General features: G+C 64.1%; 51 protein-coding genes and 1 pseudogene (1 of these 52 only partly in view). 20 read left to right on the top strand and 32 right to left on the bottom strand.

From position 1 onward, the window contains the following. The first annotated feature begins 266 nt into the window (after positions 1–266). Positions 267–1196, top strand: coding sequence for a hypothetical protein (locus LPJ38_RS17175; RefSeq protein ID WP_145628080.1), 930 nt, complete (start codon positions 267–269; stop codon positions 1194–1196). Positions 1197–1510: 314 nt separating this feature from the next. Further along, a complete protein-coding gene (locus LPJ38_RS17170) occupies positions 1511–2434 on the top strand; it encodes a DUF6662 family protein (RefSeq protein WP_145628082.1) in 924 nt (307 codons plus the stop codon). 179 nt (positions 2435–2613) lie between these two features. On the opposite strand, the gene LPJ38_RS17165 is transcribed toward LPJ38_RS17170, so the two are convergent. Beyond that, complete coding sequence (locus LPJ38_RS17165) at positions 2614–3438, bottom strand: NAD-dependent epimerase/dehydratase family protein (RefSeq protein ID WP_145628086.1); 825 nt, start codon at positions 3436–3438, stop codon at positions 2614–2616. A 90-nt stretch (positions 3439–3528) separates the two neighbouring features. On the opposite strand from LPJ38_RS17165, the gene LPJ38_RS17160 reads away from it, so the two are divergent. Next, positions 3529–4506 carry an SMP-30/gluconolactonase/LRE family protein gene (locus tag LPJ38_RS17160; protein WP_145628088.1) on the top strand — a complete coding sequence of 326 codons (978 nt, stop codon included), beginning with the start codon at positions 3529–3531 and terminating at the stop codon, positions 4504–4506. Between the two features lie 196 nt (positions 4507–4702). Here LPJ38_RS17160 and LPJ38_RS17155 read toward each other — a convergent pair whose 3' ends face one another. Together LPJ38_RS17155 and LPJ38_RS17150 are read right to left on the bottom strand one after the other, a co-directional pair. Beyond that, positions 4703–6133 carry an aldehyde dehydrogenase family protein gene (locus LPJ38_RS17155; protein WP_145628090.1) on the bottom strand — a complete coding sequence of 477 codons (1431 nt, stop codon included), beginning with the start codon at positions 6131–6133 and terminating at the stop codon, positions 4703–4705. Between the two features lie 248 nt (positions 6134–6381). Further along, a complete protein-coding gene (locus LPJ38_RS17150; protein ID WP_145628092.1) occupies positions 6382–8745 on the bottom strand; it encodes a transketolase in 2364 nt (787 codons plus the stop codon). A gap of 132 nt (positions 8746–8877) precedes the next feature. On the opposite strand from LPJ38_RS17150, the gene LPJ38_RS17145 reads away from it, so the two are divergent. Together LPJ38_RS17145 and ppk2 are read left to right on the top strand one after the other, a co-directional pair. Continuing rightward, on the top strand, positions 8878–9339 hold the full coding sequence (locus LPJ38_RS17145) for an Lrp/AsnC family transcriptional regulator (RefSeq protein WP_008550413.1): 462 nt from the start codon (positions 8878–8880) through the stop codon (positions 9337–9339). A gap of 96 nt (positions 9340–9435) precedes the next feature. After that, positions 9436–10356, top strand: coding sequence for a polyphosphate kinase 2 (gene ppk2, locus LPJ38_RS17140; protein WP_145628094.1), 921 nt, complete (start codon positions 9436–9438; stop codon positions 10354–10356). A 145-nt stretch (positions 10357–10501) separates the two neighbouring features. On the opposite strand, the gene LPJ38_RS17135 is transcribed toward ppk2, so the two are convergent. From LPJ38_RS17135 to LPJ38_RS17085, 11 genes are all read right to left on the bottom strand, one after another. Beyond that, entirely contained in the window at positions 10502–11581 is a 1080-nt protein-coding gene (locus tag LPJ38_RS17135) for a zinc-binding dehydrogenase (RefSeq protein ID WP_145628096.1), read from the bottom strand. Positions 11582–11640: 59 nt separating this feature from the next. Beyond that, positions 11641–12582 (bottom strand): DMT family transporter, encoded by a 942-nt coding sequence (locus LPJ38_RS17130; RefSeq protein WP_167520216.1) that lies wholly within the window; start codon positions 12580–12582, stop codon positions 11641–11643. Positions 12583–12769: 187 nt separating this feature from the next. Further along, a complete protein-coding gene (locus tag LPJ38_RS17125) occupies positions 12770–13609 on the bottom strand; it encodes an aldo/keto reductase (protein ID WP_145628099.1) in 840 nt (279 codons plus the stop codon). A gap of 41 nt (positions 13610–13650) precedes the next feature. Further along, positions 13651–14553, bottom strand: a complete 903-nt coding sequence (locus LPJ38_RS17120) for an SMP-30/gluconolactonase/LRE family protein (protein ID WP_145628101.1) — start codon at positions 14551–14553, stop codon at positions 13651–13653. Between the two features lie 259 nt (positions 14554–14812). Next, positions 14813–17515: a nitrate reductase gene (locus tag LPJ38_RS17115; RefSeq protein WP_145628103.1), complete on the bottom strand. Its 2703-nt coding sequence runs from the start codon at positions 17513–17515 to the stop codon at positions 14813–14815. Between the two features lie 26 nt (positions 17516–17541). Continuing rightward, on the bottom strand, positions 17542–18759 hold the full coding sequence (locus LPJ38_RS17110) for an NAD(P)/FAD-dependent oxidoreductase (protein ID WP_167520204.1): 1218 nt from the start codon (positions 18757–18759) through the stop codon (positions 17542–17544). A gap of 10 nt (positions 18760–18769) precedes the next feature. Further along, positions 18770–19198, bottom strand: a complete 429-nt coding sequence (locus LPJ38_RS17105; protein WP_145628107.1) for a globin family protein — start codon at positions 19196–19198, stop codon at positions 18770–18772. Between the two features lie 122 nt (positions 19199–19320). After that, a complete protein-coding gene (locus LPJ38_RS17100; protein WP_145628109.1) occupies positions 19321–20700 on the bottom strand; it encodes an MFS transporter in 1380 nt (459 codons plus the stop codon). A gap of 333 nt (positions 20701–21033) precedes the next feature. Further along, the gene (locus LPJ38_RS17095; RefSeq protein ID WP_145628111.1) at positions 21034–21828 is read right to left on the bottom strand and encodes an ABC transporter ATP-binding protein; all 795 of its coding nucleotides are present in this window, start codon (positions 21826–21828) and stop codon (positions 21034–21036) included. Positions 21829–21841: 13 nt separating this feature from the next. Continuing rightward, positions 21842–22738, bottom strand: coding sequence for a nitrate ABC transporter permease (ntrB, locus tag LPJ38_RS17090; protein ID WP_145628112.1), 897 nt, complete (start codon positions 22736–22738; stop codon positions 21842–21844). Between the two features lie 61 nt (positions 22739–22799). After that, on the bottom strand, positions 22800–24122 hold the full coding sequence (locus tag LPJ38_RS17085) for a CmpA/NrtA family ABC transporter substrate-binding protein (RefSeq protein WP_145628366.1): 1323 nt from the start codon (positions 24120–24122) through the stop codon (positions 22800–22802). Between the two features lie 689 nt (positions 24123–24811). On the opposite strand from LPJ38_RS17085, the gene LPJ38_RS17080 reads away from it, so the two are divergent. Together LPJ38_RS17080 and LPJ38_RS17075 are read left to right on the top strand one after the other, a co-directional pair. Then, on the top strand, positions 24812–25651 hold the full coding sequence (locus LPJ38_RS17080) for a formate/nitrite transporter family protein (RefSeq protein ID WP_145628114.1): 840 nt from the start codon (positions 24812–24814) through the stop codon (positions 25649–25651). Between the two features lie 60 nt (positions 25652–25711). Beyond that, positions 25712–27448 (top strand): bifunctional protein-serine/threonine kinase/phosphatase, encoded by a 1737-nt coding sequence (locus LPJ38_RS17075; protein ID WP_167520217.1) that lies wholly within the window; start codon positions 25712–25714, stop codon positions 27446–27448. 17 nt (positions 27449–27465) lie between these two features. Here LPJ38_RS17075 and LPJ38_RS17070 read toward each other — a convergent pair whose 3' ends face one another. Beyond that, complete coding sequence (locus LPJ38_RS17070; RefSeq protein ID WP_145628118.1) at positions 27466–27939, bottom strand: SRPBCC family protein; 474 nt, start codon at positions 27937–27939, stop codon at positions 27466–27468. A gap of 38 nt (positions 27940–27977) precedes the next feature. Then, positions 27978–28847: an SDR family oxidoreductase gene (locus LPJ38_RS17065; RefSeq protein WP_145628120.1), complete on the bottom strand. Its 870-nt coding sequence runs from the start codon at positions 28845–28847 to the stop codon at positions 27978–27980. 103 nt (positions 28848–28950) lie between these two features. Here LPJ38_RS17065 and LPJ38_RS17060 point away from each other — a divergent pair, with 103 nt between their 5' ends. Continuing rightward, positions 28951–29844 carry a LysR family transcriptional regulator gene (locus tag LPJ38_RS17060; protein WP_145628122.1) on the top strand — a complete coding sequence of 298 codons (894 nt, stop codon included), beginning with the start codon at positions 28951–28953 and terminating at the stop codon, positions 29842–29844. A gap of 28 nt (positions 29845–29872) precedes the next feature. On the opposite strand, the gene LPJ38_RS17055 is transcribed toward LPJ38_RS17060, so the two are convergent. Next, positions 29873–30790: an intradiol ring-cleavage dioxygenase gene (locus LPJ38_RS17055; RefSeq protein WP_145628124.1), complete on the bottom strand. Its 918-nt coding sequence runs from the start codon at positions 30788–30790 to the stop codon at positions 29873–29875. Positions 30791–30965: 175 nt separating this feature from the next. Here LPJ38_RS17055 and LPJ38_RS17050 point away from each other — a divergent pair, with 175 nt between their 5' ends. Beyond that, positions 30966–32240 carry a serine hydrolase domain-containing protein gene (locus tag LPJ38_RS17050; protein WP_145628126.1) on the top strand — a complete coding sequence of 425 codons (1275 nt, stop codon included), beginning with the start codon at positions 30966–30968 and terminating at the stop codon, positions 32238–32240. Positions 32241–32293: 53 nt separating this feature from the next. Here LPJ38_RS17050 and LPJ38_RS17045 read toward each other — a convergent pair whose 3' ends face one another. From LPJ38_RS17045 to LPJ38_RS17035, 3 genes are all read right to left on the bottom strand, one after another. After that, positions 32294–33613, bottom strand: coding sequence for a TRAP transporter large permease (locus LPJ38_RS17045; protein ID WP_145628128.1), 1320 nt, complete (start codon positions 33611–33613; stop codon positions 32294–32296). Beyond that, positions 33613–34125, bottom strand: a complete 513-nt coding sequence (locus LPJ38_RS17040; protein WP_145628130.1) for a TRAP transporter small permease — start codon at positions 34123–34125, stop codon at positions 33613–33615. Before LPJ38_RS17040 ends, LPJ38_RS17045 begins: the two co-directional genes overlap by 1 nt. Positions 34126–34207: 82 nt before the next feature. After that, positions 34208–35206, bottom strand: coding sequence for a TRAP transporter substrate-binding protein (locus LPJ38_RS17035; protein WP_145628132.1), 999 nt, complete (start codon positions 35204–35206; stop codon positions 34208–34210). Positions 35207–35585: 379 nt separating this feature from the next. Between LPJ38_RS17035 and LPJ38_RS17030 the strand changes: the two genes are divergently transcribed. From LPJ38_RS17030 to LPJ38_RS16995, 8 genes and pseudogenes are all read left to right on the top strand, one after another. Further along, complete coding sequence (locus LPJ38_RS17030) at positions 35586–37043, top strand: sensor histidine kinase (protein ID WP_145628368.1); 1458 nt, start codon at positions 35586–35588, stop codon at positions 37041–37043. Positions 37044–37062: 19 nt separating this feature from the next. Beyond that, positions 37063–38206 (top strand): annotated as a pseudogene (locus LPJ38_RS17025) (mandelate racemase/muconate lactonizing enzyme family protein). 165 nt (positions 38207–38371) lie between these two features. Continuing rightward, on the top strand, positions 38372–39193 hold the full coding sequence (locus tag LPJ38_RS17020) for a FadR/GntR family transcriptional regulator (protein WP_208750473.1): 822 nt from the start codon (positions 38372–38374) through the stop codon (positions 39191–39193). Between the two features lie 110 nt (positions 39194–39303). After that, on the top strand, positions 39304–40107 hold the full coding sequence (locus LPJ38_RS17015; protein WP_145628136.1) for an ABC transporter permease: 804 nt from the start codon (positions 39304–39306) through the stop codon (positions 40105–40107). Next, positions 40104–40910: an ABC transporter permease gene (locus LPJ38_RS17010; protein ID WP_145628138.1), complete on the top strand. Its 807-nt coding sequence runs from the start codon at positions 40104–40106 to the stop codon at positions 40908–40910. The genes LPJ38_RS17015 and LPJ38_RS17010 overlap by 4 nt, the downstream gene beginning before the upstream one ends. Beyond that, positions 40907–41665, top strand: a complete 759-nt coding sequence (locus LPJ38_RS17005) for an ABC transporter ATP-binding protein (protein WP_145628139.1) — start codon at positions 40907–40909, stop codon at positions 41663–41665. Before LPJ38_RS17010 ends, LPJ38_RS17005 begins: the two co-directional genes overlap by 4 nt. Next, complete coding sequence (locus tag LPJ38_RS17000) at positions 41662–41994, top strand: hypothetical protein (protein WP_145628141.1); 333 nt, start codon at positions 41662–41664, stop codon at positions 41992–41994. Before LPJ38_RS17005 ends, LPJ38_RS17000 begins: the two co-directional genes overlap by 4 nt. Before the next feature lie 4 nt (positions 41995–41998). Beyond that, positions 41999–43054: an ABC transporter substrate-binding protein gene (locus LPJ38_RS16995; protein ID WP_145628143.1), complete on the top strand. Its 1056-nt coding sequence runs from the start codon at positions 41999–42001 to the stop codon at positions 43052–43054. A 121-nt stretch (positions 43055–43175) separates the two neighbouring features. On the opposite strand, the gene LPJ38_RS16990 is transcribed toward LPJ38_RS16995, so the two are convergent. From LPJ38_RS16990 to LPJ38_RS16975, 4 genes are all read right to left on the bottom strand, one after another. Then, positions 43176–44729, bottom strand: coding sequence for a peroxidase family protein (locus tag LPJ38_RS16990; RefSeq protein WP_145628145.1), 1554 nt, complete (start codon positions 44727–44729; stop codon positions 43176–43178). A gap of 246 nt (positions 44730–44975) precedes the next feature. Continuing rightward, on the bottom strand, positions 44976–45248 hold the full coding sequence (locus tag LPJ38_RS16985) for a hypothetical protein (RefSeq protein ID WP_145628147.1): 273 nt from the start codon (positions 45246–45248) through the stop codon (positions 44976–44978). Positions 45249–45391: 143 nt separating this feature from the next. Then, positions 45392–46123 carry a cytochrome c biogenesis CcdA family protein gene (locus tag LPJ38_RS16980; protein ID WP_145628149.1) on the bottom strand — a complete coding sequence of 244 codons (732 nt, stop codon included), beginning with the start codon at positions 46121–46123 and terminating at the stop codon, positions 45392–45394. Between the two features lie 203 nt (positions 46124–46326). After that, on the bottom strand, positions 46327–46674 hold the full coding sequence (locus LPJ38_RS16975) for a hypothetical protein (RefSeq protein ID WP_231088652.1): 348 nt from the start codon (positions 46672–46674) through the stop codon (positions 46327–46329). 401 nt (positions 46675–47075) lie between these two features. Here LPJ38_RS16975 and LPJ38_RS16970 point away from each other — a divergent pair, with 401 nt between their 5' ends. The 3 genes from LPJ38_RS16970 to LPJ38_RS16960 all read left to right on the top strand — a co-directional run bounded on the left by LPJ38_RS16970 (position 47076) and on the right by LPJ38_RS16960 (position 49637). Beyond that, complete coding sequence (locus tag LPJ38_RS16970) at positions 47076–48125, top strand: LysR family transcriptional regulator (protein WP_060735419.1); 1050 nt, start codon at positions 47076–47078, stop codon at positions 48123–48125. A gap of 27 nt (positions 48126–48152) precedes the next feature. Continuing rightward, on the top strand, positions 48153–48524 hold the full coding sequence (locus tag LPJ38_RS16965; RefSeq protein ID WP_020608151.1) for a helix-turn-helix domain-containing protein: 372 nt from the start codon (positions 48153–48155) through the stop codon (positions 48522–48524). Between the two features lie 291 nt (positions 48525–48815). Then, entirely contained in the window at positions 48816–49637 is an 822-nt protein-coding gene (locus LPJ38_RS16960) for an enoyl-CoA hydratase (RefSeq protein WP_145628152.1), read from the top strand. A gap of 63 nt (positions 49638–49700) precedes the next feature. Here LPJ38_RS16960 and LPJ38_RS16955 read toward each other — a convergent pair whose 3' ends face one another. The 8 genes from LPJ38_RS16955 to LPJ38_RS16920 form a co-directional block, all read right to left on the bottom strand. Further along, positions 49701–50780: an isocitrate/isopropylmalate dehydrogenase family protein gene (locus LPJ38_RS16955; protein ID WP_167520205.1), complete on the bottom strand. Its 1080-nt coding sequence runs from the start codon at positions 50778–50780 to the stop codon at positions 49701–49703. A gap of 128 nt (positions 50781–50908) precedes the next feature. After that, positions 50909–51976 carry an alcohol dehydrogenase gene (locus LPJ38_RS16950; RefSeq protein ID WP_145628156.1) on the bottom strand — a complete coding sequence of 356 codons (1068 nt, stop codon included), beginning with the start codon at positions 51974–51976 and terminating at the stop codon, positions 50909–50911. A 75-nt stretch (positions 51977–52051) separates the two neighbouring features. Further along, a complete protein-coding gene (locus LPJ38_RS16945; RefSeq protein ID WP_145628158.1) occupies positions 52052–53023 on the bottom strand; it encodes an ABC transporter ATP-binding protein in 972 nt (323 codons plus the stop codon). Beyond that, the gene (locus LPJ38_RS16940) at positions 53020–54012 is read right to left on the bottom strand and encodes an ABC transporter ATP-binding protein (protein ID WP_145628160.1); all 993 of its coding nucleotides are present in this window, start codon (positions 54010–54012) and stop codon (positions 53020–53022) included. The genes LPJ38_RS16945 and LPJ38_RS16940 overlap by 4 nt, the downstream gene beginning before the upstream one ends. Next, entirely contained in the window at positions 54009–54878 is an 870-nt protein-coding gene (locus LPJ38_RS16935; RefSeq protein ID WP_145628162.1) for an ABC transporter permease, read from the bottom strand. Before LPJ38_RS16935 ends, LPJ38_RS16940 begins: the two co-directional genes overlap by 4 nt. Further along, positions 54865–55815: an ABC transporter permease gene (locus LPJ38_RS16930; RefSeq protein ID WP_145628163.1), complete on the bottom strand. Its 951-nt coding sequence runs from the start codon at positions 55813–55815 to the stop codon at positions 54865–54867. The genes LPJ38_RS16935 and LPJ38_RS16930 overlap by 14 nt, the downstream gene beginning before the upstream one ends. Positions 55816–55822: 7 nt before the next feature. Then, positions 55823–57358, bottom strand: coding sequence for an ABC transporter substrate-binding protein (locus LPJ38_RS16925; RefSeq protein WP_145628166.1), 1536 nt, complete (start codon positions 57356–57358; stop codon positions 55823–55825). A gap of 132 nt (positions 57359–57490) precedes the next feature. Then, positions 57491–57671, bottom strand: partial view of a CaiB/BaiF CoA transferase family protein gene (locus LPJ38_RS16920; RefSeq protein ID WP_145628168.1) — the 3' end only. Its footprint extends 1016 nt past the window's final position; 181 of the gene's 1197 nt are visible here — the last part of the coding sequence; the start codon falls outside the window, past its right edge; the stop codon is at positions 57491–57493.

The following is a 57671-nucleotide window of genomic DNA, read 5'->3' as shown; positions in this document are numbered from 1 at the left end:
TCTGCTCCGCGGACGAGGTACGCCAGATCTACGAGGCCGGGAGATGCTGGCGCGGCACTGCCAAACGCTCGTGCTCCGCCTGTTGGACCAGGATGAACACCTGCCGCGCACGATGGACCCGAGGGAACTCATCCGATTCAGCGGGTATCTTCTGGTAGATGTCGCTCAATCTCTCAACCGATTAACGGCTTATTAGAGGACTCTATTCCAAATGGTGTCTGCAACACACAACAACCATTCCGGGTTCCATTGCCCGGAGCAATCACATGAATTTACCTGGTTTCCTGATCGCAGCCGGCTTCGGCGCAGCTTTCTTCGCTGCAGAGTGTGTCTGGTATTACCAGCCTGCTTTCATCAACCCGGACGTCCTGCTCAGCACATTCTCGTCGGAACATTCGAAAGCCCGCGCAGCGGTCCGACATGCGCTGATCGATCCTGGAACAGCCACATTCGGCGCGTTGCATTCGGTCGAGGCCGGCGCAGCGAGGTATGTTTGCGGGGGTGTCAAGGCACGGGACAAGTCCGGCCAGTTCGTCGATGTCGCCTTCGTCTACACCGTGGCCATTGATTTTGCCCGCATCGATGACGATGGACGGGTGACGCATCAGCGTTCCGGATACAGGCCTTGCCCCACTGCAGACGATAAAGTCGCGCAACAGCGGCCGGTTCTGTCGCCCGGCGCGTCGTCGATCGTCAAGTCCGTTCAGAGTGTCGTCCCCGACGTGAAGACGTCGGTTGCACCCGCCCTGACGAAGCCGGCAGCCTCAACGGCGGGATCGTCATCCGGTGGCACGATGGAGCAGCAGGTCCGTGAACTGGCCGCCCGGACGGTGCCGTCTGATGGTGGAAATGGACAGGGAGCAAATCGGCTCGCTGCGCGCGAGGTCGCCAAGGAGAGCGAGTGGCGAGCCGATCGGCCTCCCGCCGCGTGGCCCACATTCGCTTCGGATCACGCCTTGGCGAGGCCAACCCGGAAGCGAACCCCATCGGAAGCTCTGGCCCTGGCGCAAGACGTCGAGGATCGCTGGAAGAAAGCAGAATCAGCGGCCGACGTCTCGATGCGCCCCTCACCGGCAGACATCGACGAGGCGTGCCGCGCGCTGCTCACGATCGATCCAAAGGACGCCCAATACCCAAACGCGTGGGCCGCCTTTGCGCGATTGCAGAGGATGAGTCGAGACGTCGCCAGAGGTTGATGCCCGGCGCCATCCCGTAGTTGCCGAGCGCGCAAGGTCGCGCAGCCACGTTTCGTGCTCCTCGAATCAAGTCGGCCCCGATCCCCTCGAATGTCTTGCCGCCGCGTGCCCGGACGCCCACGACGCGCTTGATGCGGGAACCCTGTCGCGCTGCCGCGACACTTGAACGCAACTAAGAATGATCCGCAATAATTGCATCGATGGCCGCTCCGTGAAATCCTTCTGCGAATGACTTGCATTTGCATGGGGCCGCGCTGCGACCGAGATTTTCAGTGCATGCGTGAAGGAGGGCCCGGTCGAGGGATTGATTGTTCGTGTTTGGAAAATTGAGCTTCCCGCGCGCCGCAGCGACGGCAACGATCATCTTGGCCAGTCAACTGGTGAGCTGCGTCTCGGCCTTCGCCGAGGGCAGGCCGAAACCAGCGCAAGGCCTGCCGCCAGCTCACGCTGAGATCGACACCGAACACATTTTTGGTTTCAGCATGGGCTCCGATATCGGCAAGAAGGGTGACATCGAGGTCGAGTTCGAGAATGTCGGCGCGTTTGGCAAGCGCTCCGGCTCATACGCAGCCTGGGCCAATCTCAACCAGGTCAAGTACACGGTGTCGGACAACTTCCGGATCGCACCCGGATTCTCGCTGAGCGGACAGCATATCAAGGGCGTTCCGGGACTCGCCGATCATCGGGATATCGCTTTCAGCGGCGGAGCGCTCGAGCTGCGCTACAAGCTGGTCGATCGCGCCGTCGCACCGTTCGGGTTGACCCTCCACGCGCAGCCGGGCTGGAGTAGAATCGACGACGGCAGCGGCATGCACATCGCACAATATGGCGGTGAGTTCGCCGCGCTGTTCGACAGCGAGCTGATCAAGGACAGGCTGTTTGCGGCCTTCAACGTCTGGTACGCGACCGGCGGAACGCGCGAGATCGCCACCAATCTGTGGCGGCACGATTCCGAGATGCAGCTCCAGTCCGCGATATCTTATGTATTGACGCCCGACCTCGTGCTCGGCCTCGGCATTCGCTACGCGCGGGCCTACGACGGTGGCGCGCTGAATCGCTACGTCGGCGATGCTGTCTTCGCGGGGCCCACCTTCTCCTACACCATCTCAAAGGACGTCGGCATCTCCGGCACCTGGCAGATGCAGGTTGCAGGCAGCGCCGTCGGCGACAGCCGCAGCCTCAACCTGGAGCAGTTCGAGCGCCATCAGGCGCTGTTGCGGATCAATCTGCATTTCTGAATGCTCCCTCGACGCGTCATTGCGAGCGCAGCGAAGCAATCCAGAATCTTTCCGCAGAGATATTCTGGATTGCTTCGTCGCAAGCGCTCCTCGCAATGATGGTTGTGAGGGGCCACGAGTCCAACTTTCACTCTCCTCACGGCGCAGCACCGCCGCTGCGACAGCTTGAGCTCCGAGGACTACCGCTTCTTCCAATCGATGATCCGGCTGGCGTCGCCATCGAACTCCATGCTGCAGAACGTGCCGCCCTGGAAATAGTCGCCGACCGGATCCGGCTTCAGCTTGGCCTGCTCGGCCATCGCGTGCTCGCGGAAATCCTCGGCGCGTCCCGTGGGGCGGTAGCCGAGTTCGTAGGCGCGATGGTTGTCCCACCACGCGCGCTCGTTGAATGAGGCGCCGTAGAAGACCTCGAAATGGATGTCGGGATGCTCGAGCCCGATGCGGCAGAGCTGCACGAGGTCGTCGGGCTTGAGCCAGATCGAGAGCCGGCGCTGGTCGAGCGGCATGTCGCCGAAATTGCCGATGCGCAGGCATGTCACCTTCATCCCGTGCTTGTCGGCGTAAAGCGCGCCGAGCGCCTCGCCGAACACCTTGCTGACGCCATAGCGGCCGTCGGGGCGCGGGGTAACGTCGGTGCCGATCTTGTGGTGGCGCGGATAGAAGCCGACGGCGTGGTTCGACGAGGCGAACACCACGCGCTTGACGCCCTTGCGGTACGCGGCTTCGAACAGATTGTAGCCGCCGATGATGTTGGCCTGGAGGATTTGATCCCAGGTGCCTTCGACCGAATAGCCACCGAAATGGAGGATGCCGTCGACGCCCTCGCAGATCGCCTCGCACTGCGCGAGATCGGCGAGGTCCGCCGCCTCGAACTTCTCGTTCGCGCCGAGATCGGCCGGCGGCCTGATGTCGGAGAGCAGGAGATCCGGATAGATCGGCGGCAGCAGTTTCCGCAGGCTCGTGCCGATTCCGCCCGAAGCTCCCGTCATCAGAATACACGGCATGTCTTTTCCTCACCTGTGGTGACCGATTTGCGGACACGTGTCTCTAATGATAGCTGGATTGTCCAGAGGGAACGAAACGAGAGAACCGACATGAATGAGGCATCGTCCGACTCCCAGGAACGTCCAGGCTGGCGGCCGGCGACCTATTACCCCGACCCCGCGATTAGGGCATTCGATCCCCGCTTCGAGAAATATTGGCTGAAGCTTTCGGCGGTAGAGCGGCTGGCGACTGGTCTGCGCTGGGCGGAGGGCCCCGTCTGGTTCGGCGACGGGCGCTACCTTCTGTGCAGCGACATCCCCAACCAGCGCATCATCAAATGGGAGGAGGAGACCGGCGCAGTCTCCGTATTCCGCAAGCCCTCCAATTTCGCCAACGGCAACACACGCGACCGCCAAGGCCGGCTGATCACCTGCGAGCATGGCGGCCGGCGCGTGACGCGCACCGAATATGACGGCAGCATCACCGTGCTGATGGATCAATTCAACGGCAAGCGGTTGAACTCGCCGAACGATGTCGTTGTCAAATCGGACGGCTCGATCTGGTTCACCGACCCGACCTTCGGCCTGCTCGGCAATTACGAGGGCTACAAGGCCGAACCCGAAATCGATCCCAACGTCTACCGACTCGATCCCGAGACCGGCAAGGCGACCATCGTCGCCGAGGGCGTGCGCGGACCCAACGGGTTGTGCTTCTCGCCGGACGAAAAGATCCTCTACGTCGTCGAATCCCGCGGCGTGCCGAACCGCAGGATCCTTGCCTATGACGTTTCGCCTGACGGCACCACGATTTCCAACAAGCGCGTCCACATCGATGCCGGTCCCGGCACGCCAGATGGCATGCGCTGCGACATCGACGGCAACCTCTGGTGCGGCTGGGGCATGGGCGATCCCGAGCTCGACGGCGTCGTGGTGTTCGCGCCCGACGGCGTCATGATCGGCCGCATTGCGCTACCCGAGCGCTGCGCGAACGTCTGCTTCGGCGGCGTCAAGCGCAACCGCCTGTTCATGGCCGCGAGCCAGTCGATCTACGCGCTGTATGTGAACACGCAGGGGGCGTTGGGCGGATAGCGCGCGGCAATGGAATGGTCTCGTAGGGTGGGCAAAGCGAAGCGTGCCCACCATGTCTTGCTTGGCTCGTGATGGTGGGCACGTCGCGCGAAGAACGCGTCTTTGCCCACCCTACGAGATCCCTCCTCGCAATGACGAAACGAAAAACGCCGGAGCGGTTGCCCGCGCCGGCGTCGTGTTCGTTCACGCGATAAGCTTACGCCGCGTTGAAGCCGGCGACGGCCTTCACTTCGAGGAAGTCCTCGAGGCCGTACTTGCCCCACTCGCGGCCGTTGCCCGACTGCTTGTAGCCGCCGAACGGCGCGGTGCGATCGTTCGGCACGCCCTGGAGATTGACGTTGCCGGCACGGATCTGGCGGCCGACGCGCTTGGCGTCCTCGACCGAAGGACCGTAGACATAGCCGGCAAGCCCATAGGGCGTGTCGTTGGCGATCTGCACGGCATCGGCTTCGTCCTTGGCGCCGATGATGGTCAGCACCGGCCCGAAGATCTCTTCTCGCGCGATCGTCATCTCAGGGGTGACGTCGGCGAAGATGGTCGGGCGGACATAGAAGCCCTTGTTGACGCCTTCGGGCAGACCGGGGCCACCGGCGACGAGCGTTGCACCCTCGTCGATGCCCTTCTTGATCAGGCCCTGAATCTTGTCCCACTGACCGCGGTTGACGACCGGGCCGATGGTGGTGCCTTCGCCGCGGGGATCACCGGCCTTGGTCTTGTCGGCGACGGCCTTCGCGATCGCGGCGACTTCCTTCATCTTCGAGAGCGGCACGATCATGCGCGAGGGCGCGTTGCAGGACTGGCCGGAGTTGTTGAACATGTGCATCACGCCGCCGGTCACCGCCTTCGTGAGGTCGGCGCCTTCGAGGATGACGTTCGGCGACTTGCCGCCGAGCTCCTGGCTGACGCGTTTCACGGTGGGCGCTGCGCGCTTGGCGACATCGATGCCGGCGCGGGTCGAGCCGGTGAACGAGATCATGTCAATGTCGGGATGCTCGCTCATGGCAGCGCCGACCTCGGGGCCGAGGCCGTTGACGAGGTTGAACACGCCCTTCGGCACGCCCGCTTCATGCAGGATCTCCGCGAAGATCAGCGCGGACGTCGGCGTGAACTCCGACGGCTTCAGGATCATGGTGCAGCCGGCGGCGAGCGCGGGCGCGACCTTGCAGGCGATCTGGTTGAGCGGCCAGTTCCAGGGCGTGATCATGCCGACCACGCCGATCGGCTCGCGCAGCACCATGGCGGTGCCGACCGGCTCCTCGAAATGATAGTTCTTGAGCACGTCGAGCGTGGTCATGAGATGGCCGAGGCCGGCGCCGGCCTGGAGCTTTTCCGCCATAGGCAGCGGCGCGCCCATCTCGTCGGAGACGGCCGCGCCGATCTCCTTGAGGCGGCCCTTGTAGATCTCGATCACCTTGGTGAGCAGCGCGACGCGCTCCTCGCGGCTGGTCTGGGAAAATGTCACAAAGGCGCGCTTGGCGGCGGCAACGGCCTTGTCCACGTCAGCCTTGGAGCCCAGCGCAACCTCGTACATCGCCTCTTCCGTCGCCGGATTGACCACGGCGGTGGACTTCTTGACGGCGGGATCGACCCAGGCGCCGTCGATGTAGAATTGCATGCGATTGACCATCGGTAACCTCTTCTTGGGGGCTTGGAGGGGGCGTTTCGGCAGGCATCCTTGCACGAAAGCGCCGGCAGTTGAACCCGCCATATGCGGGGCCAGCGTTGCGGCGGACGGAGGTTATATGAGCCGGTGGCGGAACGTGGCAAGTGTGGCCCAGCCGTCATTCCGGGGCGGCTCGAAGAGCCGAACCCGGAATCTCGAGATTCCGGGTTCGCGCTAACGCGCACCCCGGAATGACACAGGAGTTACCTCGACTACACCGCCATCTTCCGATGCAGCACCGGCGCGCCGGTGGTGAGGCTTTCGGCCGCATCGATGATGGCGTTGGCGTCGATGCCGTAGTGCCGATACAGGTCAGCGATGGTACCGGTCTGGCCGAACTGCTCGACGCCGAGCGCCTCGACCCGATGGCCGCGGACGCCGCCGAGCCAGCCGAGCGCGGAAGGATGGCCGTCGATCACGGTCACGATGCCGCAATCGCGCGGCAGCGGCGCCAGCAGTTTCTCGATGTGGCTGAGATGCTGCAGGCCGCGGCGGTCGCGCCGCAACTTTCGCGCGGCAGTCCAGCCTGCATGCAAGCGATCGGCCGAGGTGATCGCGAGCAGGCCGATATCGCGGCGGCTTTCGCCGATGAAGCCGGTCGCCTCGATCGCCTCAGGCGCGACTGCGCCGGTATAGGCGACCACGACCTCGGCATTCGGACCCGGCTTGCGCAGCCAGTAGGCGCCGTCGGTGATGCCCTGCCTCAGCTCCGGCGTCATGATGCGCTGTGCCTGCTCGATGCTACGCGTCGAGAGCCTCAAGTAAACCGAGCCGCCTTCGCCCGGATCGCGCTGCATATGGTCGAAGCCCCAACCCATGATCACGGCGAGCTCGTCGACGAAAGCGGGCTCGAACGAGGCGAGGCCATCCTGCGCCATGCCGATCAGCGGTGTGGCGATCGACTGATGCGCGCCGCCTTCGGGCGCGAGTGTGATGCCCGACGGCGTCGCCGCCACCATGAAGCGCGCATCCTGGTAGCAGGCATAATTCAGCGCATCGAGGCCACGTTCGATGAAGGGATCGTAGAGCGTGCCGACCGGCAGCAGCCGCTCGCCATTGATCTGGTGCGACAGGCCAAGCGCCGAGAGCATGATGAACAGGTTCATCTCGGCAATGCCGAGCTCGAGATGCTGGCCTTTGGGCGAGGCGTCCCAATTGTAGGTGGACGGAATTTTCTCGCTGCGGAATAAATCCGCTTTCTCCGCACGCGCGAACAGGCCGCGACGGTTCACCCAAGGGCCAAGATTGGTGGAGACGGTGACGTCGGGCGAGGTCGTGACGATGCGCTTTGCCAGCTCACTGTCGCTGCGCGCGATCTCGTTGAGCACGAGGCCAAAGCCCTGCTGGGTCGACATCTGCGGTGACGGCTTGAAGGCCAATTGCTGGGGCACCTCGACGACGGGTGCGCCGAGGCGACGGCCATCCTGGTTGAAGGGCACGCGCGCGAGGAAAGCCTCCAACTCGGCCGCATCCTGGGCGAGGCCCTCGAACTTGTCCCATTCATGCCCTGGGCGAATGTTCTGGCTGTCGCGATATTTCTCCATCTGCGCGACAGTCATCAGGCCGGCGTGGTTGTCCTTGTGGCCCTGGAACGGCAGGCCGACGCCCTTGATGGTATAGGCGATGAAGCAGACCGGGCGATCGTGATCGATCCTTTCGAACGCCTCCAGCATGCTCGCCATGTCGTGACCGCCGAGGTTCGACATCAGCGCCAGGAGTTCGTCGTCGCTGCGCTTGTCGATCAGCTTGGTGATCGGGCCCTGATCGCCGATCTCATCGTGCAGATGCTTGCGGAAGGCAGCGCCGCCCTGGAAGCACAGCGCGGCATAGAGCGCGTTCGGGCAATTGTCGATCCAGCGCTTGAGCGCCTCGCCGCCGGGTTCGGCAAAGGCCTCGCGCATCAGGCGGCCGTATTTCACGATGACGACGTCCCAGCCGAAATTGCGGAACATAGTCTCGAACTTTTCCCACAGACCTTCGCGCACGACGGCGTCGAGCGACTGGCGGTTGTAGTCGACCACCCACCAGGTATTGCGCAGACCGTGCTTCCAGCCCTCCGCAAGCGCCTCGAAGATGTTGCCTTCGTCCATCTCGGCGTCGCCGACCAGCGCAATCATTCGCCCTTCGCGGCGATCCTTCATCCAGCCATGCGCCTTGACGTAGTCCTGCACCAGCGAGGCGAACAGCGTCTGCGCAACGCCGAGACCAACCGAGCCGGTGGAGAAATCGACGTCATCGACGTCCTTGGTACGCGAGGGATAGGATTGCGCGCCCTTGAAGCCGCGGAAATTTTCCAGTTTCTCGCGGCTCTGCCGGCCGAACAGATATTGGATGGCGTGGAACACCGGGCTCGCATGCGGCTTCACCGCGACGCGGTCCTCCGGGCGCAGCACATGGAAGTACAGCGCCGACATGATGGTGGCGAGCGAGGCGGAGGAGGCCTGGTGGCCGCCCACCTTGAGGCCGTCCGCGCTCGGGCGGATGTGGTTGGCGTGATGGATGGTCCAGGACGACAACCACAGCGCCTTGCGGCTGAGGGCGGTCAATGTGTCCAGACGGACGGAATCGACGGGCATGGCGCTGCTCCGGAATCTGATCGATCGATCATACGCCTGCGCGAAGCGCCGGATATCTCAATTTCTTGCGACATAACCGGCAGAATTGGGATATTTTACCAACATCGCCGCCAATAATAAGGTTTCATCCCAATGCCCGATCTGGACTCCATCGACCGGAAAATCCTCGCGCTGCTCCAGGCCGACAGTCGGCTGACCATGCAGGAACTCGCCGACAAGGTCGGCCTGTCGGTCTCGCCCTGCCATCGCCGGGTCAAGCTCCTGGAAGAGCGCGGCGTCATCTCGCGCTATGTCGCGACCGTGGACCAGAAGGCACTCGGACTGCACGTCAGCGTATTCATCTCGATCAAGCTGGCGCGGCAGAAGGAGGAGGACCTCAACCGCTTCGCCCGCGCGATCTCGAAATGGGACGAGGTGCTGGAGTGCTATCTGATGACCGGCAATCGCGACTATTTGCTGCGTGTCGTCGCCGCCGATCTCGCCTCCTACGAGACGTTCCTCAAGACCAAGCTGACCCGCCTCGACGGCATCGCCTCGATCGAGTCCAGCTTTGCGCTGAGCCAGGTGAAATATTCGATCGCGCTGCCGGTGTGACCAGGTTCAGCGGGATTGGCGGGTTGTCACATGGGCGCAACAAAGCCCGTCGATGGTCGTTGGTAACACTGGCACTCTAGCCGAGAGAAGACGCCCATGACTGCATCCGACCGCACGTCCCAAATCGCCAAGCGCGAGCGCATCCTTCAGGAGATGGCCGACGATCTCGACGAGGAGCTGGAAATGGAGCTCGACGACGCCAGGCTCGACGAGCTCCTGGACGAGACGGGCACGCTGAAGCCGACGGTCGATCGCAGGCTCTATTTCCGGGAACTGCTCCGCCTCCAGGGCGAACTGGTCAAGCTTCAGGACTGGGTGCAGAGCGAGAAGAAGAAAGTCGTGGTGCTCTTCGAGGGCCGCGATTCCGCCGGCAAGGGCGGCGTCATCAAGCGCATCACCCAGCGCCTCAATCCCCGCATCTGCCACGTCGCGGCGCTACCCGCCCCGAGCGAGCGCGAGCGCACGCAATGGTACTTCCAACGCTACGTCGCGCATCTGCCAGCCGGCGGCGAGATCGTGCTGTTCGACCGCAGCTGGTACAACCGCGCCGGTGTCGAGCGCGTGATGGGCTTCTGCACCGAGGAGGAGTACCAGGAGTTCTTCAAGACAGTGCCGGAATTCGAGCGCATGCTGATCCGCTCCGGCATCATCCTGGTCAAGTACTGGTTCTCGATCACCGACGACGAACAACAGTTCCGCTTCACCATGCGCATCAAGGATCCGCTCAAGCAGTGGAAGCTGAGCCCGATGGACGTCGAGGCGCGCAGCCGCTGGGAAGCGTACACCAAGGCCAAGGAGACGATGCTGGAGCATACGCATCTTCCGGACTCGCCGTGGTGGATCGTCGATGCCGTCGACAAGAAGCGCGCGCGGCTCAATTGCATCGCGCATCTGCTGAGCCAAATCCCGTATCAGGAGGTCGCTCGCGCGCCGGTGATGCTGCCGCCGCGCGTCCGCCACCCCGACTATCAGCGCGGCCCGGTTCCGCCGGAGATGTACGTGCCGGCGAAATACTGAAGGTCTCGTAGGGGGCAAAGCGGCTTGTCCGCCATAGCTCGAAGAGCGACGGCGGAAGCGTGCCCACCGTTCTCGTCACGACAGCGGCTGCATGGTGGGCACGGCGCTATGCGCCTTTGCCCACCCTACGGCACCCACCTAGCTGCTATCGCCACGGCTGCACGATGATCTTGGTGTGCGCTTCGGGATTGGCCAGATCCGCGAAGGCCCGCGCGACGCCGTCGAGGCCCACCTCGGCCGTCACCATCGCAGCGGCGTCCACCTGCCCTTCCGCGATCAGGCGCAGTGACGCCGCGAACTCCTCCGGCGTGTAGCCGAGCACATATTGGACGTTGAGCTCCTTCATGATGCCCAGCATCGGCTCGCTCTTGTCGGCCTCCATGCAGACACCGACCACGACAATGCGCGCATCGCGCGGCGCACCCTCGAACACCTGCTGCAGCAAGCCGGGCACGCCGACACATTCGAAGATGATCGCAGGCTTCAGCGCCGGCAGCATGGCCTGGAACGGCGGCCGCGCCGCTCTCTCGGCGTCCGACATCTGCGCGCGCTCGGCCCAGGTCGCATAGGGTTGCGATACCCTGGGATCGACCACGATGTCGGCGCCGAGCTTTGCGGCGAGCGCGCGCCGCGTCGGCGAATAGTCGGCGGCGACGATCGGATGCAGCCCTTTGAGCTTCAGCGCCGCGATCACTGCGAGCCCGACCGGGCCGCAGCCGATCACGAGCGGCACCTCGCCGCCACGAATGTTTGCCTTGGCGACGGCGTGAACGCCGACCGCGAGCGGCTCGGTGAGCGCAGCATGTTCCGGCGCAAGACCATTGGGCACTTCGAGCAGCAGCGCTTCGCTCAGCAGCATGGCCTCGGCATAGCCGCCGATATTGTCGTTGGAATAGCCGATGCCTTCAATACCAGCTGGCGTCACCAGAGCCGGCAGCGAGCAGACGCGCGTACCCGGCTTGAGCTTGCGCGATGTGCCAGGACCATAGTCGACGACCTCGCAGCAGAACTCATGGCCGAACACGACGTCGCGGCCGAGGTCCATCGGCTTGCGGCCGACCTTCCGCGCCATCTCGACCATGCGATGGGCGTGCTGACGCGCGTGCAGATCGGAGCCGCAGATGCCGCAGGCGAGCGTCTTGACCAGAACCTGGCCGGGACCCGGCGTCGGCTCCGCGAGCCGATCGACGACAATCTCACCGTTCCTGAAAATCGCAGCGCGCATCCGGCTCCTCCCCTGGTGTTGGAGCCATTGATAGCACGAGGCGGACGCGCAGACTTGCGTCAGGGGTTCGGGGAACGCTCTTCCAGCACCAGGAGCTGGGCGCGGCGCACCCGCTCGCGGTGTGCGATGTAGAGACCGCTCGCAACGATGAACGCCGCGCCGACGATGGTCCAGAGATCTGGCACCTCACCGAAGATGAAGAAGCCCAGGATGCTGACCCAGAGCAGCTGCGTGTAGGAGAACGGCGCCAGCACCGAGGCATCGCCGTAGCGATAAGCCAGCACGATAATCCATTGGCCGACGGTGGAGGCGACGCCGATCACGATGCCGAGTCCGATCGCGCTCCAGCTCGGCGTGACCCACACGAACGGGACCATCACGGAAAGGATCGCAACGCCCGTCAGCGCCGAATAGGCCATGGTGGTGAGGACGGCCTCGCGGCCGCTCATCATGCGCGTCAGGATCAGCGCGGCGGCCCAGCAGAACGCCGAGATAATCGGGAAGAACGCGGCAGCATGGAACGCGCTCGTGCCCGGCCGCAGGATGATCAGCACGCCGGTCAGTCCGATCGCGGTGGCGATCCAGCGGCGCATGCCGACCTTCTCGCTCAGGAAGATGATCGACAGCGCGGTGACGAACAGCGGCGAGACGAAGCCGGTGGCCGAGGCTTCGGCAATGGGCAGGAAGCTTAGCCCGGTGATGAAGAACAGCGAGGAGCCGAGCAGTGCTACGCCGCGCATCAGCTGCAGGCCAAGACGCTCGGTGCGCATCGCATGCAGCGGCGAGCCCGGCATCATCACCGGCGTGAACATCAGCGCGAAGGTAACGAAGCGGATCCAGGTGATCTCGATCGAGGGCAGGCTGGTCGACAGATATTTCGCGGTGGTGTCGGAGACGCCGAGGAACACCGTCGACAACAGCACCAATGCAATGCCTTTGAAGGGATGATCGACGCGCGCAGGCGCGCGGCGAGCCTCCTGCTTCTTCTCCGGCACGGGCATAGGAATACTGTCGAGCCTTGCGGCTGCAGCGGGCGGCGGTGTCACGGCTGGAACCCGGGAAATTGCGAATCGAGAACAGTCGTAAAAAACGACAATTGCGCCGCGTTCACAACTTCCGAAAACAGGATGCCGATATGCGCGAGCCGCCGCGCGCGTCAATACTCCATTAATAATAGACGTTTGTGCATTACAGCATGGGCAGGCTGCGCGGCTTCGGTCCGCGTGGAAACGCCGCATCGAGCGCCGAAATCTCGTCTTTCGTCAGCACGAGATCGCCCGCAGCCGCATTCTCGCCGGCATGTTCCGCCGATGAGGCCTTCGGGATCGCGAACACCGTAGTCGCACGGGTGAGGAAGCTCAGCGCGACTTGGCGCGGCGTCACGCGACGCGCCTCCGCGATGCGCCCGAGCACCGCACCGCCCTTGCTGCGCGCATCCGGAAAATCGTCGTGACCGAACGGCGAATAGGCAACCACGGCGACGCCGTGCCGTTCGCACCAGGGGATCACAGCATGTTCGATCGCGCGCTCCTTGAGATGATAGAGCACCTGATTGCAGGCGATGCGGCCCTCGCCGGCCACGTCGAGAATCTCGCCGAGATCGCCGGCGTCGAAATTGGAGACGCCCCAGGACTTGATCTTGCCTGATTTCACCAGTTCCTCGAACGCAGCGACGGTGTCCTCAAGCGGATAGGACCCGCGCCAGTGCAGGAGGTAACAATCGAGGCGATCGGTCTTCAGCCGCTTCAGTGAGCGCTCGCAGGCTGTGATCGTGCCGCGGCGCGAGGCGTTGCTCGGCAGCACTTTTGATACGAGGAACACCTCGTCGCGGCGGCCTGCGATGGCATCGGCAATCACGAGCTCGGCATCGCCATACATCTCGGCGGTGTCGATGTGAGTCATGCCGAGATCGAGCCCGCGCTGAAGCGCGGCAATCGCGCGCTTGCGATCGCCATGATCGAGATACCAGGTGCCCTGCCCGATGACGGAAACGTTGGCGCCGGTTCGGCCGAAGGGATTTGTTCTCATGTTCGCTCCGAGATCGCTCTGCGCTCAGCCAGCTGCCGAGCTCAGGAGTTCAATCCGCCGATATCCGCCACCAGCACGCTGCCGGTCGACGACTCCGTGATGTAGAGGCGATCCTTGCTTTCGCCACCGATCGCGACATTGGTGCAATTCGGTCCCGCACACGATTTGATCCGCGCGATCAGCTCGCCGTTCGGCGCGAACACGAAGACGTGGCCGAGCGAGGCGTGGCCGACGAACAAGCGGCCCTTGGCGTCCATGGTCATGCCGTCGGGACCGCTGGTGCCGAACAGAGAGCAGAAGCGACCGACCTTGGACACGCTGCCGTCCTTCATGAACGGCAGCCGCCACACCGCATTGTCGCGCGTCATCGCGACGAACAGCACGGTCTCGGTCGGGTCGAGCACCAAGCCGTTGGGGCTGATGCCGGTATCGATCAGGCAGTCGAGCCGGCCATTCGATGCCAGCCGATAGACCCGGCCGCTCGGATCATGCAGACCGGTCTGGCCCTGATCGGTGAAATAGATGTCGCCGTTGGAGGCGAGATGCAGGTCGTTGCAGCCGCGAAACGATTCCGAATTGCGCGCAGTCAGGATCGGCTTCACGCGGTCCGCTTCGGCATCGAGCTCCATGATGCCGTGCATGTAATCGGCGACCAGGATGCGGCCGTCAGGCGCGATCTTCAGCCCGTTCGGCCAGCCCTCATATTCAATGACGAGCGACCACTCGCCATCAGGCGCGATGCGGAAGATGCGGCCGAAGGGAATGTCGACGATGTAGAGATGGCCGTCCTTGTCGAAGGACGGCCCCTCGATGAAGCTGTCGGTGGCAATGCCCGGCCGGTTGGCATCGGCCCAATCCGTCCGCACGCCCTTGCGGCGGAACTTGTCTGGCATGGCGGAGAAGAGCTTGGTCTCGATCAGGCGCGGCGGCGTTTCCAGGTACATTGTTGTTGTTTGATTGTTAGGGGCGGGATGCCGAGCATAAGGCACAACGACGAGGCCGTCGATTGGGCGAAGATCATAGCTCCGTTACGAGCTCGAGTGTCCACCCACGCCACTCTGTGTCCCGGACGCGCTGCAACGCTCCGGCGTTGCGGCGCAGAGCCGGGACCCAGAAAGGCCAATCGCTCCGCTGTGAGATGGGCCCCGGCTCTGCAGCGCATCACTTCGTGCTGCGCAGCGTCCGGGGCACGAGACTTCCGGCCTACCCCACCGCGCCCGCGATCTTCACCTGCTTCACCGGCACCTCCGTCGTCGCGATCAACCGCTTCAGCTCGGGGATGCAGGAGCCGCAATTCGTGCCGGCCTTTAGCTGGGCGCCGATCTCGGCCGCGGTGCGCGCGCCGCTCGCGATGGTGTCGCAGATGGTGCCGCGGCCGACGCCGAAGCAGGCGCACACGATCGGCCCGGTCGAAACCGCACCCTCGGTCGACTTACCGGACAGCAGCATGCGACGTTGCTCGTCGGTGACGTGATCCGCTGCGAAGGCGCTCCTGACCACCTCCCAATCGCCGGCGTCATGCCCGGGGCCGACGAACAGGCAGGCCTCGATGCGATCGCCGACGAACGAAGCCGCGCGGTAGATACCGCCGCCGAAATCGCGGTATTCGGCGACGTCCTCGCCGGCGACGCCGCCGAGCCAGGCCGGCCAGCGCGACAGATCGGCGTTGTCGGCGAACAGATAGCCGAAGCCGCCGGCGACCGTGACCCGGGTCCACAACAGGTTCGGCGGCAGGTCGAGCTGCTTGCGCGAGAGTGCGAAACCGCGAAAGACGTATTCGTAAGGCGCGATCGCGGCCGGCGTCGCCTTCGATTCAGGCTGGCCCGAGAACGGATCGGTGAACGACTGGACCAGCGCGCCAACGCGGCCGTGCGAGGCGTTCATCGCACTCCAATGGATCGGGACGAACAGCGCGCCCCGCTGCTGCCGCTCGCTGACGACGACCTTCAGGATGCACTGGCCGTAGTCGGTGGTGATGCGGGCATAGCCATCATGGACGATGCCATATTTGCTGGCGTCATCGGGATGGATCTCGACGAACGGTTCGGGCAGATGCGCGCCCAGCCGTTGGCTGAGGCCGGTCCGCGTCATGGTGTGCCACTGGTCGCGAATGCGTCCGGTGTTGAGCCTGAGGGGGCGCGATGCGCCGGTCTCGCCGCGCAAGGCCGGCACGTCCGGCGCGACGAAGCGGCCCTTGCCGTCATTGGTGAAGAAGCCGCCCTGTGCGAAGAAGCGCGCACCGGGCTCCCCGCCCTCCCGCACCGGCCATTGCACCGGCTTCAAGGCATCGAAGGCTTCGTCGGACAGCGAGGTCAGCGCGCCAATGTCGAAATCGCGGCTGCCATCGTTCTCGAAGGCCGAGAGCGATGCATGCTCGCGGAAAATCTCGGCGGCCGATTTGTAGTTGAAGCTGTCGCCGAAGCCGAGACGTTTTGCGGTCTCGCTGAGGATCCACCAGTCCGGGCGCGCCTCGCCCGGCGCCGGCAGGAATGAGCGTTGGCGCGAGATGCGGCGTTCGGAATTGGTCACCGTGCCCGATTTCTCGCCCCAGGCGAGTGCCGGCAGCAGCACGTGCGGGCCCGCCTCCACCGTGTCGTTGGAGAGCACGTTCTCCGAGACCACGAACAGCTCGAGCTTCTTCAGCGCCTCGCGCACGAAGTCGGCATCGGGCAGCGACACCGCAGGGTTGGTGCCCATCACCCAGAGCGCTTTGACCTCGCCGCGGTGGATGGCCTCGAACAATTGCACCGCCTTCAACCCTTCATGGGTCGCAATGCGTGGCGCCTTCCAGAACCGCCTGACGCGATCGATGTCGGGCGGCGTGAAGCCCATATGGGCGGCCAGCATGTTGGCGAGGCCGCCGACCTCGCGGCCGCCCATGGCGTTGGGCTGGCCAGTGAGCGAGAACGGCGAGGCGCCCGGCTTGCCGATGCGCCCGGTCGCGAGATGGCAATTCAGGATCGCATTGACCTTGTCGGTGCCCTGCGCCGATTGGTTGACGCCCTGCGAATAGAGCGTGACGACCCGCGGCGTGTCGCGGAACATCCTGAAGAAGGCCGCAACGTCCTGTTCGGACAAGCCCGTGGCCAGCGCGGTCGCACCGATGCTGCCGGCGATGCTGCGCGCGCGCACCAGCGCGTCGTCAAAGCCCGACGTGTTCTGCGCAATGTAGTCCTGATCCAGCGCGCCATTGTCGGCGAGATGGACGAACAGGCCGGAGAACAACGCGGTGTCGGTTCCGGGCTTGAGCCCAAGGAACAGGTCGACATCATCGGCCGTGTCGGTGCGGCGCGGATCGATCACGATCATCCGCGCGCCGCGCTCCCCACGGTTCTTCAGCATGCGCTGGAACAGCACCGGGTGACACCAGGCCGCGTTCGAGCCGACGAAGACCAGCAGGTCGGCCTGGTCGAGGTCCTCGTAGCAGCCGGGCACGGTGTCGGCGCCGAAGGCGCGGCGATGGCCGGCGACCGAGGACGACATGCAGAGCCGCGAATTGGTGTCGACATTGGCGGTGCCGACGAAGCCCTTCATCAGCTTGTTGGCAACGTAATAGTCCTCGGTCAGCAACTGACCGGAGAGATAGAACGCAACTGCGTCGGCGCCGTCGCGTGCCACGATATGTTGCATGCGATGCGCGACGTGGTCGAGCGCATCGCTCCAGGCGACGCGCTCCAGCACGCCCTTGCAGCGGATCATCGGATAGAGCAGACGGCCCTCCAGCCCGACGGTCTCGCCGAGCGCAGAGCCCTTGGAGCACAGCCGGCCGAAATTGGCCGGATGATCAGGATCGCCGGCGATCGCCGCGCCACCCTTGCCGTCGGGCGTCGCCAGAACGCCGCAGCCGACGCCGCAATAGGGACAGGTCGTCTTGGTGGCGCGGAGCGTAGGGTCGATCGCCGTCATATCGAGCTGCCTTATCAAGCTGCCAATCAAGCCGCCTTGGAAGGACGCGCCAGCGCGCGGCCGAACATCATGTCAGTGCGGATCGCCGCGACCTTGTCGCGGTTGCGGATCAGTTCGAGGTACCAGAGCGCATCGACGGTATCGCCGATCAGCACGGCGCCTGTGAGCCGTCCGTCCGCGATGACGAGCTTCTTGTAGGTGCCGCGCCTGCGGTCTGACAGCACCAGGCTTTCGCTGCCCTCGCCGCCCATGAAGTCGCCCGCCGAGAACACGCTGACGCCGGAGACCTTGAGATTGGTCGAGACCACGCTGCCCTGATAAGCCGCGGGCCGGCCGGCCAGATGCCGGGCCAGCACGCGCGCCTGCTCATAGGCCGGCTCGACCAGACCATAGCAGGTGCCGTGATGCTCGGCGCATTCGCCGAGCGCGAAGATGTCCGATGAGGAGGTCTGCATCACGTCGTTGACGACGACACCGCGGTTGACCGCGATCCCCGCTTCCTTGGCCAGCGCGACGTTCGGCTTGATGCCGGCGGCGAAGATCACGGCGTCGGCCTCGATGCGGCTGCCGTCGGCAAGCTCGACCGCCTGGACGTGACCCTCGCCATGGATGCGGGCGGTGCAGGCATTGAGCAGGATACGGATGCCCTTGCGCTCGACCAGCGTCTTGAGCAGGCCGGCGGCCGGCGCATCGAGCTGACGCTCCATCAGCCGGTCCATCAGATGCAGCAGCGTCACCGGCGCACCGGCCTTGGCGAGCCCGTAAGCCGCTTCCAACCCAAGCAGGCCGCCGCCGACCACGACGACGCGCTTCTTCGCCGCAGCAAGCGTCAAGAGCAGGTCGACGTCACGGGTATCGCGAAAGGTGTGAACGCCGGCAAGATCGGCGCCCGGCACGTTGAGCCGCAGCGGCGTCGACCCTGTGGCGAGCACGAGCTTGGAGTATTCCATGCTCTCTTCGCCCTCGATCTTCAGCTCGCGGCGGCCGACATCAATCTCGGTGACGCGATAGCCGTAGCGCACGGTGACGCCGCGGTGGCGCCACCAATCGGCCGGTCGGAGCTCGATCTCGTGCGACCCGGTCTCGCCGGCCAGCACGGAGGAAAGCAGCACGCGGTTGTAAGCGAGCCGCGGCTCTTCGCCGATCACGGCAACCGCGTAGCGGCCGAGCGCGGTCTTGGCGAGCTCGTCGACCAGACGCGCGGCCGCCATACCGTTACCGACGATGACGAGCGGTTCACTCACGAGGCATCTCCTATTCAGCGGCCTGCGGCTGCGCGCCGTAGGCCTCGGACATCATGTAGCCGGACAGGACGCCGTAGGCGTCGGTCCAGGCCTTTGCCAGTTCGGGCGTCCAGGCCTCGCCAAGCCCCTTCTCCAGGGTCCACAGCAAGGTCGCCCCGACCACGGGGTAGTGCTCGGCCGTGGCGCCGTAGGCGACGTGACGCTTGGCGAGCGCAGAAGCCGCGGGAAGAATCGAGTCCAGATTCGACAGGCCGCCGACCACGGCGGCGAGCATGCCCATCAGCTTCTTGCGCTGCTCGGTCATGTCCTCGGGAAACATCGCGCGCACGGACGGCGCCATCTCGAACAGGCGATCGTAGAACAGCACCGCGGCCTGCTCGGATATCGGCGCGACCTTGGAGAAGCTCTGCTGGACGAGGGCGATCTGTTCGGGCGTCATGATGTTCTCCTGTCTGTTTCGGTCTGCCTTCGTCCCCGCCGTTGCGGACGAAGTTCGTGGGTCAAACGTCATCAGAGGGACTTCTCCCCGCGTACGGGGAGAAGCGACATTCGTGCCAAGTGTCAGACTCGCGCCTCGGCAAGGCTGGAGGCGCCTTCGCCCTGCGGGCTGCGACGCAGGTAGAACCACCAGGTCAGAGCGAGGCAGGAGGCGTAGAAGGCAAGATAGATCGCGAGGGCGAGTTGCGGCCCGCCGGTCAAGGCGATCGACTTGCCGAAACCGGTCGGGATCAGATAGCCACCGACCGCACCGATCGCGCCAATGAAGCCGACTGCCGCGCCGCTCTCGATGCTCGCCGTCTTCAGCGCGAGCGCGCGCGCCGCATCGCCCTTGCCGCGCACCTTGAACAGGTTTTCCTCGCGGAAGATCGAGGGGATCATGCGGTAGGTCGAGCCGTTGCCGATGCCCGTCGTCACGAACAGGATCAGGAACATCGACAGGAAGCCGATGAAATCCTTCTGCCCGACGAAGTAGAGCACGCCGACCGTGGCGCCCGCCATCACGATGAAATTCCAGAAAGTGATGATGGAGCCGCCGATCTTGTCGGCAAGCCAGCCGCCGAGCGGGCGCGACAGCGAGCCGACCAGCGGGCCGAGGAAGGCGATCGAGATCGTCACCGCCGGAAACTGCGTCTTGAGCAGCAGTGGGAACGCGGCGGAGTAGCCGATGAAGGATCCGAACGTGCCGATATAGAGATAGGCCATGATCCAGGTGTGCTTGCGCTTGACGATCGCGAGCTGGTTCTTCACCGAGGATTTCGCCGTGGTGAGGTTGTTCATGTAGAACACGGCGCCGAACACGGCGATGGCGATCGGCAGCACCCACATCAGGCCGGCGTTCTGGAGGAAGATGCCGTCGACGGGCGTTGCCTGGAACAGGTTGAACACGGCGAGTGTCATCAGGATCGGGGTCAAGAGCTGCACGCTGGAGACGCCGATATTGCCGCCGGCAGCGTTGAGGCCGAGCGCCCATCCCTTCATCCGGTCGGGGAAGAAGAAGGAGATGTTGGTCATGCTGGAGGCGAAATTGCCGCCGCCGAGGCCAGCGGTCGAGGCGACGAGCAGCATCAGCCAGAACGGCGTGTCGGGCTGGCTCACGAAATAGGCAAGCGACAGCGTCGGAATGAACAGGATCGCCGCGCTGAAGATGGTCCAGTTGCGGCCGCCGAACGTCGTCACCGCGAAGGTGTAGGGAAAGCGCATCAGGGCGCCGATCAGGCCGGGCACCGCGACGAGCTGGAACAGCTGGTCGGTGGTGTAGTGGAAGCCCGCCTGCGGCAGCTTGGTGGTGACGATGCTCCAGATCAGCCAGACCGAGAAGCCGATATGCTCGGCCACGATCGACCAGATCAGGTTGCGTCGCGCGATCGTCTTGCCAGTCGCATTCCAGAACGCCTCGTCCTCGGGGCGCCAGTCCGAAATCCAAGTTGGATTTTTCGTCATTGAATATCCCTTCCAGGCTCACCGCTGCGTCGTTGCAGGCTCAGCCCCGCATGGGGGCGCGCTCCGAGGCTTCACCCCGGTGGCGAGTTCACGATGCTGATTGATGATGTTGAGGGACGTCGTCGTTGGCGTCGCGCAAAGACATTTCAATTTCCGTGCCAGTTGCGCGCACGCTGGAAATGCAGGGATTTCAGGACGTTATTCGTCTGGCCCGAATCTTTGGCAAGGCTTTTTCGCACGCTAAATTTGCGATTCGCTCAATCCTTGTGCGGCGCACAAGGATTGAGCGGGGTGTCGATTATTTGGGCGCGCGCAGAGGCGTTAACGCTTTCCTTACGCGGCCTCGACGAAGCGATGGCGCTCGTAGAGGAATTCGAGCACGCGCTGGCGGCACTTCAGATAAGTGGCGTTGGTGGCGAGCTCGAGCCGCTTGCGCGGCCGCGCCAGCGGTACGTCCAGCACCTCGCCGATGCGCGCGCTCGGCCCATTCGTCATCATCACGATGCGATCGGAGAGAAGCACGGCCTCGTCGACGTCGTGGGTGATCATCAGGATGGTGTTGCCGAGCTTCTGATGCAAGGCCATCACGGAGTCCTGCAAATGTGCGCGGGTCAGCGCGTCGAGCGCGCCGAACGGCTCGTCGAGCAGCAGCACCTTCGGCTCCATGGCCAACGCCCGGGCGATGCCGACGCGCTGCTTCATGCCGCCGGAGATCTCCGACGGACGCTTGTCCCTGGCATGGGCCATCTGCACGAGGTTGAGATTGTGCATCACCCATGCATCGCGCTCGGCACGGGATTTGGTCCTGGCGAAGACCTTGTCCACGCCGAGCTTGACGTTCTCGTAGACGGTCAGCCACGGCAACAGGCTGTGGTTCTGGAACACCACGGCACGATCGGGCCCCGGCGAGTTGACTTCGCGGTTCTCCAGCAAGACGCCACCGGTGGTGGCGTTGGTCAGGCCCGCGATGATGTTGAGCAGGGTCGACTTGCCGCAACCGGAATGGCCGATGATCGAGACGTATTCGCCCTTCTCGATCGTGAGGTTGATCTCCTTGAGCACTTCGGTCGTGGCGGCGCCGCGGGTGAAGACCTTGTCGATATGGTCGAGCTTCAGATAGGCGGTCATGTGCCCCTCTCCTTCAATTCTGCGCGGTGCCGCGCGTGACGAACTTGCCGAGACCCGCGATCAGGCGGTCCAGCACGAAGCCGACGATGCCGACATAGAACAGCGCCAGGATGATCTCGCTGATATGCGAGGAGTTCCAGGCGTCCCAGATGAAGAAGCCGATACCGACGCCGCCGATGAGCATCTCGGCCGCGACGATCGCGAGCCAGGACAGGCCGATGCCGATACGCAGACCCGTGAAGATGTAGGGCGCGGCGGCCGGGATCATGATCTTGGCGAAGAACTCGAGCGGATTGAGCTGCACCACCGCGGCGACGTTGCGATAGTCCTGCGGAATGTTGCGGATGCCGACGGCGGTGTTGATGATGATCGGCCAGATCGAGGTGATGAAGATCACGAAGATGGCCGAAGGCTGGCCGTCGCGGAAGGCCGCAAGCGACAGCGGCAGCCAAGCCAGCGGCGGAATCGTGCGCAGCACCTGGAACAGCGGGTCGAGCCCGCGCATCGCCCAGACCGACTGCCCGACCAGCACGCCGAGCGCGATGCCGGCGATCGCCGAGAGCGAATAGCCGAAAGCGACGCGCTGGAGACTGGCGGAGAGATGCCAGAACAGTCCCTTGTCGATGCCGCCATGGTCGAAGAACGGGTCGAGGATCAGCTCCTTAGTGTCGCTGAAAACTTTCGACGGCGGCGGCAGGGCCGAGCCGGCGCGGCGGCAGACCAGCTCCCATACCAGCGTCAGCAGCGCGATCACGACCAGCGGCGGGATCACGCGCACGGCCGTCTCCCGCGCCATGCGTGCGTAAGCTTCGCTGCGCGGGGGACGCTTCGGCGTCATCGCGACGACCGGCGCGGCGCTGGCCGCAGGCGTCGCAGTTTCAATCTCGATCTTGCTGGCAGTCATGTTCATCGGCAATGTCTCTCCGGCTGCAAAGGATGATGCGGCCGCCCGAAGGCGACCGCTGGCTCCATCAGACTTCGACGCGCTTGATCGCGAGCGACTTCAGATAGGCAGCCGGATTTTCCGGATCGAACACCTTGCCGTCGAAGAAGGTCTCCTTGCCGCGCGAGGTCGAGGCCGGAATGTCGGACGCCGCGACGCCGAGCGTCTTGGCTGCATCGCGCCACATGTCCTCGCGATTGACCTTGCCGATCAGCGCCTTGCTGTCGATGCCGGCCTCGTATTTGCCCCAGCGGATGTCCTCCGTCATGAACCAGAGATCGTGGCTCTGGAACGGATAGGAAGCATGATCACGCCAGTACTTCATGATGTGCGGCGAGTTCTCGACCACCTTGCCGGGGATGCCGTAATCGAACCTGCCCTTGGCGCGGTCGGCGATGTCCTCGACCGGGCAGTTGATCCACTGGCGCTTGGCCATGATGGTCGCGAGCTCGCCCTTGTTCTCCATCTTGTCGGCCCATTGCTGTGCCTCCATCACCGCCATTAGGATCGCTTTCGCGGCCTTGGGATTCTTGTCGACCCAGGCTGCGCGCATGCCGAGCGATTTTTCGGGATGCTTGCTCCAGATCTCGCCGGTGTTGACGGCGGTATAGCCGATGCCCTGATGGACCAGCTGCCCGGGCCAGGGCTCGCCGACGCAGAAAGCATCCATGGTGCCGACCTTCATGTTGGCCACCATCTGCGGCGGCGGCACGGTGATGGTCTCGACGTCCTTGTCGGGATCGATGCCGCCGGCGGCGAGCCAGTAGCGGACCCAGAGATCATGCGTGCCGCCCGGGAAGGTCATCGCGACCTTGACCGACTTGCCCTCGGCCTTCTTCTTCTCGAACGCGGCCTTCAGCACCGAGGCATCGGCGCCGACCTTGAGATCGGCATATTCCTTGGCGACCGAGATGCACTGGGCATCGAGATTGAGCCGCGCCAGGATGTACATCGGCGTCGGCTGGTTGTTCTGCGTCACCTTGCCGGCCGAGATCAGGTACGGCATCGGGGTGAGGATATGCGCGCCGTCGATGCCGTTGCCTTCGGAGCCGAGCACGAGGTTGTCGCGCGTGGTGCCCCAGGAGGCCTGCTTCTGCACGTCGACGTCGGGCATGCCGTATTTGGCGAACAGGCCCTTGTCCTTGGCGACGAAGAGCGGGCCGGCATCGGAGAGCGCGATGAAGCCGAGCTTGGCGCCCTTGACTTCGGGACCGGCATCCTGCGCGAAGGCGCCGGCGGGGAAATTCAGTTTTGTTGCGGTGAGAAGTGCGGCGGTCGAACCGGTGGCTTTCAACAATTGACGGCGGCTCAGGCCAGTCGATTCCGAGGGCCGGCGGGTGCGCTTGGTCATAGGCAGTGTCATCCTTTGCATCGTTGCAGAATTGATTGGCGTCAGTGCACACGAGCAGCCCGTCCGTCCGGCGGCGCCATCTTTGGCGCATGCGAACGCACGACGGGGGAGACCCCCGCCTGGTGGCGTCGGCAAGTCGGATGAGAAGTCTCGCGGGACGGCTTCAATGGCGTCGGCTGGAACTATTCAAGCTTTGTGCCAAGCCCGACACCGATAAAACCATCGTAAAATCAATTCGTTACGCGAACTGCGCCAGACCGTCGCAGGGGCATTCCGCATCCGAAATTTGCGATCTGCCCAATACTTGTGCGCCGCACAAAGCTTGTGCAACAGCTCATGTAAGAGGCCCGGAGGTGCGGCAAGAGCATCTCAGGCAGCGCCGCATGGCGTTGATATCCCTATATCTTTCCGGCGCCCTCAGACGGCACGCAACTTGCATTTCCTTCGGCGTCAACGAAGACTGCGGCTTGCCGCATTGTTGCAGCCTCTGGCGGCTGCATTTCCGGAAGCTTCAAATGCTTCGCGGCCCTTCGGTCATCGTGACGCGATCCCCAAGGCTTCGATTCCCAGGGCTTCCAGACTTTCCATAGCTCTCGTGCGCGGCAGGCCAGCCCGCACGGCCCAAGACGTTCAGCCGCGCTCTCCCAGGGGGCGTGTCGATCTCACTTACGAAGCAAAAGGATCCATTGATGTCGTATCTCGCGCCTTCGGAATTCGTCACCAAGATGGTGGATGCAGGCGAGTCCAAGATCTTCATGTCCACCCGGGATACCATCATCCGCGCCTACATGGCCGGCGCCATCCTTGCGCTCGCGGCCTGGTTCGCCGTGACGATCACCGTGAACACGGGCCAGCCGCTGGTCGGCGCGCTGTTGTTCCCGGTCGGCTTCGTCATGCTCTATCTCTTGGGCTTCGATCTCCTGACCGGCGTATTCGTGCTCTCGCCGCTCGCGCTGATCGACAAGCGCCCGGGTGTCACTGTCGGCGGCGTGCTGCGCAATTGGGGCCTCGTGTTCGTCGGCAATTTCGCCGGCGCCTTCACCGTCGCCTTCATGATGGCCTTCGTGACGACGTTCGGCTTCACGCAGGCGCCCGACAAGGTCGGGGCTGCCATCGGCAATATCGGCGAGGGCCGAACCCTCGGCTATGCCGCGCACGGCGCGGCCGGCATGGCGACGCTGTTCCTGCGCGGCATGCTCTGCAATTGGATGGTTTCGACCGGCGTGGTCGGCGCCATGATCTCGACCTCGGTGCCGGGCAAGGTCATCGCGATGTGGATGCCGATCCTGGTGTTCTTCTACATGGTGTTCGAGCATTCCGTCGTGAACATGTTCCTATTCCCGTCGGGCCTGCTGCTCGGTGCGAAGTTCTCGATCATGGACTATCTGATCTGGAACGAGATCCCGACCGTACTCGGCAACCTCGTCGGCGGCCTCGCCTTCACCGGCATGACTCTCTACGCGACGCACGTCATGACCAAGCCGAAGCGCCAGGTCGACAAGGTCGCCAAGCCCCGCGTTGCGGCCTGATCAAACACGTCTCGACAGAGGAGCCTCGCCCAGCCAGGGTGAGGCTCCTTTCTCCTGGTGATGACGATGAGCCCCGGTCTCTCGATTTCGGTCGGCCAGCATTCCGACAAGGGCCGCAAGCCCATCAACCAGGACTTTCACGGCGTCCTCATTCCCGAGGAGCCGCTGCTCAGCCTGAAGGGCATTGCCGCGGTCCTTGCCGACGGCATCTCCTCCAGTGCAGTGAGCCAGATCGCCAGCGAGTCGGCGGTCAAGAGCTTCCTGATGGATTACTACTGCACGTCGGAATCCTGGACGGTGAAGACCTCCGCCCGCCGCGTGCTGGACGCCACCAATTCCTGGCTGCATGCGCAGACGCGCAAAAGCCAATATGCCTATGACCGCGACAAGGGCTATGTCTGCACGCTCAGCGCCATGGTCATCAAGGCGACTACCGCGCACATCTTCCATGTCGGCGATTGCCGCGTCTATCGCGTCGCCGGCAAGGCACTCGAGCAGCTGACCGACGATCACCGCATCATCGTCTCCTCGGAGCAGACCTATCTCGGCCGCGCGCTCGGCATCAATCCGCAGCTCGAGATCGACTACCAGGCCTTCGAGGTGGAAGCGGGCGACACCTTCCTTTTGGCGACCGACGGCGCCTATGAATTCGTCGACGCGCGCTTCGTCACGAGCGCCCTGAACGAGCATGCAGCCGAACTCGACGGCGCGGCGAAAGCCATCGTCGAGGAAGCCTACCGGCGCGGCAGCGACGACAATATCACCGTCCAGATCCTGCGCATCGATGCGGTGCCCCAGCGCGAGCCGGCCGGCATCTTCAGTCAGACCTCGCAGTTGCCGCTGCCGCCGCTGCCGGAGCCGCGCGCGATCTTCGACGGCTACCGGATCGTCCGGGAGATTCACGGCAGCAGCCGCAGCCACATCTATCTCGCCGTCGATGTGGAGACCGAGGAGCCGGTCGCGCTCAAGCTGCCGTCGGTCGATTTGCGCGACAATGCCGCCTATCTCAAGCGCTTCCTGATGGAGGAATGGATCGCGCGCCGGATCGACAGCCCGCACGTGCTTAAGCCGCTGTCACAGTCGAAACGGCGCGGCTACCTCTACGTTGCGACCGAGTACGTCGAGGGCCAGACCCTGAAGCAGTGGATGACCGACAATCCCCGCCCCGATCTCGAAACCGTCCGCGGCATCATCGAGCAGATCGCCGCGGGCCTGCGCGCCTTTCACCGCATGGAGATGCTGCATCAGGATCTCAGGCCCGACAACATCCTGATCGACAAGACCGGCACCGCCAAGATCATCGACTTCGGATCGGTCAGGGTCGCAGGCGTTGCAGAGGCTGCGCCTGGGGACGAGGCCGACGACATCCTGGGAACGGTCCAGTACACCGCGCCGGAGTATTTTCTTGGCCAGGGCGGCTCGCCGCGCTCCGACATGTTTTCGCTGGCCGTGATCTGCTACCAGATGCTGACGGGAAAGCTGCCCTATGGCACGCAGATCGCGAGGATCCGACGCAAGGCGGACGTGCGGAAGCTTCAATATCGCCCGGCCGACGACGACCGCAATGTGCCGGCCTGGGTCGATGGTGCGCTGAAGCGCGCGCTGCATCCCGATCCGTACAAGCGGCATGAGGATCTCTCCGAATTTGTCTTCGAGCTCCGCACGCCCAATCCGGCCTATCTCGACACGCGCATCACGCCGCTGCTGGAGCGCAGCCCGCTGATGTTCTGGAAGCTGACCACGACGGCGCTCGCCTGCGCCGTCGTGGTGCTGCTGGCGCTCTTGCACGCGCGCTGAGGCCCGGCGAAATTTGATCAGAGCTTGCCTTCCGCGAGCAATTCGCGGGTCCGCTTCAGCGTCGACAGCAGAGCGGCCTTGTAGCCCTGATCGCTGTCGAACTGCGCCTGCTCGGCCTGTTCCTCGGGCCCGAACGGCTTCTTGCCGCGTAGGCCCGTGTAGCAATAGAACCGCAATTGCAGCGCTCCCGCTTCGTCTTCGAAGAGCTCGTTGATGATCGCGCCTTCGCGTGGACCCGCGGCCTGGAAGAAGGTCACCTTGTGCTCCGGTTCGAAGCTGATGATCTCGCGCAGATCATCGCCAGCAATCGTGGCTTCACGCACGATGTGCGTCGCGCTTTCCTCCACGACGTCGCAGCGGGTACAGAGCTTGGGCGGAAGGAACAGGCGGGCGTCGCGGGCCTTGAGAACCAGGCCTTGCCAGATCTGAGCGCGGGTCAAAGGCGCTTCGCCTTCCGGATTCACTGGAACAGTGGCGGTCGAATAGATCATGTTGGACTCCGTTGGTTGTCGGAATTGCAGAATGGGCGTTAAGGCGAGGCCGCGACTTCGGAGACGAAATCGCGATAGGAGCGCAGAGGCCGGCCCAGCAGCGTGGTCAGGCGCTCGACGTCGCCCGGCTCGGGAAGCATGCCGTCGGTGAGAAAGCGTTCGCTCATCAGCCGCATGTCGAACGCCATCCAGCCCGGCATGAACTGCCTCAGATTCTTTTCGAAGCCGGCGGTATCGTCGCCGGGATAGGCGATCGTGCGCCCCAGCACCTCGGACCAGACGGCGGCGGCCTTCGCGCCGGTCAGCTCATCGGGACCAACGAGGTTGATGCGCGTGAGCGGAAGCGGCGTTGCGGCTCGCTCGCGGCGGATCAGCTCGATTGCGGCGATCTCGCCGATGTCCCGCGCGTCGATCATCGCGAGGCCCTTGTTGCCGATCGGCATCGGATAGACGCCATAACCGAGCACGACGTCCTTGATCGTGAGATCGTTGTTCATGAAGTAGGCCGGACGCAGGATGGTGGCGTTGAAGCCCATTTGCTCGATCATGCGCTCGACACCGAACTTGCCGGCAAAATGCGGCACGTTGACGTAACGATCGCTGTGGATCACCGACAGGTAGACGACCCGCTCGACGCCGGCCTCGCGGGCAACGTTGAGCGCGACCAGAGCCTGGGTGAATTCATCCGCGACGACTCCGTTGAGCAGAAACAAGGTCGAGACTCCGGTGAGGGCGCCGCGCAGCGCGTCGACGTCGAGCAGGTCCCCCTGCACGACGGCGACCTCTGCAGGGAGGTTCGCCTTCGCGGGATCGCGGACGAGAGCGCACACATCGGCGCCACGCTTGACGAGCTGTTCGACGACGTGGCGGCCGACGGTGCCGGTGGCGCCGGTAACGAGGATGGTCATGGGGATCACTCCGGGTTGGGTCAGAAGACACCCCAGAAATTAGCGATCCACATTTGGACCGGTAGACGGTATATTTGGACAGACCGTCTCATTGGTGGAACAGATGGACCTGCTCGCCCTCGCCGATTTCAATCTGGTCGCCCGCCATGGCGGGTTCGGACGGGCCGCGCGTGCCGCCGGTCGCCCGAAGGCCACCTTGTCCCGCCGGGTCGCAGAGCTGGAGGCGGCGCTCAACCTGCGCCTGTTCGAGCGCGGCGCGCGCGCCCTGAAACTCACCCAGGAAGGACGCGCGCTTTACGAGCGGACCGGGACTTTGCTGACCGAACTCGACGAGACTGCTGCAGCGATCGCTTCCGGAGGCGACAGGCCGCGCGGCAGGCTGCGCATCAGCGCGCCGCTGCTGTTCTCTCAGATCGCCATGGGGAAGCTGGCCGCCGGCTTCGCTCTGAAATATCCGGAGGTCCGCCTGGAAATAACGACGGAAGACCGGGCCGTCGACATGGTCGAGGAAGGTTATGACCTCGTCATTCGCGTCGGTCCCGATCCGGATGAGAGCCTCGTCGGTCGCATCTTCCTGCGCGACCGGTTGGTGGTCGTGGCGAGCCCCCACCTGAAACGACCCAAGGACAAGCTTGCTGTGCCCGCCGTCGTCCGCGGGCCGGGTGACCGGAGTGTCGCCTGGAACGTGACGGGGCCGACTGGTCGATTGCGTGTTGCAGTCGATCCAGTGCTGAGCCTGGCATCCCTGATCATGGTCCGTGACGCGGTCAGGGCTGGCGTCGGCGCTGGACGCCTCCCGTTGTCCCTCGTCAGTCCCGATCTGTCCGCCGGCACTTTGAAGCATTGGGGTGACATCGACGCCCCTGAGATCACGCTGTGGGCGCTCTACCCGTCGCGGCGCCTGCTGAGCGCGCGCGTTTCCGCCTTCCTCGACTTCCTGAAGGAAGCCTTCCCAGATGGCACCCCCCAGGAGCTTGCCGCCTACATCGAAAAATAAAGCGCAACGCGCGCTGGCGTCCCGATCGTCACGCCGGCTCGGCCGCCTTCGTCCCGAGCGGCTTCGGTGCCATGCCGCCGCCCGGCTTGAGGTGGAATTCGTAGCTCATCAGATGCCATTTGCCGTTCGCCTTGGTGCCGTCCGGCATTTCAGGATCATTGCGCGGCTCGACCTTGGCGATGAGATCGTCCTTCACACCGAACACCACGTCGGAATCCAGATATTTGTCGCCATCCATGAACACATGCGTGATCAGCGGTTCGTGGCCCTTGGCGTTGACCAGGAAATGCACATGCGCCGGGCGCATCGGATGGCGGCCCGTCTCCACGATCATTTCGCCGATGGGACCATCGGTCGGGATCGGATAACTGCACGGCAAGATGGTGCGGAAGAAGAAGCGGCCGTCATCGTCGGTGATGAAGCGCGCCCGCGCGGAAGCGCCGACCTCGTCGTAATTCGGCTTCTGTGAATCGTAGGAGCCGTCATCATCGGCGTGCCAGACGTCGACGGGCACGCCGGCGAGCGGCTTGCCTTTGAGATCGGTGACGCGGCTCTGCACGAACATCCGCTCGCCGGTCTGGTTATTCGGTGAGATGTCCGAGCCGTGCGCGGTCACCTTGTGCTCGCCGACATAGAACGGGCCGAGCACGGTGGTCTGTGTCGCGCCCTCGCGATCCCTGTGGTTGACGGCATCGACAAGCATCGAGACGCCGAGCACGTCCGAAAGCAGGATGAACTCCTGCCGGGTGTCGGTGCACTTCTGCCCGGTGCGGGTCAGGAAATCGATGGCGTATTCCCATTCCTCGAAGGTGAGGTCGGTCTTGCTCACGTAATCGTGCAGCGACTTCACCAATTCCTGGAGCAGGAATTTCGCACGTGGATTCGGCGTCTGATCGAAGCTCCTAACGACGGCTTCGGTGAGTTCGGTCTCGTTGAACTGGGTCATGGTGCGTTTACCCCTGGTTTTTCTCGTTGGCCCCCGGGAATCCTTCGACCCCTTGGAAGCGTTCCAGCGTTGCAGCCTACACCAGCGAGCAGGCTCGCGTTAAGCGCGACCGCCCTTGGAATGAGGCCGCCACTTCGGGTATCACCTTTTCGACAAAACTGCCCCGGAGGAACCGATGCTTGCCCCTACCCCCGCCTGGCCCGAATCCGTGGGCATGTCCAAGGCCGCGCTCGACCGCGTCGACGCGCATCTCAAGAGCCGCTACATCGATGCCGGCCGCTTCCCCGGCGGGCATCTCCTGGTCTACCGCCGCGGCAAGGTCGCACACAGCTCGGTTCAGGGTCTCGCTGACGTCGAGCGCAAGCTGCCGGTCAAGGACGACACCATCTATCGCATCTATTCCATGACCAAGCCGCTCACCAGCGTCGCCTTCATGATGCTGGTCGAGCAAGGCCTCGTCGCGATCGACGAGCCCGTCGCCAAATACATCCCGGAGTGGAAGGATCTCGGCGTGTTCGTCGCCGGCACCTATCCGGCCTTCCTGACCCGGCCGCCCTCCCGGCCGATGCTGATCGTCGACCTCCTGCGCCACACCGCCGGCCTCACCTACGGCTTCCAGCAGCGCTCCAATGTCGATGCCGCCTATCGCGCCGAGAAGATCGGCGAGGTCGAGAAGTCAGGCACGCTCCAGACCATGATCGAAGCGCTTGCCAAGATCCCGCTGGAATTCTCGCCGGGCGAGGCCTGGAATTACTCCGTCGCGACCGACGTGCTCGGCTACCTCGTCGGCAAGATCTCGGGGATGCCGTTCGAGCAGTTCCTAAAATCACGCATTCTCGATCCGCTCGGGATGACCGACACCGACTTCCATGTTCCGGCCTCCAAGGCGCATCGGTTCGCTGCCTGCTATTCCGCCGATCCCGGCGGCGGCATGACCTTCCATGCCGGACAGCGGCGCGAGGGCCTGACGCTCCAGGACGATCCGGCAACGAGTTCGTTCCTGTCGCCGCCCTCTTTCATTTCCGGCGGCGGCGGCTTGTGCTCGACCGTCGCCGATTATCTCACCTTCTGCCGCGCGCTGCTCAACGGCGGCGAGCTCGGCGGCGTCAGGCTGATCGGGCCGAAGACGCTGGCGCTGATGACGAGCAACCACATTCCGGGCGGACGCGCGCTGCCTGAAGTGTCGCGCTCGCTGTTCTCGGAAGCCGCCTATAACGGCATCGGCTTCGGCCTCGGCTTTGCCGTGACCATGCGCCCGGCCGAGACGCTGATTGCCGGCAGCCCCGGTGAATACAATTGGGGCGGCGCGGCCACGACCTCGTTCTGGATCGATCCGGCCGAGGAGTTGATTGCCATCTTCATGACGCAGGTGCTGCCGTCGAACGCCTACCCGATCCGGCGCGAGCTGCGCAGCATGGTCTACGCCGCGATCACCGAGAGCAATCTGTAGCCAATCGCTGCGATCCCGCGGCCGACGGCCGCGGGATCCGCGCCATCAGATGCTCATTTCAGCATCTCCGGCACGATCAGGCGCGGCAGGAACAGGGACACGCTGGGCCAGACGACGACGGCCGCAAGCACGAGCAGCATCGGGATCAGCATGATCACGGTGTCCTTCAGCGCATAGCGCAAGCGCACGCCGGCGATCGAACAGGCGATCATCAGGCACAGACCGTAGGGCGGTGTCACCAGTCCGAAGGCCAGCGAGACGATGGAAATGATCGCGAACTGGACCGGATGCAGATCGACGGCCTTGGCCAGCGGCTCCAGCACGGTGCCGACGATGATGATGGCCGGGATGGCGTCGAGGAAGCAGCCCACCACCAGAAAGCAGAAGGCGATGAAGAAGCCGGCCGCGACGGTGCCCATGCCCCATGTCGAGACGTTGGTCAGCAGCTCTTGCGGGATCTTGTAGTAGGCAAGCAGCCAGCCGAACGCGCTGGCGGTGCCGACGCAGAACAGCGCAACGCCGGCGAGACGCCCGGTGTCGAGCAAGGCCTTGTACAATTCGCGCAGACCCGTCTCGCGGTAGAAGAACGCCGAGAGCGCGACGGAATAGAGCACCGCGACGCAGGCGGACTCGGTCGCGGTGAACCAGCCGAGCAGAATGCCGCCGACGATGATGAAGGGCGTCATCAACGCCGGTATCGACCGCCAGATGGCGCATCGCATGTCGACCCAGCTCGACTTCGGATAGGTCGGGTAGCCGCGGCGCACCGCATAGACGTGCACCGTCGCCATCTGCGCGCCCGCAATCAACAGGCCCGGCACGATGCCGGCCAGATACATCGCCGCAATCGAGGTCGAGATCAGCCCGCCCCACACGATCATGAGGATCGATGGCGGGATGATGACGGCCAGCACTGCCGACACCGCCGTGATGGCGATGGAGAACGACAGGTCGTAGCCCTCCTTGGTCTGCGCATCGATGAAGATCTTGGACTGGCTCGCGGCGTCGGCGGTTGAGGAACCCGAGATGCCGGCAAAGAACACCGACAGCACGACGTTGATCTGCGCCAAGGAGCCCGGCCAGTGTCCAACCATCGAGCGTGACAACGCCACCAATCGGTCAGTGATGCCGCCGATGCTCATCAGGTTCGCCGTGAGCAGGAAGAAAGGCACCGCGAGCAGGATGAAGGAATTGTAGGCGTTGAACGTTTCCTGGCCGAGCGTCATCAGCGACAGACGCGGCTCGATCATCAGGATCGGCACACAGGCGAGGCCGAGTGCGAAAGCGACCGGCACCCGCACGATGAGCAAGCCGATGAAGACCCCGAACAGCACCATCGCGGCCTGTCCGGCAGAGAGTACATTGCCGCCCATCACTTTGCTCCAACCAGAACGCGCACTTCGTCGATGATCTGTTCACCCGCAAAGATGATCCACGTCACGCCGGCCACAGGCCAGGCGACGTGAATCAGCCAAAGCGGCAGATCGGCCAGCTCCGACGTCCTGTTCCAGGCAAAGCGGGTGAACTCGAGACCAGCCAACACGAACACCAACGCCAGCGCCAGCACGCCGAGCCGCGCCAGGATCCTTACCGCAGCCTCAGACCGCCGCGACAAGTCGGGCCACACATCGACCTCGAAATGCTGCGCCTCCCGCACCCCGACCATGGCACCGATCATGATCGTCCAGATGAACAGGAACCGCGCCATTTCCTCCGTCCAGATGTAGGACGGGATGAAAGGCGTGTAGCGCGAGATGATCTGCAGCGTGACCGGAATGACCAGGATGCCGACGCAGGCCGCCAGCAGGAATTCCAGCAATCTCGCATAGGCCGCCGTGAAGCGGCGCCACAGCGACGGTGTGGACGGGACGGGCATGTCAGACATTGTGGCTCCGTGCGCAACTCATCCGCCAGGTCCGGGCAGGAAGCGGGGCCTGCCCGGAATGGTATCGGCGGAGAGAACGACCTCAGACGACGTTGATCTTCTCGAAAATGCCTTCCGCACCAATTTCCTTGGCGTACGCAGCCATCACGGGATCGGCGAGCTTCTTCATGGCATCCCGCTCCTCGAAGGGAACGCGCTTGAGCTTGCCGGCCTTCTCGAGCGTGTCGAGCTTGACGACCTCTTCGCTCGACTCGAGCTGACGGCCGTAGTCGCCAGCCTCCTTGCCGGCCTTCATGATCGCGTCCTGCAAATCCTTCGGCAGGGTCTTCAGCGTCTTCACCGAGAAGCAGATCGGCCGGATCGACACAGCGTGCTGGGTCAAATTGAGATGCGGGGCCACTTCGTAGAACTTCATCGCCTCGACGCCGGCCGCCTCGTTCTCGCCGGCCGATATCACGCCGTTCTGGATCGCGTTGTAGACTTCGTTATAGGCGATCACGGTCGGGCTCATGCCGACGGCTGCGAAGGTCTTCGACCAGATCGGCGCGCCCTGCACGCGGACCTTGAGCCCCTTGAGATCGGCGAGATTCTTGAGCGGCTTGTTGGCGAAGATGTTGCGGATTCCGCCGCCGGCGTAACCGATCAGAACGACCTCCGCCTTCGCCGCGACCTCATTGGCGACCGGCGCCAGGATATTGGCCTCGACGACCTTGTTCATGTGCTCGATGCCCTTGAACACGAAGGGCGCATCGATGAACGGCGCCGCCTTGGCGAAGGTCGACATGTGGGCCGGCGAGACGATGCCGTAATCGACCGCCTTGCCCTGCGACATATACTCGAAATACTGCTTCTCGAGGCCGAGCGAAGAGTTTCTGTGCAGGGTGAAGTTGACGGGCTTGCCGTAATACTTCTTCACCAACTCCTCGAACCGGAGCAGTGCCCGGTTGAAGGCGTGGTCGTCGTTGAACTGGACCGCGCCGTTCAGCGTGACCGGCGCTTGCGCCCTGAGGATCGACGGCATGCCGATCGCAGCCGCCGCAGTGGTCGCTCCGATACCAGCGAGAAATGACCTTCGCTTCATCGTCTCCCCTCCCTTTGATGCTCCGCCCCTGTCGCCGGGGCGTGAGCGCCGCCGATATATGACCGGCGTTCGGGAAGGGTATGAAAAATGACGGCAAGACGGAAGCCAAATTCGGATGTGGCCCCGACAATGACCAGCCCTCCGCTGATACAGTTCGACGCAGGAGCCGCGCGCACGCCAGCTATTGCACTGCAACCGTCGCCTTTCGCCCTCCTCCGGGGCATCGAGGCGGATACGGTCCATGACGAATTGTGCAGTGGCGCAATGCCGGTGCTAATTTATGCTTCGGCCGTCCGGCGCCATCGCGCCGGCGCCGGGATGTCCACGTTTGTCCAAGCTCACCCTGCCCGTCCGGCTCGCTCTCCTGGTCACAGGAACGATGCTGCCGCTGATCGTCTTCGCGGTCGGCATCGTCTTCTACAATTACAAACAAGACCGCAACGACGCGACCCGCCGCGTGCTGGAGAACGTGCGCAGCATGCGCCTTGTACTGGATTCCGAGGTGCAGCGGATGACCGGGGGCTTGCAGGTGCTGGCACTGACGAATTCGCTGCGCAACGACGACTTCGAGAACTTCCGCCGCATCGCGCTCGGCTTCGTCGAGCAGTATGGCAAAGGCGGTCTGGTGTTGATCTCCGACCGCAAGGGCCGGCTGTTGTTTTCCTCGGCCACGGAAGACACCGCAAGCCTGCCGCGCCGCGGGCATATCGAGATCATCGAAAGGGTGTTCGCGACGAGGTCGCCGCAATATTCCGATCTGTTCACCGGCGCGATCAATGGGCGGCAGGTGCTCACCGTCGAGGTCCCGGTGATTCGCGACGGCGAGGTGATCTACGACCTCGCCTTCAGCCCACCGATCCGAATTTTCCAGGAACTCGTGGAGAAGCAGCGGCCCGACCAATTCTGGACGGTGTCTCTGCTCGATACCAAGGGCACCGTGTTCGCGCGTGTGCCGAACCCAACCGAGACGGTCGGCAAGCAGGCTTCCGGCGCGCTCTCCGAGGAGATGTCCCGCACGTCGGAAGCCGCCCTTTCGACCGTTTCGCTCGACGGGGTCGCGCTGTCATCCGCCTTCACCCGATCGCACCTGACCGGCTGGATGGTCGTGGCCGGCGTCGCCGAGAGCTCGCTGATCGCGCCGCTCTGGCGCAACGTCGCCATCACCAGCCTGATCGGCGGCATCCTGCTGCTGACCGGCCTGACCTTCGCGGTCAGGATGGCGACCACGATCGCGCGCGGCGAGATGCTGCACAATCTCCTGATCGAGGAGCTCAACCATCGCGTCAAGAACACGCTGGCCTTGATGCAGGCGATCGCGGTGCAGACCTTCCGCAGCGCCAGCCGTGACGAGCGGACGAAGTTCGAGGGACGGCTCGGCGCGCTGGCCGAAGCCCACAATCTGCTGAGCCAGGAGAAATGGGCGGGCTCGGAGCTGCGGGACGTGATCGCTCGCGCCCTTCAGCCGTTCCTGTTGAGCAATCCCGACCGGATCCGCTTGTCCGGTCCCGCCGTGCCGCTGTCGCCGCGGCTCGCCGTGGTGCTGTCGATGATCGTGCACGAGATCGCCACCAACGCCGCGAAGTACGGCGCGCTGTCGAGCGACACCGGCCGGGTGACGCTGGACTGGGAGGTCATCACGGAAGCGCCCAAGCCGCGGCTGCGGCTGATCTGGACCGAGATCGGCGGACCGCCGGTGACGGCCCCGGTGCGGCGCGGATTCGGCTCGCGCCTGATCGAGCGCAGCGCGCGCGACCAGCTTGGCGGCGAGGCAACCGTCGACTTCCTGCCGCGCGGCGTCGTCTGCACCGTGATCTGCACGCTGGACGAGACGCGATGAACGGACGAAGGAATCGGCAATGAAGATCACCCATGTGCGCACCCACATCCTCGAAGCCAAGCTGTCGCAGCCCTTTGCCTATTCGCGCGCCTGGTACGACACACGCACTGCCATGCTGGTCGAGATCGAGACCGACACAGGCCTGACCGGATGGGGTGAATGCTACGGACCGGCCAGGATGACCGCGGCAGTGGTGCAGAGCATCGCGCCTTGGCTGGTCGGCGAGAACCCGTTGCGCACCGACGTACTGTGGCAGATGGTCCACGCGCCTGCGCGACCACGGCCAGAAGGGCCTCGTGATCCAGGGGCTGAGCGGCATCGACATCGCGCTCTGGGACATCAAGGGCAAGCATTTCGGCGTGCCGGTGCACCAGCTCCTCGGCGGCGCGGCACGCAACGAGGTTGCGGCCTATGCGACCGGCCTCTACCGGCGCAAATCGGGTGACCCACTGACGTATCTTCCGGAGGAAGCGGCTGGCTACGCGGCGGAAGGATTCCGCGCCGTCAAGCTGAAGGTCGGATTTGGCATCGACGAGGATGCCGCCGCCACACGCGCAGTCCGCGATGCGATCGGCCCCGATGTTGCTCTGATGGTCGATGCGAACCATGCCTACGACGCCGTCGCCGCGATCCGGCTCGGCCGCCTGATCGAGCGCCACGACATCGCATGGTTCGAAGAGCCGGTACCCCCGGAAGATATTGCGGGCTATCGCGCGGTGAGATCCGCGCTGACGATCCCGATCGCCGGCGGCGAGTGCGAGTTCACGCGTTTCGGCTTCCGCGATCTGTTCGCCGCGCACGCGCTGGACATCGCTCAACCCGACACCTGCGCGGCCGGCGGACTTTCCGAATGCAAGAAGATTGCCGACATGAGCGAGGCGTTCGGCATCCGCTACAACCCGCATGTCTGGGGCACCGGGATTGCGATCGCCGCCTCGCTCCAACTCCTGGCCGTGCTGCCCTCGCACACGCCGACCTCGCTGGCGCCGCTCGCGCCGATGCTCGAGTTCGACCGCACCGAGCACCCTATCCGGCAGGCGATCCTGAAGCAGCCGATCGAGCATGCGACGGGAATGGTGCGGGTGCCCAACGGGCCGGGACTCGGGATCGATGTCGATCGCGGGGCGCTGGCAAGGTTCGCCGCGGATCAATGCGGACATTGAAAGAAACCGCCTAGCGTCGCGGCTGAATATCGCAATGCAACATGCCCTGCTGCGACAATTACGCTCGCTTCTTCCAATCATCCGATGTTAAACATCGGATGATTGTCGTCGACGCGACAGGAGAAAAGAACAGGCCGAAAAAGGCCGGCCGGGAGAGAAGTGCGGGTGGCAAGAGCGCGGCCGAAGCCAGCTGACAAGTTGATCAAGCCCGGCCGCATTCGGGCCGTGCTGACGACGCTCGGCCGCGAGATTGCCCAGGATCTCATTCCCGTCGGGACGACCCTGCCGCCGGAGGCGGAGCTCGAGGCCCGTTTCGGCGCCGGGCGCGGCGTGGTGCGCGAGGCGATCAAGACGCTGGCCGCCAAAGGTCTCGTCAGCGTAAGGCCTCGCCACGGCACACAGGTACTGCCGCGCCACGAATGGAGCCTGCTCGATCGCGACGTGCTGAGCTGGCTCGTCGGCCAGGACGAACCGGATCGGGACCTCCTGCTGGCGATCCAGGAGGTGCGCTCGATCATCGAGCCGGCCGCCGCGGCGCTTGCCGCCGAACGCGCCACCAAGAACGACCTTTGGCGGATCGATACGGCACTCGCCGAGATGCAGACCGCAAAGGATCAAGCCAGCGCCCTCGCCGCCGACAAGGCTTTCCATCTGGCCATCCTGGATGCGACCCACAATCCCGTACTGCAAGGTTTTCGCGGCGCGATCGACACCATCCTCAGTACCGTCTTCACCGTCGCTGTCGGAGGTCCCGGCGGCTGGTTCAGGGATAATCTGCCGAACCACGTCGAGGCGGCGCGGGCCATCACGAGCGGAAAACCGGAAAAGGCGCGCGCCGCGATGGAAAGCCTGCTCGGCTACACGCGATTGAAGCTGTCGAACCGGAAGACGGTCATCGCCGCGGCAAGTCGCAAAACGGATGGATCGGCCGTGCGCACGGCCAGGAAGGCGAGCGTCAGTGGCAGGAGAAAACGTCGTCGACCATGACATGGAAGGTCTGCGCGACATCGTCGCGGTGTTGGGAATAACGATCAGCGTGAAATGCCGGAACAGGCATAGCTGAGCGTCAGGGAGGTCAAATGCAGGTGACGGGCAGTATGAAGGGCCGATCGTCGCGACTGATCCGCAGCGTCAATTCGCTCGCGGGCGCTGCGATGTTCGTCGCGCCGCTGCTTGCGCTGGTCGCGATCTGGGCCATCGTCGTCCCGCTGTTCAACGTCAATCCGCGCGTGTTCCCCTCGGTCGGCGCGGTCGGCGGGGCTGCCATGGAGTCGATCCGCGACGGCACGTTGTTCGCCCATGTCGGCGCCAGCCTGGTGCGCGTCGGCCTCGGCACGCTGATCGGCATCGTCACGGCCGTGCCGCTCGGCATCGCCATGGGCGTGAGCCCGACGGTTGCAGCCTTCCTCACGCCGCTGTTCCGCTTCTTCTCGGTGCTCGCAGGCATCGCCTGGATCCCGATCGCGACCTTGTGGTTCGGCTACGGCTTCGGCGCGATCGTCTTCGTGATCTTCAACGCCGTGTTCTTCGTCGTCGCCTACAACACCCTGCTCGGCGTCAGGACCATTCCGCACACGCTGCGCAATGCCGCCGCCGCGCTCGGTGCGGGGCGCTGGGCGCTGCTGACCGAGGTGCTGCTGCCCGGTGCGCTGCCCAACATCGTCACCGGCATCCGCACCGGCCTCGGCTTTGCCTGGCGCGGGCTGATCGCCGCCGAGATGATCGCGACCAATGTCGGGCTCGGCTACATGCTGTTCGTCGCGCGCGATTTCTACCGCACCGAGGTGATCGTGTTCGGCATGATCGTGATCGGCGTGCTCTGGCTTCTGATCGACCGTCTGCTGCTGGTTCCGCTGGAGCGTGCGACCATCGAGCGATGGGGAATGGTGAGGCGCGCATGAATTTGATGCTGCAGATCTGGGGCGGCTACGTCCGCCTGACCCAACGCTGGCCGGGATTGGCGGCCATCGTCCCTTTTATCCCCGTGCTGGCGCTGTGGACGGCCGTCAGCGAAGCCGGCCTGTTTCCGCGCGCGTTTTTCCCGGGACCCGCCGACGTCGTTCGCGCGTTCTTCACGCTGACCTACAAGGGCATTCTGCCCGATTATCTCCAGGACAGCCTGATACGCCTCGCGACAGGCGCCGCTGTCGGCGTGGCGATCGGCATTCCCTTAGGCGTCCTGATCGGCACCAGTCGCTGGGCCCACCGCATTTGCTGGCCGGTGCTGCTGTTCTTCCAGGCGATCGGCGACATTGCCTGGCTGCCGATCCTCTTGATCTGGTTCGGCTTCGGACTGACGACGATGACCTTCGTCATCGTCTACACCGTGCTGTTCCCGGTCGTGCTCAACACCGTGCTCGGCGTCGAATCCGTACCGCGCGACCTGTCGCGCGCCGCCCTGAGCCTCGGCGCTTCGCGCGCACGTGTGCTCTGGGAGGTGACATTGCCGGGCGCGCTGCCCAACATCATCACGGGCCTGCGCAACGGCTTGGGTTATGGCTGGCGCGCGCTGATCGCGGTCGAGATGATCGTCGGCACCTCGGGCATCGGCTTCATGATGTTCGACGCCCGCCGCGCCGGCTCGACTGTCGAAATCCTGCTCGGCATGATCATTCTCGGATTGCTCTGGTACATCGTCGATGCCTGGATTCTCGCGCCGCTCGAGCGAGCGACCGGCCAGCGCTGGGGATTGGTGACATCATGAAGACGCTATCGCTGCGCAACCTCGGCAAGACCTATTTCGATCCTTACGCCGGTGCCCATGTCACCGCCGTTCACGACGTCTCGCTGGACGTCGAGCCCGGCGAATTCATCTCCGTGGTCGGCCCCTCCGGCTGCGGCAAGACGACGATCCTGAACATGATCGCCGGCTTCATCCCTTACTCGAAGGGGGACATCCTGCTCGACGGCAAGCCGGTGCACGGGCCTGGCCCCGAGCGGGGCGTCGTATTCCAGTCCTTTGCGTTGTTTCCGTGGAAGACGGTGCTCGACAATGTCGGTTTCGGCCCGAAGATGCGCGGCGTGCCGAAGGCGGAACGCGACCGCATCGCACGCGAATACCTCGCGCTCGCCGGATTGTCGCACGCGGCGCACCGCTATCCCAACGAACTTTCCGGCGGCATGCAGCAGCGCGTCGGCGTGGTGCGCGCACTCGCCAACAATCCCGACGTCCTGCTGATGGACGAGCCGTTCGCCAGCGTCGACGCGCAAACCCGTATGACGCTCCAGGAGGAACTGACCCGCATCTGGCAGGAACGCAAGCCGACGGTGATCTTCATCACCCATGACGTGTCCGAAGCCGTGTTTCTCGCCAATCGCGTGGTCGTGCTGTCGAAGGGACGCGTGCTCGACCAGATCGCGGTCGATCTTCCGCGTCCGCGCGTCTGGGACGATCTCGTCAAGGACGACCACTTCAAGCAGCTCTCTGCGCGCGTGCTCCAGATGGTGCGCGCGGCATGAGCATTGCCTCCGATGTCCTGCGCTCGTCGAAAGGCCGCGTCGTGCTCGGCGTCGTTGCGGCGTGGGCGCTGTTTCAACTCTGGCTGACGATGGCCGCGCCGGGAAAGATCGCGCCGGAGCTCGAGGGCACATCCGAAAAGGTGAACGTACAGATCGAGCTGCCTTTCACGCCGGAGCGCTTCCACGTGCTCGCGTTCCAGCAATACGGACGCGTCTCGGGAACGGACGAGCATTCGATCGAACTTCGTGGCGTCAAAAGAACGGACCTCAGGTCCGTTGCCCGTCCCTATTGGGTGACGGCGGTGGGGCCGATAAAAGAGGGAGGCTGAGACTATGAAACGACTCGCGCTGCTTGGACTGGCGCTTCTCGCCGGCATGGTGCCGGCAAGCGCCCAGACCCTGACCAAACTCAAGGCCGGCATGGTGACCGGCATCGACCAGATCGGCCTGCCGATCGCCCTCGAGCGCGGCTTCTTCGAGAAATACGGGCTCGATGTCACGATCGCGCGCCCCTATGCGACCGGCGTCGACGCGCTGAACGCATTGCAGGCCGGCGAAAGCGAGATCGTGCAGGTCGGCGTGCCCATGATCGGCGCTGTGCTGCGCGGCATGGACCTCGTCGCGCTCGGCAATTACAGCGGCAACGCCACCAAGGCCGGCTCCGACGCGACCATGGCGATCATCGCGCGCGAGGGTTCAGGCATCGTCAAGGGCGACCTGTCGACGCTGAAGGGCAAAAAGATTGCGGCGTCCTTCGGCACCATCAACCACCTCTATATCCTGGCGACGCTGGAGAAGGCGGGGCTGAAGCCGGATGACGTGACGCTGGTCAACACGCCGCCGCCGGACATGACCGTCGCGCTGCTCGCCAAGGGCATCGATGCGTTCTCGGGCTGGGACCCCTGGCCGATCGTCGCGGGCAAGGACGTGCCCGGCGCGGTCGAGATCATCCGAGGCGGCGACGTGATCTCCTATATCGGCTTCAACGTCGCGCTGCGCCCCTGGGTGCAGGCCAACGGCGAGACCATCGAGAAATTCCTCGCCGCCGTCTCCGAGGCCGATCAATGGATGCGCAAGAATCCGAAGCAGGCCGCGCAAGTTGCCACGCGCTGGATTCCGGGACTGAAGCAGGAGGTCGCGGAGGCTGCGATGCAGTTCAACATCCAGCAGGCGGACCGCCGGCTGTCGGCGAACAATTACCGCGCGCTCTGGAGCGCCGAGGATCGGCTGGCCCGCCTCGGCATCCTCAAATCGACCTTCGACGTCAATGCGCATATCGAGCCGAAGCACATTCTCAAGGTCATGAAGGATCGTCCCGAGCTGTTCGCCGACCTGCCGCCGATCCCGGAGTCGGCGGCGATCTCGCCGGGCTACGTGTTCAAGCCCTGAGCCTGTTTGCAAATGTCGAGACCGGCGCGCTGAGCGCGCCGGTTCGTCCAATGGACGCAGCGCCTGGGACGTCTGCGGGCCGGCCCTCATTGCAGCGACCTGCGATCGTCGGGCCTCCGGCCTAGACGGTCGAGATGCCGTCGATCGGGCTGATATCCCCGACGAAGCGCAGCAGGTCAGCCATCGTGAATTCGCCCGGCACCTGCGACGGAAGCGTCGGCTTCCAGGTCTTGCCCTTGAGCCAAAGGTACGACTGGCGATCGCCATGAACGAGGCCGACGAAGACCTCGGCAAGCAACGTCGCGCCAACCGGCCCGAGCCGTTCACCAGCGCCCCGCTGCTCCGCCTCCTTGAGGATGTAGTACCAGAGCGGCGTGTGCTCGTGCAGACCATGCTTCTTCGCCACTCCGCCGTCGGTCCCCTTCGAGATTTCTTCCGGCGTCAATGGATTCTTGATCTTCATGGCCCTGGCCACGTCCTGCCCGGACGGCAATCCCAGGAGCACCCCGCGCTTGAGATTGCGGAACGGCAGGCTGCCGCCGTCGCCGGGCAAAGTGTGGAGTTGCGGCACGACGAAGGGGTCGATCTTGCGAGATGCATTCAATGCCACCCCTGCCGGATTGGAGGGCAGGACTTGGTAGTAGCGGCGCCAATCGATGATCCAATTGCTTGAAAGCACCGGAAGCGGGAGCGGCGGCTGGATCGGATCGGGCGCGAGATCTCCAATGATGCCTCCCGAGAGCCCGGTGAACCTGAACAGCAAATCGAGCGTCGCGGGGATGTTACCAGGTCCGAACGTGAAGACCCTGTTGTGGCTGTAGGCTTCACGAACCATGCTGTGGCCGAGGCGGTAGACGGCAGCGGAAAACTCGACGGGCATATAAGGCGTCTTCTTGAAGCGATAGAAGCGCCGACCCTGCTCGAGGATCTTCGCCACGATCCCCTTCTCGGTGATCCGCTCCACGAAGTCGTGCAAGACCATCCACTGGTAATGCCAGGTTACGATCCGGCGCGCTTCCTCGAAGATTTCACCCGGCGGCTTGCCAGCCGCCGCGAGCTGATCGCAAACCTTGTTGTGAAACTTGAGCATGGCAAGATGGGTTTGCGCAACGACGAGGTTCTCGTCGTTGCGATGATCGCCGATCAGCGCGAACCCTTCGGGGCTGCGCGGAAGATCGTTGCGATGATCTCCGGTGACGTTTCCAAGCGGGACATTGACGGTCTTGCCGGTCAGGAGCTTGGGTCCCGGAGTCCTGCCGCTGTCGGTGGCAGAATTGCGCGCGTACAGGTGACGGCTTCCGTCGGGACCGAGACCATACACGCTGTCGAGGTCGAGCGCCGGCGTGCGGAAATTCTGTACAGCCATGGGATCGGCCTCCTTGTCGCCAAAGGAGGTCAGGTCCAGCGTGATGTCATGATCGACGAATTGTCCGAGATAGGTGAAGCCGGCGGGCACGTTGACATTGTTTCCGGCAGCGTCGCCAGGAACTGGATCTTTCATCGCATCGGCAAGCTCATGCAGCGGACCGTCGTCGACCGCCAGAGGTTCGAGTGTCGGAAACATCCGGCCGAACATGCCGGGATCATCGTGTCCGGTCAGCGTATCCAGAAATTGCCGCGTCGGTTGACGTCCGGCTTTGCCGTGGCCGGGCTGAACGTTTACGTCGGTTCCCATCGCTTGCTCCTGCTTGAAATGCTGAAAGGGAGAGGGGCGACGAAGGTGTCGATTGTTCCAAATGCTCGTTTCAGTATAGGTCTTTGAAAATTGCCCCTCAGGGTGCAGTACGATGAAATATTACCATAGATTGCATTCTGCAGAGAGCTTCGGCAGCGAGGCGTTTTGCCCCACCAACGACACAGGCTTTTGATCGGCTGGAGCTCAAATCAAAAAGACTAAGGCGCGATCAACGCGCCACAGCGCTCAGCGTCTTGCAGTGAACCGCGCCCAGATCTCGGCGTCCGTATAGAAGTCAACGCCACCGTCCAGATCTCTCACAAGCCACTCGCCAAGATAGACGATCTGAGTGCCGCTGCGCCGCGCGTGGCGGAGCTCGAATTTTCCCTCAGCATCCTTCTGCAGCGAGCAGGTCGATTGAACCCAGCTCGGCCACTCCTGAAACGGCTGCCCAACGAACTGCCAGGCAACCAAAGCGGCGTTGTTAGGCAACGGCTCTAAAACCAGTGTCTTGTTCACGCGATCTCCATCATGCAGTTCTCCCTGCTGCAACGCCTCGGGACCGGAAAGGTTTGATATCTCTCGACCGCAGGAGAGCATGTCCTGGCTTGCGCGGTGGTCCTCAAGATCCGGTTTTCCACCCGTGAAAACACGGTTCCACCCTACCCGATCGTCTGCAACGCCGGGAAGGTCTCCAGCAGCCAGATGCTCACATTCGAGACTGCGCCGGTGAGGAAGCCGATGCCGGTGATCACCATCAACACGCCCATGACGCGCTCGACATTGACGAGCTGGCCCTTCATCCGTGCGAACAGCGCGGAGAATTGCTCGATCATCAGGGCGGCGAGCAGGAAGGGAATGCCGAGCCCGGCGGAATAGACCGCGAGCAGGCCCGCGCCCTTGGTCACCGTTGCTTCCGCCGCGGCGATCGAGAGGATCGCCGCGAGGATCGGGCCGATGCAGGGTGTCCAGCCGAAGGCGAAGGCGAGCCCCATGATGTAGGCGCCCCACAGCCCGACGGGTTTGGGGATCGACAGACGGCCCTCGCGCATCAACAAACCGATCCGTGTCAGTCCGAGGAAGTGCAGGCCCATGATGATGATGACGATGCCGGCGAGGATCGACAGTTCGCCCGACCAGGCGCGGATCAGCCCGCCGATCAGCGAAGCACTGGCGCCGAGCGCCACGAACACCGTGGAGAAGCCGAGCACGAACAGGAGCGCCGACATCAGGATCGCGCGCTTGGAGGCCGCAGCCGGCTTGTCGCTCTCGACATGCTCGATCGTGGCGCCCGTGAGGTAGACCAGATAAGGCGGGACCAGAGGCAGGACGCAAGGCGAGAGGAAGCTGACGAGGCCGGCAATCAGCGCCGCCGGGATCGAAACATTTTGCATGATGCAATCGGAGCCATCTCAGGCCCGGCACGACGCGACGGAAGCGCGCGACCGGAGCCGAACCGGCTCCTGGTGTAGCCGATGCCGGGGAATGCGCAACAGAGGCGCGCAAAACCAGGGCTCCTCCCGATGCCATCCGTGATCACAGATACGGCATCGGGACGCGCACAAATCTCGCCAAACAGCGAGATTCGGCGGCGCGGCTACTTCACCACGCGGAGCAGCGGACGCCGGGGCTGGACCTGCGCCTGCTTGGAAGGGGACGGCGGTTCGCTCGCAGCGCTCCGCAGCATTTCGTCGCACAATGCCTTGAGATCGGCATCGTCAATTCCTTTGAGCCTCATCCTGACGTCGAGGATGACAATGGACAGCAGCTCGGCCGACTCGCGGCTGTTGCTCGCAATGAGAACCCTCCGGCACTCCTCGAGCGTTTCCAGCACCGACTGCAATTGTTCGTCTGAATGCGACACCGGCGTTCTTTCCGTTAGCTCGGCCTGCGAGACGTGATTGTGACGATCCCCTCGGGCCCCGTAGATGTACAAAGATAGCACGAGGCCCGGACGCCTCTGAACAGCATTTCAGCGGGTTTCTGCGGTGAAACTGCGGTTCCTGCCGACATCGTTTCAAGGCACCACCGAGAATCGCCGGAACGGTCCGGGACACGACTCCTCATGCGCGGTGATAAATCCACCTGGGACGGTGGCAACGGCTCTCGCGCAGGAACGCACATGGCTGACAACGCCGACGATCCTGCAGCCATCTCAAGGCTCGCAACGGAACTCACGCGATACCCCTCAAGCGGGCAATAACTTGCCCAATTCCCCAGCCTTGGCAACACTCAAATACCACTTGCACGTCGGTAACGATGAGGTTCAAAACTCACCGCTCCCCAACCCGCAGTGGTTGTGGTTTGCGCCAGATTCTGCCAGTTTAGCGTCCTGAAGGGAATTGTATGCACTCCTTGGCGGAAAGGGGCGTTCCGCTGGAAGAACGCCCAAAACCAAACCTCGGCGGCCTCTCGGATTGGGACGCGGCCCGCATATTTCTGGAAGTCGTTCGATGCGGAAGTTTCCGCTCGGCGGCCGAACGCCTTTCGCTATCGATCAACGCCGTCCGCCGCCGGATCGATGATTTCGAGCGCCAGACCGGCACCACCCTCTTCACCCGCGACGTTCACGGCACGCATCTGACCGATGAAGGCGCGATGGTGGTCTCGGCCGTCGAGCGCATGGAGGCGGCCGCCTTCGACGTGCTGCGCACCAGCGATTCGACCGCCAACGCGCTGTCCGGCGAGGTCCGTGTCGCCGTCACCGAGGGACTTGGGACGTTCTGGCTTGCCCCGCGGCTGGTCGAGTTTCAGCAGGCCTATCCGAAGATCCTGGTCGACCTGCATTGCGCGATGCGCTCGGCCGACGTCTCCCGCCACGAGGCCGACGTCGCCATCCATCTGTCGCGTCCCTCGGCGCTCGACGTCAAGCTGGTGCGGCTCGGCCGCATGCATCTGATGTTCTGGGCCGCCGAGAAATACATCGCAAAACATGGCGCGCCGCGTTCGGCGGCCGAATTGATCAAGCACCGCCTGGTGCTGCAATTCGCCGACCAGCTCGCCGCCAAGGAATCTTTCGAGAGCTTCTTCCCGGGCGTTTCGGAGCGTGACCTTTTGGTCATGAAGACCAACGTCTCGAGCGCCAACTATTGGGCGGTCGCAAATGGCGCCGGCATCGGCGTCTTCCCGAGCTACGCCATTGCGCTCGGCGGGAAACTGATTCCACTGGAGGTTGAGCTGAACCGGCCGCTGGATATCTGGCTGTCCTACCATCCCGGTAGCGGACGGATTCCGCGCGTGCGGCACATGATTGACTGGCTGATCGAGGCTTTCAATCCAGCTCGTTTCCCGTGGTTTAAGGAAGAGTTCGTGCATCCGCATGAATTCAAGGACTCCTATATGGGCGAACCCCTGACCCAGCTCTTCGGGGGATTTTCAACCGAAGAACAACGGTGAACGAAGATGAAAGCAGCGGCGAAGAGAATGAAGCAGCGCAGTGCCGGCAAGCCGGACATTGAGCTTGGCAAGCGGATCCGGTTGCGGCGCGTCGAGATGAAGATCTCGCAAGCCGAGCTGGGCGAGAAGCTGGGCGTCAGCTTCCAGCAGGTCCAGAAATACGAGAAGGGCGTCAATCGCGTCGGCGCGGCTCGGCTTCAGCAGATCGCCTCGGCCCTCGATGTGCCCGTGACCTTCTTCTATGACGGCGACAACAAGGCGCGCGAAGTGGAGAGCCTGCTCTTCCTCGACAGCGCCTTCAGCCTCCGGCTGCTGCGCGCCTACAGCAAGATCAAGGACCAGACGGTGCAACGTCAGCTCGTCTCGCTGATGGAATCGATCGCCGCGAACGAAAGCTGAGATCGATCGACGGTCCGGCCTTCAACGGCCGACGTTCAATCCGCCGCGTCACGGGGATGCGGCCGGATTGGACCAGACCGAGCGAGATATGCTGTGCCGGCGCCCTTGCGCACGGACTGTCTCGGGGCGGCATGGCCGCCGCTTTTTCTTGGCCGTTTGGTACCGTCCTCGAACCTTGGGCGCGCCATGCAATCGCAGCACAGGCGGATGCAAGCGCGCCTATCCCGTTCCCGTTGACCGTCGCGATGCCCGCGCAGCACATTGCACCTCGCCATAACCAGCGAGCGCGCGATGTCCGACATATCAAGCACCGCCGAAACGGCTTACGCCGACGGCAAGATCCTCAAGCACACGACCCGCGGCGTCGGCGTGATCACCTTCAACAACCCCGACAAGCGCAACGCGATGTCGCTGGAGATGTGGGAGGGGTTCGGTGCGGCGCTGACGAGCCTGCGCGACGACGACACCGTGCGCGTCGTGATCCTGCGTGGCGCAGGTGGCAAAGCATTCGTGTCAGGGGCCGACATCAGCCAGTTCGAGAAGACTCGCCATAACGCGGCGGCTTCAGAGGAATATGCCAGGCGCAGCGCTGCCCAGCGCGCGCTGCTCGCCGACTATCCCAAACCGACCATCGCCTGCATCCAGGGCTTTTGCCTCGGCGGCGGCATGCAGGTCGCGATGCTTGCCGATATCCGCATCGCGTCGCACGACAGTCAGTTCGGCATTCCCGCCGCCAGGCTCGGCATCGCCTATGGTTATGACGGCTTGCGGCACCTGGTGTCGCTGGTCGGACCGTCCTGGGCACGCTTGTTGATGTACACGGGCATGCGCATTGATTCCGCCGAGGCACTGCGCATTGGCCTCGTCGAGCGCGTGTTCCCGGTCGACGACCTCTGGGCCGAGACCATGGGGCTTGCGCACGCCATTTCCGAAAACGCGCCGCTCGCGATCAAGGCCGCCAAGATCACCATCGCGCAGGTTCTGAAGGACGAGAGCCAGCGCGACATGGACGCGATCAAGGCGATCGGCAATGCCTGCATGGACTCTCAGGATTTTCGCGAGGGCCGGCAGGCCTTTATGCAAAAGCGCAGGCCCAAGTTTCAGGGCCGCTGAAGCAAACCATCGTTCGAGAAGATGACCCGCGGGCCACCTTTTCTTTGGCTACAGCTTCTTTGATCAAAGCGCGGCGAGTACCGCCTTCGTGATATCGGCAGTGCCGTTGCTGCCGCCGAATTCCATCGGCTTGATGCCGCCGGCATAGACCTGGTCCACCGCACGCTCGATCGTCTCGCCGGCCTCGGCTGCGCTCTCGACGCCGTGCTTGTCGGCAAGCCAGTCCAGCATCATCGCCGCCGACAGAATCATGCCGGTGGGATTGGCCTTGCCCTGCCCCATGATGTCCGGCGCGGTGCCGTGGCACGGCTGGAACACGGCGTATTTGTCGCCGATGTCGGCCGACGGCGCCATGCCGAGGCCGCCGATCAGGCTCGCGGTGATGTCGGAGACGATGTCGCCGAACATGTTCTCCATCACCATCACGTCGAAATCCCACGGCCGCTTCACCAGCATCGCCGAGCAGGCATCGACATAGAGCCGGTCGGTCTTCACATTGGGATGCTTCTTCTCGATCTCGTCGAAGATGCCGCGGAAGAAGGCAAACGCCTTGAACACGTTCGCCTTGTCGACGCAGGTGAGCGCACCCGGCTTGCCGCGCGCCTTGCGCCGTTCGGCGAGGCGGAACGAGAACTCGAACAGGCGCTCGGACGTCCTGCGCGTGATCACCATGGTCTCGCGCGCGTCCTCGTGGGTGACGACACCCTTGCCCATCGAGGCGAACAGGCCTTCGGTGGACTCCCTGACCACGACGAGATCGATGCCGCGCGTGTCCGCGCCGACAATCGGGCTCGGCACGCCCGGAATGAGCCGCGCCGGACGCACGCCGGCGTAGAGATCGAAAATGAAGCGCAGCTCGATCTGCGGCGCGATCTCGGTGTTATCAGGGTAGCGGACCGACGGCAGCCCGCAGGCCCCGAGCAGGATCGCATCCGCCTCCTCGCACAGCTTGATGGTCGAGTCGGGCATCGACTTTCCGGTGGCGAGGTAATTGTTGGCACCGGCCGGCGCCTCGGTGAAGCGGAAGCTCAGGCCTGATTTCTGCTCGACCTTGCGCAGCACCTCGAGCGCCGGCGCTATGACTTCGGGACCGATGCCGTCACCGGCGAGCACGGCAATGTGGAAGGCGTTGTTTGCGGACATTGGGATTCCTACTCTCTCCACCGTCATGCCGGGCTTGACCCGGGCATCCACGCCTCGATGCCGTTTCCGTGGTCAGACGTGGATGGCCGGGTCAAGCCCGGCCATGACGACAAAACGAACCATGGATACTACGGCGTCAGCACCGTGCGTCCGACCACCGCGCCCTGCTGCAACTGCACCAGCGCATCGTTGGCCTTCGCGAGCGGTGCCGTTGTTACCGGGATCGGCGGCACCTTCTTGGTGCGCACGAGATCGAGCAACTCCTGCGTCTCGCGCAGATTACCGACATAGCTGCCCTGGATCGTGATGGCCTTGATCGGAATCAGCGGCAGCGCCCAGGTCGCGCCGCCGCCGAACAGGCCGACGATCACGAGCTTGCCACCCTTGGTGAGGCAATCGAATCCGAGTTGCGTCGTCGCGGCGTTGCCGACGAGGTCGATCACGGCCCGGATCGGTCCGCCCGCCTTCTTCGCAAGCTGCTCCAGCGCATCCGGCGCCTTGGGATCGACCGTCGCAAGCGCACCGGCCTTCTCCGCCGCCTCGCGCTTCCTGGCGTCGATGTCGACCATGATCGCGCCCTTGCCGCCCATCGCCTTTAGGAGCGACAGCGCCATCAGGCCGAGGCCGCCGGCACCGAACATCACGATCGGCGTATTGAAATGCGGCTCGACCTTCTTCAGCGCGCTGTAGGTGGTGACGCCCGAGCAGGCATAGGGCGCGGTCGTCGCCGGGTCGAGCCCCTTCAGATTGAGCAGATAGCGGGGATGCGGCACCAGCATGTGATCGGAATAGCCGCCGTCGCAATAGACCCCGAGCGAGCGCGGCGTCAGGCACATGTTCTCGTCACCGGCCAGGCACGTCGCGCACTTGCCGCAACCGATCCAGGGATAGACGAGGCCGACATCGCCAAGCTTGAGATCGCCCTGATCGGTCGGCTTCACATCGGGACCGAACGCGAGAACCTCACCGACGGTCTCATGGCCCATGGTCAGCGGCAGGTTGATGCCGCGATCCTTCAGCGACAGCGGCTTGCGGCCATGGCCGAGATCGTAGCCACCCTCCCAGATGTGGAGGTCGCTGTGGCAGACGCCGGCGGCCTTAACCCTGATCAGCACCTGCGTGCCCGACGGCTGCGGCGTCGCCTCGTCGACCTCCTGCAGCGGCGCCTTGAAATCGGCAACCTTGAAACTCTTCATCGGCGTCCTCCCGCATGCTTCTCGTTGTCGCGTCACCATGCCATGGCCGGCAAGGCGAGACAAACCGGTCTTAGTTCAGGCCAGCGGATGGTGGCAAGCGGCGAACTGGCCGGGCGCGACCTCGCGCAACTCCGGTATCTCCGCGCTGCATTGCTGATCGGCGCGCGGACAGCGGGTGCGGAAGCGGCAGCCGGACGGCGGCGCAATCGGCGATGGCGGCTCGCCGGCCGCCACACTCTCGGCGGGACGCACGTCCGGGTCGGGCACGGGGATCGCCTGCAACAGCAGCCCGGTATAGGGATGTGCAGGCCTTGCGAACAATTGCTCCGAGGGCCCGACCTCGCAGAGCCGGCCGAGATACATCACGGCGACACGGTCGCTGACGGCTTTGACCACCGCAAGGTCATGCGCAATGAACAGCAGCGTCAGACCGAAGCGCGCCTTCATCTCCTCCAGCAGGTTGAGGATTTGCGCGCGGATGGAGACATCGAGCGCCGACACCGGCTCGTCGCAGACGATGAACTCGGGATTGATCACCAGCGCGCGCGCGATGCAGATGCGCTGGCACTGGCCGCCGGAAAATTCATGCGGCAGGCGGCCCGCCACGAGATCAGGATCGAGCCCGACCGCGGAGAGCACCTCGTGCACCCTACGCTTGCGCTCGACGGCATCCTTGATCCCCGCGATGATCAGCGGCTCGGCGACGATGTCGCCGATCCGCCGACGCGGATTGAGCGAGGCGATCGGATCCTGGAAGATCAGTTGCACGCGGCGGCGCATCCTGCGCAGCGCCTCGCCCTGCATCGCGGTCAGATCCTCGCCGTCGAACATCACGCGGCCGGATTTGGCGCGGCGCAATTGCAGCACCGCGCGCCCCAGCGTCGACTTGCCGCAGCCGGATTCGCCGACCAGCCCCAGCGTCTCGCCGCGCGCGACCTCAAGGCTGACACCGGAGACGGCGTGCACCGTCTTGTTGCCGAGGCCGTATTCGACCACGAGATTGTCGACGTTGAGCAGCGGCGCGGGGCGCACGGCAAGTTGCATCATGCGCCGATCCCCTCGGCCATCCGGATCGGATGGAAGCAGGCATAGAGATGATCAGCCATCTCGGCGCGCTTCAGCTCGGGCTTGGCCTCATGGCAGCGCCCCGCGGCATAGCGGCAGCGCGGCGCAAAGGAGCAGCCCTTCAGCGGCCGGGTCGGATCGGGCGGGCGGCCGGAGATCGCCGGCAGGGGCGTATGCGGCGCGGCTTCCAGCTTCGGGATCGCCGCCAGCAGCGCCTCGGTGTAGGGCATGTGCATGCGCTTGAAGAGTGCAGATGTCGGCGCGCGCTCCACCACCCTGCCCGCATACATCACCGCGACCTCATCGGCGCGGCCGGCGACGACGCCGAGATCGTGGGTGATGATGATCATCGCCATGTGCCGGCGGCGCTGCTCACGCGCCAGCAGATCGAGAATCTGCGCCTGGATGGTGACGTCGAGCGCCGTCGTCGGCTCGTCCGCGATCAAGAGCTTCGGCTCGCAGGACAGCGCGATCGCGATGGCGATGCGCTGGCGCATGCCGCCGGAACATTGATGCGGATATTGCGCGAGCCGCTGCTCCGGCGCCGGAATGCCGACGGCCGCCAGCAGCTCGATGCTGCGCTTCTTCGCCGCCGGGGCATCCAGCTCGAGATGCTCCTGGATCGTCTCCATCAACTGAGTGCCGATGGTCAGCACCGGGTTGAGCGAGGTCATGGGATCCTGGAACACGACGGCGAGATCGCGTCCGCGCAGACGGCGCAGGCGTTCTGGATCGAGCCGCACCAGATCCTCGCCGTCGAACATCACGCGTCCGGTGAGTTTTGCCTTCTTCGGCAGCAGCTGTAGCACCGCCCGCGACAGCATGGTCTTGCCGCAGCCGGATTCGCCGACGATGCCGAGCGTGCGGCCGGCGTCCAGCGCGAGATCGACATGATCGACGGCGCGCAAATTGCCGCGTGGCGTCGGCAGCTCGACCGCGACGTCCTCGATGGTCAGGAGCGGGCCGCTCACAGCGCCCCCTGGCGCGGGTCGGTCAGCGCCCGCAAAGTATCACCGACGAGATTGAAGGCCAGCACGGTCAGGAACAGCCCCGCCGCCGGCAGGAAGGCGAGCCGTGGGGCGACGTCGAGACTCTCGCGTCCCTCGCCGATCATGCTGCCCCAGCTCGCCATCGGCGGCGGCACGCCGAGGCCGAGAAACGACAGCGCACCCTCGACCACGATGGTGACGGCGACGCCGAGCAGGAAGAAGGCGAGCAGCGGCAGGATCACGTTCGGCAGGAGCTCGCGCAGGATGATGCGGGCATGGCTGGCGCCCAACGCCTCCGCGGCGATCACGAATTCGCGCCGTGCCAGCGTTAGCGTCGCCGCGCGCGCCACGCGCATGAAGGCGGGAATCCCGAGCACGCCGAGGATCATGGTGAGATTGGGAACGGATTGGCCGAGATAGGCGGTCACCGCAAGCGCGAAGATCAGCGGCGGAAAGGCCAGCAGCACGTCCATGCTGCCGACCACCAGCGTCTCGAACCGGCCGCGAAAATAGCCGGCAAAGAGACCGAGGGCGCCGCCGAAAATCAGGCTGATCATCGGCGCGATCAGCCCGACCGTCAGCGAGACGCGCGCGCCGAAGATCAGCCGGGCCAGCTCGTCGCGCCCGAGCCCGTCGGTGCCAAGCCAATGCTCTCTAGAGAACGGCGCCCGACGCTCCAGCATGTCCATGTCTACAGGATTCTGCAGCGGCAGCACCGGCGCCAGGATTGCGAGGGTGAGAATGACCGCGAGCCAACAACTCGCCAGCCAGAACAGGACGCCGAGCTTGCGGCTGCGGCGAGCAGGCGTGACCGCCTCGTCTTGAAGTGACAGCTCAAGCGTGGCCATGGCGGATCCTGGGGTCGAGCACGGCGTAGAGCATGTCGACGATGAAGTTCACGATGACGAAGCCGCAGGCGACCAGTAGCACCACGCCCTGGAGGATGACGAGGTCGCGGGTGTAGATCGCGCCGACCAGCAGCCGGCCGATGCCAGGCAGCGCAAAGATCGATTCCACGATCAGCGTGCCGCCGAGCAGGCGACCGATATTGATCCCCGTCACCGTCACCAGCGTCAGCGACGATGGCTTGAGCGCATGCACGAACAGGATGCGCGCGGGCGTGAGGCCCTTGGCCTTGGCGAGCGCGATATAGTCCTCCTGCAAGGTCGCGATCATGTCGGAGCGCAGCACCCGCATGATGCCCGGCCATTCCGCCAGCGCCAGCGTCAGCGCCGGCAGCACGAAGAAGCGCAGGTTCGCGAGCGGCGCCTCGGTGAACGGCACGTAGCCCGTCGCCGGCAGCCAATGCAGCTCGACCGCGAACAGATAGATCAGCAGGATCGCGGTGAGAAAAGACGGCATCGACAGCATGGCGAAGGCGCCGCCGGTCATGAAGCGGTCGAACGCGCCGCCGGCGCGCGCGGCGCAGGCGATGGCGAGCGGCACGCCGATCAGGAGCCCGATGAACTCGGCCATCAGCATGAGTTGGAGCGAGACGGGGATGCGCTCGGCCACCGCCTGGAGCACCGTCTGGCCGGTGCGGAAGGAACGGCCGAGATCGCCCTGCAGGACGTGACCGAGCCAGCTGAGATAGCGCCACCACAGCGGCTGATCGAGGCCCATGTCACGGCGCAGCGCCGCGACGTTTTCCGGCGTCGCCTGATCGCCGAGGATGACGAGCGCAAGATCACCCGGCAGCAGCGACGCGATCAGGAAGGTCAGCAACGACACGGCGAGCAGAACCGGCAGCATGGCAAGCAGCCGCCGAACGACGAAGTTCAGCATCGCACGTTCATTCCAGCCAGGTGGTCGATACGTCGATCACGCCGTTGTACATCTTCGGAAAGCCTTTCAGCCTGGCACTCGACAGCGCGTAATAGGTATTCTGGAACGTCCAGAACCAGATTGCCTCCTTGTTGATCAGGCGGCTGATCGCGCAATAGTCCTCGGTGCGCTGGCTGAGATCGGCCGTGACGCGGGCGTGGTCGAGCAGCCGGTCGAGCTCCGGATCGCTGAAGTTGGACAGCGCCAGCGGGCTGCCGCTGCGGAAATTGGCGTACATCTGCGGATCGGGATCGGCGAGATCGACGATCCGCCACGGCGTCAGCTGGAATTGGCGGGTGAAGGCACGCGACGGAATGGTGGCCTGGTCGACCTGCTCGATCTCCATATTGGCGCCGACGCGCTTCCAGAACTGCTGGAGCACCTGACCGATCATGCGGCCGCGCGGCGTCGCGGTCACCAGCATCTTGAACTCGACCGGCTTGCCGTAATCCTTGATCAGCGCCTTGGCCTTCTCGACATCGAACGGCAGCGCGCCGTCGTCCTTGCACTTGACCCAGGAGCCGTCGCCGTAGGGATTGGTCGCGGGACGGCTCAGGCCGTTGCTGATCGCCTGCGACATTTTCGGACGGTCGACCGCCATCACCAGCGCCTGCCGCACGCGGACATCGTCGAACGGCGCCACCTTGGTATTGAAAGCATAGACGGCCGCGCCCGAGCCCTTGTAGGTGTGCACGGTGAGCTTGGGGTCCTTTTGCGCCTTCATGATGTTGTCGGCGTCGTTCTCGTCGTCCCAGATGATGTCGGCCTCGCCCGACTGCAGCGAGGCAAAGCGCGACTGCGCGTCGGGCAGCGGCTTCAGGATGATGCGGTCGAGATAGGGACGGCCCTTGTCCCAATAGTCCGGGTTCTTCTCCAACACCATGCGGTCGCCGGCGGACCAGGATTTCAGGATGTAGGGGCCGGTGCCGACGGGATTGCGGTTGTAATCGTCGCCCTTGGTCTTCCAGGCGGTCGGCGAATGAATGACGTTGTTGGAGCTCTGGATGGTGATCACCGCCGGCCAATTTATGGAGGGGTCGGTGAGATTGTAGACAAGGGTGTAGTCATCCGGCGCCAGTACCTCCTTGACGTTGGTGATGTAGAAGGCGCAGCGGCACTTGTTCGCGGGGTTTTTCTGCCGGTCGAAGTTCTCCTTCATGGCCTGCGCATTGAACGGCGTGCCGTCGTGGAATTTCACGCCCTGGCGCAGCTTGAAGGTCCAGCTTTTGTAGTCGTCGGAGTGCGTCCAGGAAACTGCGAGCTTGGGTGCAGGCTCGCCTTTGTCGTTAAGCGTGGTGAGCGTGTCGAAGATCGCGGCGGCAGCGGTGTTGGTGGACGTGTCGTAGACGCCCACCTTCAGCGGATCGAAGCCCGGAATATCCAGCTCCTGCCCGACTGTGATGCTGCCGCCCGATTTTTGCGCTTGCGCCGGCGTTGCCAGTGCGAATGCCGCAACAAGGAAAATCGGCACGCACATGCGTGCCACCGCAGCTGCCTTCGTCATGGTTCCTCCCGGGATCCCTCGTCCGATGTTTCGGATCGTTGAATGACTGGGAAGCGAGATTGACGATAAATGCACGCGACGGCAAGAGGAACGGGCGCGGCCGCGAACGCCGCATGTGCGGCGCAATGTGACTCAATTTGTCGCGGCTGTTTTGCCTGGCGAAACTGGCGCATCCCTTGCGAGGCCGAACTCCTCGCGCAGTGCGTCCGTATGCTCGCCGAGCACGGCCATCCTCCTGGCGGGCGCGGTATCGGCTCCCGACATCCGGAACGGCACATTGAGCACCTGGAACGAGCCGCCTTCGTCCTGTACG

Source organism: Bradyrhizobium daqingense (assembly GCF_021044685.1).
GTDB classification, from domain to species: Bacteria; Pseudomonadota; Alphaproteobacteria; order Rhizobiales; family Xanthobacteraceae; genus Bradyrhizobium; species Bradyrhizobium daqingense.
The sequence above is the reverse complement of the archived record's forward strand: the minus strand, read 5'-3'. Positions and strand labels throughout refer to the sequence as shown.

Bases quoted from the DNA above. Each gene is read 5' to 3' on its own strand.
- LPJ38_RS17175 (WP_145628080.1), top strand. From the start codon at position 267: ATGAATTTACCTGGTTTCCTGATCGCAGCCGGCTTCGGCGCAGCTTTC.
- LPJ38_RS17165 (WP_145628086.1), bottom strand. From the start codon at position 3,438: ATGCCGTGTATTCTGATGACGGGAGCTTCGGGCGGAATCGGCACGAGC.
- LPJ38_RS17160 (WP_145628088.1), top strand. From the start codon at position 3,529: ATGAATGAGGCATCGTCCGACTCCCAGGAACGTCCAGGCTGGCGGCCG.
- LPJ38_RS17155 (WP_145628090.1), bottom strand. From the start codon at position 6,133: ATGGTCAATCGCATGCAATTCTACATCGACGGCGCCTGGGTCGATCCC.
- LPJ38_RS17150 (WP_145628092.1), bottom strand. From the start codon at position 8,745: ATGCCCGTCGATTCCGTCCGTCTGGACACATTGACCGCCCTCAGCCGC.
- LPJ38_RS17145 (WP_008550413.1), top strand. From the start codon at position 8,878: ATGCCCGATCTGGACTCCATCGACCGGAAAATCCTCGCGCTGCTCCAG.
- ppk2 (WP_145628094.1), top strand. From the start codon at position 9,436: ATGACTGCATCCGACCGCACGTCCCAAATCGCCAAGCGCGAGCGCATC.
- LPJ38_RS17135 (WP_145628096.1), bottom strand. From the start codon at position 11,581: ATGCGCGCTGCGATTTTCAGGAACGGTGAGATTGTCGTCGATCGGCTC.
- LPJ38_RS17130 (WP_167520216.1), bottom strand. From the start codon at position 12,582: ATGCCCGTGCCGGAGAAGAAGCAGGAGGCTCGCCGCGCGCCTGCGCGC.
- LPJ38_RS17125 (WP_145628099.1), bottom strand. From the start codon at position 13,609: ATGAGAACAAATCCCTTCGGCCGAACCGGCGCCAACGTTTCCGTCATC.
- LPJ38_RS17120 (WP_145628101.1), bottom strand. From the start codon at position 14,553: ATGTACCTGGAAACGCCGCCGCGCCTGATCGAGACCAAGCTCTTCTCC.
- LPJ38_RS17115 (WP_145628103.1), bottom strand. From the start codon at position 17,515: ATGACGGCGATCGACCCTACGCTCCGCGCCACCAAGACGACCTGTCCC.
- LPJ38_RS17105 (WP_145628107.1), bottom strand. From the start codon at position 19,198: ATGACGCCCGAACAGATCGCCCTCGTCCAGCAGAGCTTCTCCAAGGTC.
- LPJ38_RS17100 (WP_145628109.1), bottom strand. From the start codon at position 20,700: ATGACGAAAAATCCAACTTGGATTTCGGACTGGCGCCCCGAGGACGAG.
- LPJ38_RS17095 (WP_145628111.1), bottom strand. From the start codon at position 21,828: ATGACCGCCTATCTGAAGCTCGACCATATCGACAAGGTCTTCACCCGC.
- ntrB (WP_145628112.1), bottom strand. From the start codon at position 22,738: ATGAACATGACTGCCAGCAAGATCGAGATTGAAACTGCGACGCCTGCG.
- LPJ38_RS17085 (WP_145628366.1), bottom strand. From the start codon at position 24,122: ATGACCAAGCGCACCCGCCGGCCCTCGGAATCGACTGGCCTGAGCCGC.
- LPJ38_RS17080 (WP_145628114.1), top strand. From the start codon at position 24,812: ATGTCGTATCTCGCGCCTTCGGAATTCGTCACCAAGATGGTGGATGCA.
- LPJ38_RS17075 (WP_167520217.1), top strand. From the start codon at position 25,712: ATGACGATGAGCCCCGGTCTCTCGATTTCGGTCGGCCAGCATTCCGAC.
- LPJ38_RS17070 (WP_145628118.1), bottom strand. From the start codon at position 27,939: ATGATCTATTCGACCGCCACTGTTCCAGTGAATCCGGAAGGCGAAGCG.
- LPJ38_RS17065 (WP_145628120.1), bottom strand. From the start codon at position 28,847: ATGACCATCCTCGTTACCGGCGCCACCGGCACCGTCGGCCGCCACGTC.
- LPJ38_RS17060 (WP_145628122.1), top strand. From the start codon at position 28,951: ATGGACCTGCTCGCCCTCGCCGATTTCAATCTGGTCGCCCGCCATGGC.
- LPJ38_RS17055 (WP_145628124.1), bottom strand. From the start codon at position 30,790: ATGACCCAGTTCAACGAGACCGAACTCACCGAAGCCGTCGTTAGGAGC.
- LPJ38_RS17050 (WP_145628126.1), top strand. From the start codon at position 30,966: ATGCTTGCCCCTACCCCCGCCTGGCCCGAATCCGTGGGCATGTCCAAG.
- LPJ38_RS17045 (WP_145628128.1), bottom strand. From the start codon at position 33,613: ATGGGCGGCAATGTACTCTCTGCCGGACAGGCCGCGATGGTGCTGTTC.
- LPJ38_RS17040 (WP_145628130.1), bottom strand. From the start codon at position 34,125: ATGTCTGACATGCCCGTCCCGTCCACACCGTCGCTGTGGCGCCGCTTC.
- LPJ38_RS17035 (WP_145628132.1), bottom strand. From the start codon at position 35,206: ATGAAGCGAAGGTCATTTCTCGCTGGTATCGGAGCGACCACTGCGGCG.
- LPJ38_RS17030 (WP_145628368.1), top strand. From the start codon at position 35,586: ATGCTGCCGCTGATCGTCTTCGCGGTCGGCATCGTCTTCTACAATTAC.
- LPJ38_RS17015 (WP_145628136.1), top strand. From the start codon at position 39,304: ATGAAGGGCCGATCGTCGCGACTGATCCGCAGCGTCAATTCGCTCGCG.
- LPJ38_RS17010 (WP_145628138.1), top strand. From the start codon at position 40,104: ATGAATTTGATGCTGCAGATCTGGGGCGGCTACGTCCGCCTGACCCAA.
- LPJ38_RS17005 (WP_145628139.1), top strand. From the start codon at position 40,907: ATGAAGACGCTATCGCTGCGCAACCTCGGCAAGACCTATTTCGATCCT.
- LPJ38_RS17000 (WP_145628141.1), top strand. From the start codon at position 41,662: ATGAGCATTGCCTCCGATGTCCTGCGCTCGTCGAAAGGCCGCGTCGTG.
- LPJ38_RS16995 (WP_145628143.1), top strand. From the start codon at position 41,999: ATGAAACGACTCGCGCTGCTTGGACTGGCGCTTCTCGCCGGCATGGTG.
- LPJ38_RS16990 (WP_145628145.1), bottom strand. From the start codon at position 44,729: ATGGGAACCGACGTAAACGTTCAGCCCGGCCACGGCAAAGCCGGACGT.
- LPJ38_RS16980 (WP_145628149.1), bottom strand. From the start codon at position 46,123: ATGCAAAATGTTTCGATCCCGGCGGCGCTGATTGCCGGCCTCGTCAGC.
- LPJ38_RS16970 (WP_060735419.1), top strand. From the start codon at position 47,076: ATGCACTCCTTGGCGGAAAGGGGCGTTCCGCTGGAAGAACGCCCAAAA.
- LPJ38_RS16965 (WP_020608151.1), top strand. From the start codon at position 48,153: ATGAAGCAGCGCAGTGCCGGCAAGCCGGACATTGAGCTTGGCAAGCGG.
- LPJ38_RS16960 (WP_145628152.1), top strand. From the start codon at position 48,816: ATGTCCGACATATCAAGCACCGCCGAAACGGCTTACGCCGACGGCAAG.
- LPJ38_RS16955 (WP_167520205.1), bottom strand. From the start codon at position 50,780: ATGTCCGCAAACAACGCCTTCCACATTGCCGTGCTCGCCGGTGACGGC.
- LPJ38_RS16950 (WP_145628156.1), bottom strand. From the start codon at position 51,976: ATGAAGAGTTTCAAGGTTGCCGATTTCAAGGCGCCGCTGCAGGAGGTC.
- LPJ38_RS16945 (WP_145628158.1), bottom strand. From the start codon at position 53,023: ATGATGCAACTTGCCGTGCGCCCCGCGCCGCTGCTCAACGTCGACAAT.
- LPJ38_RS16935 (WP_145628162.1), bottom strand. From the start codon at position 54,878: ATGGCCACGCTTGAGCTGTCACTTCAAGACGAGGCGGTCACGCCTGCT.
- LPJ38_RS16930 (WP_145628163.1), bottom strand. From the start codon at position 55,815: ATGCTGAACTTCGTCGTTCGGCGGCTGCTTGCCATGCTGCCGGTTCTG.
- LPJ38_RS16925 (WP_145628166.1), bottom strand. From the start codon at position 57,358: ATGACGAAGGCAGCTGCGGTGGCACGCATGTGCGTGCCGATTTTCCTT.